The following is a 57,671-nucleotide window of genomic DNA, read 5'->3' as shown; positions in this document are numbered from 1 at the left end:
GCTCCACAGGGGTTCCACTTGCCCCAGGACACGTCCGAGGGCGGTGTCGTCGAGCTCGGGAGCCAGGCGGGGGCGGATGCCTCGGTGACGCGAGAAGAGGGGCATGTTCTCTACAGGCCTTCCGGATGTGGGCTCATCGGCTGCGCTCGCCAGTTGACGTAAGCTACCGGTCGCACCTCCGGTGAGTCACTGCCCGTCCGGGAAAACCTGCGAGGTTCCGTCCCGCGGAGCTCAGCTCCGTGGTCGAATCCGCGATCAGAGCCGGCATCGGTGCAGTGCAGTTCTCTGCGCGTGCGCTCGAAGGAATCGGCCCACACGTCGGCGCGGGCGTTGCGCCAGTCCAGGGTCCAGTCCAGCCTGAGGCCGGCCGAACTCCAGCCCTCTTCCGACCGGTCCGCGGCGCTGTCCGGTCCGCTGCCCGCACCGCTGCCCACGACGGCGGCGCGGGCGGCCGCTATGGCCTCGTAGGAGTCGGCGGCCGGTCCGACGAAGACATGCGAGCCGGATCGTCCGATGTCCAGTGCGTTGTGCATGGGCACATCCACCTGCCAGAGCGGCAGCTCGCGCGTGCTCAGGCCGTTCACCTCGCGCGGCGGCCTCCTCCTCGGCCGCGGGCTGTGCACCAGCCGGGGAGCGGGGTCGGCACCGCGGGACTCGAAAAGGACGTCAGCAGTCGACGCGTACGCCGTGGGAACCTGGTACATCTGAATGCCTTTCATATCCGCCGACGGCAGTGATGCCGACGGCTACTTGGACGGTGGTTCGTCCTGCGTCGCGTCCCCCGAGTCGTCCTCGCGGCCGGGAGTGCGCAGGTTCCACAGGCGGATGACGAATCGCAAGACGACGTAGTAGACGACCGCGTAGCCGAGCCCGATGGGGATGAGCAGGAGCGGTGTGGTGGCCTTGCCGAAGTTGATGACGTAGTCGATGGCGCTGGCGGAGAAGGTGAAGCCGTCATGGATGCCCAGCGCGTTCACCAGTGCCAGCGACGTTCCGGTGAGGACGGCGTGGATGAGGTAGAGCGGCCACGCGACGAACATGAACGCGAATTCCAGCGGTTCGGTGATGCCGGTGACAAAGCTGGTGAGTGCCGCCGACAGCATCAGGCCGCCGACGACCTTGCGCTTCTGCGGGCGTGCCTCGTGCCAGATCGCGAGAGCCGCCGCGGGGAGGGCGAACATCATGATGGGGAAGAAGCCGGTCATGAAGATGCCGGCGTGCGGATCCCCGGCGAAGAAGCGGTTGAGGTCTCCGTGGACGCCGTTGTAGTCGCCGAGGATGAACCACACGAAGGAGTTGTGGATGTGGTGCAGGCCGACCGGGATGAGCAACCGGTTGGCCGTGCCGTAGACACCGCCACCGATGACGCTGTTCTCGGCCACGGCCCGGCCCACGGCAGTGAGCCCGCTGTTGAACAGCGGATACGCGAAGCTCATGAGGACACCGACGATCAGCGCGGCCACGGCGGTGATGATGGGCACGAGGCGGCGTCCGCTGAAGAAGCCCAGGTAGGGCGGGAGTCTGGTGCGGTAGAAGCGCTGCCACAGGACCGCGGTGAGCAGCCCTATGACGATGCCGCCGAGCACGCCGAAGTTGACGAGCGCCTGCGCGCCCGCGGGGTCCTTCTTGCCCTCCAGGACGATCGGCGACATCGCGGTGAACACCCCGTCCAGGACAAGGTAGCCGACCACCGCCGCGAGTGCCGTTGAGCCGTCCGCCTTCCTGGCGAAGCCGATGGCGATGCCCACCGCGAAGATGAGGGGCAGATGGGTGAACAGGGCGCCGCCCGCGGCCGAGATGACACCCGCCGTCTCCTTGAGCGGGGTGAACCGGCCGAGGACGTCGCTCTGCCCGAGCCGCAGCAGCAGTCCCGCGGCGGGCAGCACGGCGATCGGCAGCATCAGGCTGCGGCCGAGCCGTTGCAGCCCGGCCATCCCGGGACGGCTCCCCGTGGGGGTGGGTGCGCTTGCGTTCATGGAGACCTCGAATGTGTGCAGCGACAGCGGCGGTTCAGCGATGTGTGACGATCCCGTTCCGGGCAGTGACCTACCAGAAGCCGAGCCGAAACGCTGGGGCACCTGGCGCCATCGTCGCCGAGGGCCCGGAGATGTACGTCGGCGCTAACTACGCGAAGAAGATCGGGCGCACGGACGTCCGCTTCATCGCCGGTGACTACTCCAGGCAGGTCGAGGCGGCCATCAAGTCCGGCGCCCTGTACGGCACCGTGAACCAGAGCCCCATCCTCGAGGGCAGGTTGGCGGCCAAGTACGCACACGACTGGCTGACCGGGCACAAGCAGTCGGTACCGCGGCCCAATGCCCTGATCCCGCTCCCGCTGATCACCAAGGAGAACGTGGACCAGCACCCGGCGGAGTGGAGCGGCTGATCCCCCGCGCCCGCCGCCCGCTCGGCGGCGGGCGGCACGGCCCACTGGCACACCAGGACACCGGTCCGCCAGGTCGCCCCGGAACCCGGCACCTGGCGGACCGGCACCGCTCGGACCAACGCAAACGAGCCCCGAGTGCGGCGCGCGATTCGCGGGCACCGAGGTTCGGCTCGTGATCGCAGACAGAGGAATGATTGTTGATGCCCACTGACGTCAGGCTCCAGCTCTCGGGCGTGACCAAGCAGTTCGGTCCGGCCGTGGTACTCGACCACGTCGACCTCCAGGTGCGGGCGGGCCAGGTCCATGGGCTCATCGGGCAGAACGGAGCCGGGAAGTCGACGCTGGTGAAGACCCTGGCCGGCCTCTACCCGGACCACGGTGGCGGGACAAGGATCGACGGCAGGCCCGCGGCCTTGAGAAACCCCCGGCAGTCGCGGTCGGAGGGTATCGCCGTCATCCACCAGGAGTTCAGCCTCGTCTCCGAGATGACCGTGGCGGAGAACCTCCTGCTCGGACGCGAGCCCGGACTGTGGGGCTACAACCGGCGCGCCATCCGCAAGAAGGCCGAGGCGCTGGTCGAGGAGGTGGGCATCGAGATCGGTGAGAGCGTCGAGGCGAGTGTCAGCGGACTCAGTCCCGCGATCCGCCAGCGCATCGAGATCGTGAAGGCACTGGCGGAGGACGCCAAGGTGCTGATCATGGACGAGCCGACCGCCCGGCTCTCCGAAGCCGAGCGCCTGTCTCTTTTCCGTGTGGTCCGGCAACTGGCCGACCGCGGCGTCGGAATGGTGTTCATCTCGCACTTCCTGGACGAGGTGCGAGAAGTGACCGATTGGCTCACCGTGATGCGCAACGGCAGGGTCGTCGCCTCGGAGCCCACGAAGTCGCTGACCGTCGGACGCATGGCCGCCCTGATGCTCGGCGAGGAGTTCCAGCAGGTTATCGACCATGAGCGGGCGGTCGGTCAGGCCGACGACACCCGGCCGGTCGTCCTCGAGGCCGACTCGGTCAGCGTCGGGGACCGCCTGCGCGGCGTCAGCATCGCCCTGCGGGCCGGGGAGATCGTGGCCGTGGCCGGACTCGTCGGCTCGGGTCGGACGCGGCTGTGCCGGGTGCTCACCGGCGTCGAGCAACCCACCGGAGGGCGGCTGCGGGTACGCGGGAGCGAGGTGAGGTTCTCCGGCCCCCGGGGCGCGATCTCCCGGGGGATCGCCCTGATCCCGGAGGACCGCAAGTACCAGGGGCTGAGCCTGTCGAGCCCGCTGACCGAGAACCTGTGCCTCATGGCGCTTCAGCGGCGGCGTGGTCCGGCGCGGCGCCGTGCGCCGGTTGAGCACTCGGCTGGTCGAGGATTTCGAGATCTCACCCGGCGACATCGACGCGCACGCGGCGACACTCGGTGGCGGAAACCAGCAGAAGGTCGTGCTCGGCAAGGCCCTCGCCTGCGAGCCGGAGGTGCTGGTCATCGACCAGCCGACGGCGGGCGTCGACATCGGGACGAAGGCCCAGATCCATCGCCTGCCGCGTGAGCGCGCGGAGGCAGGGGTGGCCCTACTCGTCGTCTCGGACGACATCGACGAGCTCTACGCGCTCGGCGACCGCTTCCATGTGATGCGCCAGGGCGAGCTCGTCTGGCAGGGGACCTCGGCCGAGGTCACACGCGACGAGCTCGTGGAGCTCATCGCGTCCGGCACGGCGCCCGAGGCGCCGGGCACCGCGGAGGGCAACAGCACAGAGGCAGCACCGGGCGAGGAGACCGCCGCCTCGCACGGCTGACGATCCCCGCCGGCACCGGCGAAGGCGCCCGGCGCCCGGCGCCGCCCGTCCAACTGCCCCCCTGGCCGCCACCGGGGGCTGACCGGTGCGGCACTGAGCGCCTGGGAACTCGCGGGCCTCCCCGATCCGGGGAAGAGGGCCCGATCGGGCACTGGCCCTCCCTGGCCGCATACAGGGAGGGCCGCCTCTGGTATCCCCGGGTCTTCCGGTGGATCCCAGAGGCGGCCGGGTGCTCCCTCGGTGCCGGTCAGTGGCGGTCGGTGCCCGGAGTGTTCGCCTCCGTGACATTGACGGCGGCCCAGGCCCTGTTGACGGCCTGATACTCCGTGCTGCCGCTTCCATGGATGTCGGCAGCGGCCTTGAGCGTCGCGACGCGGGCCTGGTGGAAGTCGGTGGTCGAGACCATGTACCGGGTCAGCGCGCGGTAGAAGATCTGCTCGGCCTTGGCCCGGCCGATGCCCTTCACCTTGGAGCCGTCGAAGGTCGGCGAGTCGTAGGCGACGCCCCTGATGGTCTTCTTCCCGCTTCCCTCGGCGAGCAGGTAGTACGCGTGGGAGGAGACACCCGAACCGGCGTGCACCTCCCGGTCGAACGACCCCTTGTCCCAGTAGTCGACGCTGCCCTCGAGCTTGTCCAGCGAGGGCTTGTCGAGGCGGCGCAGGAACTTCTGCGCCAGGCCGAGCTTCTCACCGAGGAGGTAGTTCGGCGGGTTGGCGGGGTTGTTCGCCTTGAACTCGACGCTCGAAGCGAAGATGTCGGCGAGGGACTCGTTGAGCGATCCGGGCTCACCGAACTGGTTGCCGTTGGCGTCGATACGCGTGGGCTTGAGGTTGGCGGTCGCCTCCACGACGCCGTGGGTGAGTTCGTGGCCGGTCACGTCGAGCGCCACCAGCGGCTGCTTGAACTGCTGGCCGTCCCCGTCGCCGTAGAGCATGCATCCGCAGTCGCCGGACCAGAAGGCATTGGCCACCTTGGAGCCCCAGTGCACCATTGCCTGCGGCCCCTTGCCGTCGTTCTTGGTGCCCTTGCGGCCGAAGGTGCTCTTGTAGAAGTCGAACGTGGTGGTGATGCCGTACTGGACGTCCACCGCGGCAGTGACCGGGTCGGAGACCTTGCCGTTGCCCCAGCGGTTGTCGGCGTCGGTGACCGTCTTGCCGTCCTGGAAACTGTCCAGCCTCTTCTGCTGCGCGCTCCTGGTCTCGGAGCTGCCGCGGCTGGGGTCCGTCAGAACGAAGGCGCCGCTGCCGCTCTTCTTGGTCGTGGTCAGCGGCACACGACCCACGAACAGCGAGTTCCCGGTGCCTGCCTTGCCGGGAGCGGCGGCCTTCGGGGCGGCGAGGGGAGCCAGGGCCCGACTACCGAGGCCGCGCAGTGTCCGCTCGAGCTTCGGAGAGATGAAGCCCTCGGCCAGCGGGGAGCTGCTGAGGACCTTGCCGGAGGTGGCATCCACGATCACACTGCGGCCGCCGGCCTCGGGGGCGCCGACGTCGACGACGGTGACCTGGTAGGCCAGGACCGGCTCGGCACCGCGGGCGTCGATGACCAGTTCGGCCGTGTCGGCGGGCCCGTGGGGGGAAGCCTTGGCGGCGGCCTCGGCACCGGCGCCCCCGGTGCCGTCCACCGAGCCATTGACCGAGGCGGCCGCTCTGTCTGCCGCCTGCTCGGCGGTCAGACGCGGGGTGAGCGTCGCGACGGAGACCTGGTGGCCAATGGCCCGGGTCACGTCGAGGTAGGTGTTGTGGCGGTCGAGGTGGACAACGATGTCTCCGCCCACGACGGGGACTCCGTCGTAGACACGCGCGAAGCGGACGTGCCGCTTGCCCTCGGGGTCGATCATCGTGTCCTTGGCTGTCAGACTCTCCTTCTTGCCGACGCCTGTTTCCTTGGCGTGGGCGACGGCGGCGGCGACCGCCGCCTTCACGATCTGGTCGGAAGAGGTCCGTGTACGGGTCGAGGGGGTCCCGGACTCGTTGACCGACCCGGACGGGATCGCCGCGGAGGCTGCTCCCGCCATGGTCGCGGCGGTTGCCACCGCCACGGCGACGGCCGTTATTCGTTTACGGGACTTGAGGAGTGAACGCACTGTCTCGGTTGCTCCTTGAGTCGAGGGGGGGCGTAACGAAGATCGACCAAGGAGACGGAGGACTGGGCATGCCGGTTGTCGGGGACGGACGACCGACCACCATGTGAGACCGAAGGTCATGCGCAGGTCAAATCGGTTGAGGCGCAAGGCAGCTGACGTAATGTCAAAATTCAGGTGGGAGGTGAGGGCGTCAGTCGTCCGTTCCCCGGCGGACGACTTCGCCCTCACTCGCCTCCTCGAGCCAGGGCCGCCGATGCGCCCTGAGAGGGGCCTTGCTAGGAGGCCGCCTCGGCGTCGCCGTCGGTCTGCCCGGTCGGCGACGAAGCGCCCGCCGCGCCGGAGACGGGCTCGTAGTACACCGAACGTCCTTGCTTGGAGCGGTGGGCCGCCGCCTTGCGCACCAGACCCTCGAGAGCGGTCCGCACACTGATGACCGTGACCGGGCGCTCCGGCGTCGCCACCGCTGCCGCGATCTCGGCCGCCGACATGGGCCCGCTCTGACGGACGAGGCAGCCCTCGACCAACTCGATCAGCTTGGAGGACTGAGGTGCTTCCTTGGCGTCCGCGGTGTCGGCCCCACTCGACTTCGCGTCCTTCTTCGCACCGCGCGCGGACTTGCGGCCCCGGGAAGGAGCGGCCTTCTTGGCGCCCTGGCGCCTGGGCTTGGGCACCTGCGCCTTGGCCTTCGGCTCCTCCTCCACCGACTCGACCTGGTCGGTCGCCGCCTCGCCCGTCGCCTCGGGGGCGAGGGTACCGACGGCGTTCCGCATACTCACCAGCATCTCCCGGTCCCGCCGAAGGACCTCCAACTCCTCCTGCAGCGAGGCGATCTGCGCTGTGACGCGCTCGTGGCCCTCCTCGTTCTGCCGCAGGTCGGCGGCCACCCTGGCCTCGTACTCAGCTTGCAGGCTCTGGCTCTTGGACAGGACATCGGACACGAATACCACCACTCACCTTCAGGGTCTCCGACAGCGTTGACGCCCGAGATACCGGCTGCCCATCCAAGGCGACCGGGCCGAACGCGATTCGTTTCGGACGGACGCGAGGATTGCCTTCTCGGACACCGACTTCGACAGTCAGGTAACTGTCTGCCGACACAGTAAACCCCGTGGGCTCATATTCAGCTATGCCCCCGTACGAACTCCTACCAGCGCGGCCGCGCCGTACAGCACGCTCAGCAGTGGCGCAGGACACTTCCAACGCCCAACAGGACGACGACGTCCGGTCACTCCAAAGGGTCATCCAGTATGTGCGCGAACGGCCGAGTGACTGTACGACTGGTGCGGTCGAGACCCCCGATCGCCTCCGGGCTGAGCACGGTGAGGGTCATGGCCGGGCTCGCAGCCATGCGGCGAAGGCGTCCAGGGCCGGCGCGGGGTCGTGTCGTCCGATGCCGACGCGGAAGCGGTCCGTGGGTGTGTCGGTGAGTTCGGAGCGGTAGATGCTCGCGGGCAGCAGCAGGACTCCGGCTTGCTCGACGAGCTCGGTGCAGAACGCCTCGACCCCGTCCGGACCCAGATAGCGCGGATAGGCCACACAACCGCCGTCCGGGGCCCGCCACTCGAAGAGCTCGCCGAACTCGGCGAAGAAGGCGTCGAAGGCCGGCACATTGGCGGCGATGATGGCACGGTTGCGCTCCAGGATGTACTGCCGGGCCTTGACGGCGATTCGGGCCAGGACCTCACTCGGCGCCGAGTTGCAGATCGTCGTGTAGTGCTTGGCACGTTCCAGCCGGGAGCGCAGTTCCCGGTCCCGGCAGGTGATCCAGCCGATCCTCAGCCCCGGCAGGCCCAGCGACTTCGATGTGACGTTCAGCGACAGGGCCCGCTGCGACAGGTCGGCGGCCTGCGGCAGAGTTCGCGAGGGGTCGGGTTCGAGCCCGCGGTAGACCTCGTCGCTGAACAGATGGATCCCTCGCTCGTCGCACAGGTGGGCAAGGCGGGTGAAGTCCGCGACATCGATGACCTTGCCCGTGGGGTTGTTGGGGAAGTTGACCGAGACCACCCGGGTGTTGGGGCGGATCGCGGCGACCACCTCGTCCAGGTCCAGGGCCCAGTCCCGCTCGGGATCCAACGCCACCGCGCCGACCTCGCACAGCGACAGCGGGACGGTCTCGGCGGCCTGGTAGTTGGGGGCGAGCACCACCGCGTGGTCACCGGGTCCCAGCAGGACCTGCATGGCGATGTACAGGGCTTCCTCCGCGCCGGCGAAGCAGATCACGTCGTCGGCTTCCGCATGGTCGTACATCTGCGCGATGGCGTGCCGCAGGCCCGGGTCGCCGAAGGTCTGCGTGTAGCCGAAGGACAGCGTCTCCCAGGCATGCCGGTCCTCGGCGTCGGCCAGCGCCAGCAGTTCGGCCATGGTCATGGTCTGCGCGTCGGAGGCGGTCAGATGGTGGCGGGCGGTGAACTCCCAGCGGGAGAAGTAGGTCTCCAGCCGGAAGTCGGGCAGTTGGGTCACGAGGCGTTCCCTTGGGCTTTGAGTTCGGCCAGGAGTGCGTAGACGGTGGAGCGAGACGCCTTGAGAGCGCCCGCGACGACCGGGACCGCGCGCCGGAAGGCGAAGACTCCGGCCCGGTCGAGTTCGGTGAGTACGGTGAGGCGGTCCTCCCGCCCGAGGCGTTCGACGGGGCGTCCCCGAGCGCGGACGAACGAGCCGATGATCTGGTGCACCCGCTCGGTCCAGTCCTGTTCGAACAGAGCCTCGGGACGCGGTGTCGAGGGTGCGGCGAATCCCGCCAGCAGTGCGGCCGCCCGGTCCATCGGCGTCCGGTCGAGGTTGACGCACATCACGGCCGACGGCTGTCCCTCCTCGTCCCTGAGCACCGCGCTGACCGAGGAGAGGCGCCGCCCGTCGGCCAGGAGCTTCTCGTAGGGCCCGTAGACATCGCGGGCCGACGGGTCCAGGCGGTCCAGCTCGCCCAGCAGCGAGGGGTCACCGGGTCCGCGCCTGGTCATCGGATTCCAGATGGCCAGCACCCGGTCGCGTGCGGCGTCGTGCAGGACCACCTCGGCATAGGGGCCCAGCAGCAGGGCCACGGCTTGGCACGCCGGTGACCACATCCTCACGCGCGGGTCGGCGCTGTCCTCTGAGATCTCCATATCTGGAGGTTATGTCCAGGGTGGACTTTCAGTCCAGCACCTCACTTGGACTTACTGTCCGGACTGGAGGATCGGTCCAGAGCGCAAGCGGTGCGAGAGCCGGTGCGCCGAGCCCGCCGGAGGGTCACCCTGCGTCCCCGAATCCGATCCCAGCGTGAAAGATCCCCGCGGACCGCGCATGTCAAGAGATCGGTCTGCGGATTTTCTAGCGGTACCGCTCGGATCGCCCCATGTGCCCGGTAGGCCCGGCACATCTCGCCCATGAGTCTGGTGACACCGCCCGGCGCAGTGCGCTGACCTTCAATGCCCTCTCGGAAGGAGTTGCCATGGAAGAGCCCGACCACCGCGACGTTCGCGGCGCCCTGGGCGACGTGACCGCGCGGGCGACGCACGAGCGTCCCGGAGCGCTCCCGGTGGTCCGACGATGACCGGGTCAACGGTGTGCACGCACCCGGGCGCCTGCGGTGCCACGGCTTCTCCGTCCCCCTGGGTCTTCGAGTCGTCCCCCCGGGCCGCCGGGAAGGCCCGTCGTACGATCCGGCGGCAGCTGCTGTGCTGGGGGCTGACGGCTCTGACCGACGACGCGACCCTGATCGCGTCCGAGCTCGTCACCAACGCCGTCGTCCACGGCAGCGGCTCGGTCTCGCTCACCGCCCGTCTGGTCACCAGCTCACCCAGGAACATCGACCTGCACATCGAGGTGACCGACCACGGGCACGGCTGGGAGTCCGGTCACCACGCCTCGCGGCTGCCGGTCGCTCCCCTGTCCGACGGCGGCCGGGGGCTGCATATCGTCCGGGCGACCGCCCACCTGTGGGGCGCCTCCCGGACCCCCGACGGCTGCACCGTGTGGGCCCGGCTGCCCGCGGGTTCCCTGCGTCCCGTGCCGCGCACACGTCCGGAGCCCAGGGGTCTGATCCACGCGGACCTCTCCCCGCAGGTCTAGCATTGACGGCAGTACGCTTCCGACGGTTCGCGAACGGTGCGCCGCGCCGGACCGCGCCGCCCGCGACCGAGAACAAGGGGCGCCGCGCCGTGAAGCTGCCCTCCCTCTCCGAACTCAGCAGAATCCTCCACGAGGTCCCGGTCGGTATCTGGGGCGTGGATCGGGACCTGCGCTTCCAGTTCGCCGCCGGACACGCCTTCGAAGGGCTCGCCGACCGAGAGGGGCCGGTCTCCCGGGTGACGGTGGTCGACTTCCTGGACCTCTCACCGAAGGGGAAGCCCGCGTCCTGCCTGGCGGCGGCGCTCGGCGGCAGGGCATCGGCGTTCCGGCTCAAGCGCGGCGAGCACTGGATGCTCGTGCACGCCGCGCCCTGGGAGGGCCGTGGCGGCATCGTCGGGATCGTCGGAGCGGTCATCGACATCGACGCGCAGGTGGAGGCCGAAAAGGCCCGCCACCAGGCGGAACTGAAGTTCCGGCGGTTCATGGACAGCGCTCCCGCGTACGCGTTCATGTTCGACGAGCAGGAGCGGCTCACCTACGCGAACCAGCCCTACCTCGACCTGTACGGAAAGACCGCCTCCCAGGTCATCGGCAAGACCCAGCACGAGCTCCACCCGCCCGACGTCGCCGACCAGTACGTCGCCGCCGACGAGCAGGTGCGCCGGGGGCGGCGCCCGATGCGCATCCAGGCCAAGGCCACCCGCTTCGACGGCCACACCTACTACTCCGACGGCTACAAGTTCCCCTTCCGCTCCCCGGACGGCCGACTGCTCGTCGGTGGGATCTTCGTCGACACCACGGCGCGAGTGCGTGCCGAGCGGGAGCGGCAGGCGGCCGAGAGCCGATTCGCGCTCTTCATGGACTTCAGCCCCGCGATCTCCTTCCTCGTCGATGCCGACGACCGGACCGTGTGGGCGAACAAGACCTACCTCGACGAGATCGGCAGGAGCGCCGAGGACGTCGTCGGCAAGCTGCCCGACGAGATTCACGGCCCCGGAACGGGCGAGCAGTTCGGGCCCAGCACCCAGGAGGTCCTGCGGACCGGGTCACCGGTGCGCACGGAGCAGGCGGTGTACTTCGACGACGGCACCTTCCGCCACCTGGACGGCTACAAGTTCCCCGTCCCCCAGCCCGACGGCTCGTGCCTGGTCGGCGGCACCTTCGTGGACGTCACCGAGCGGGTGCGCGCCGAGCAGGCCCGAAGGTCCGCGGAGGAGCGCTTCTCCACCTTCATGCGGCTGCTGCCCGCGGCGGCGTACACCAAGGACGAGAACCTGCGCTTCACCTGGGCCAATACGGCGGCCCTGCGGAACATGGGAGTGGAGTTGGCGGACCTGGTGGGGCGCACCGACATCGAGATCGACGACGGGCCCCTGGGCCGGACGCACCACGAACAGGACGCCTCGGTCCTCGCGGCCAGGCACCCCATGGCCTTCCACGTCCGGACCAACGGCCGGGACATGGAGGACGTGGGGCAGAGCTTCGGTTTCCGCTTTCCGCTGCCCGGGGACGGCAATGACGCGGTGGGCGGGGTGTTCCTGGACACCACCGAGGAGAGGCGCGCCCGCGAGGGCCTGGCGGAGAGTGAGACCCGTTTCCGCATTCTCTTCGAACGCTCTCCCATCGGCATCGCCGTCACCGACATGGGAGCGAGGATCGCCGAGGTCAACAGTGCCTTCGCCGACATGCTGAAGACTACATCCGCCGAGCTCAAGGGCACCTGCCTACCGGATCTGACCTACCCTCGGGAGGACCCCGAGGAGAGCGGGCAGCTGCGGCAGCTGATCTCGGGTCAGCGCTCGCAGTACCGCCTGGACAAGCAACTGGCCCGCCCGGGAGGCGACGAGCCGGTGAGCGTGACGCAGCTGACCACCGTGGTGAGGGACTCCTCCGGCACTCCGCAGGCGATGATCGCGATGGTCAGCCTGGTGCACGATGTCACCCAGCGCACGGCGGACTCGTGGAAGCCGGAGGACATCCGCCTTCTGAAACTCGTGGCGGACGGCGCCTCGGACGCCCAGGCCTCCCGCGCCCTCGGACTCGGCGAGTCCACGGTCCGGCTGCGGCTGAGCTCGCTGAAGCGGCGCCTGCGGGCGACCAACCGGGCGCACTTGGTCGCCCGTGCCTACCAGGTGGGACTGCTGAGCGTGGTGGACAGCCGGGTCTGACGCGTCATCGCGGTGCGTCGAGACCTCCCAGGTCGAGTCGGCGCAGGCGGGCGGGGTCGGCGAGTACGTTCAGCTCCACGATCCTGCCGCCGGTGACGGTGCAGCCCATGACCGAGAACGGCACTCCCTCGGGAGCGTTGACCAGTCCCATGGCTCCGTTGACGAGCGCCGGCCGCGCGAACTGGGCGAACCGCGCGAAGGCGAGCGCCTGCTCGGCCACGGCCCTGGCTCCACGGATCAGCTGCGAGGCACCGGCGAGCCCGGCGGGCCCGGTTCCGGTGTCGGCCCGGAGCACGACCTCCGGATCCAGCAGCGCGAGGAGCGCGTCGAAGTCACCGGCGCGTGAAGCGGCGAGGAAGGCGTCGACGACCTCGCGCTGGCGGGAGAGGTCGCTGTCCGGCGTGGCCGCTTCCCGCACCCGGCGGCGGGCGCGGCTGGCGAGCTGCCTCGCCGCCGCCGGGGTGCGGTCCACGATGGGCGCGATGTCGTCGAAGGGCACGGCGAACATGTCGTGCAGCACGAAGGCGAGCCGCTCGGCGGGAGGCAGCGCGTCCAGCACCACGAGCAGCGCCAGGCCGACCGAGTCGGACAGCAGGGCCTCCTGCTCGGGGTCGTGCCCGTCGGCCCTGCCGATGACCGGGTCGGGAACATGCGCCTCCAACGGGTCCTCACGACGTGAGGCACGCGAGCGCAGCATGTCCAGGCACACCCGCCCGACGACCGTCGTCAGCCAACCACCCAGGTTCCGCACACCGCTGGCATCGGAGCGCTGGACGTGGAGCCAGGCCTCCTGCAGGGCGTCGTCCGCCTCGCTCAGCGAGCCGAGCATCCGGTAGGCCACCGCTCGCAGATGCGTCCGGTCGGCCTCGAAGCGCTCCGCCGCAGATTCGTGTGCGTTCATCCGTCGCGTTCTCCCGTCGTGATCCGTCAGCGCTGTGACGGATGGGATCCCGACGATAGGACAGGGGCCTGCCGCCCCGGTCGACGGGCTCCCGCGGCACGACGGCGGTCACACCTTTCCCAGCGTCATGGGCATGGGGGTGACATCGCGCTGTGCCATCTCCACGATCGGGGCGGACACGGGCAGCGGCCCGGGGGCCAGCAGATGGCGTGCCGCCTCGAACGGCTCAGCGGCCTCACAGCCGCTGAGCCAGCCGTGCCAGGCGTCCTTGGCGGCGAGGTGCTCGGCCGTCAGATAGGGCCGGTCGGACTGGCTGCGGTGCATCGCCACCGCCCGGGCGCGCGCCTGGGCCTGAGAGGGAGTGATCGGCCCGAAGACCGTCGCGGTGAAACCCGGACCGCTGCTGGGTGTGCGGTACCAGGCGAGGTTGACCGCCGAGCGGCGGACCGCGGACCAGGTGATGGCAGCGGCGGCACGGTGGTCCTGGTGGGTGTCGTCCGGATGTGGCGCGAGCACAAGATGGGCGCCGCCGACGATCCCCTCCAGCCAGCGCACACGCGCCGAGGTCACCTCCAGCGCACCGTCCTGCCCCGATTCGTCCACGACCAGCCGGGCGCCGAGCACCTGAGCCGCGTCCGCCGCTTCCCGCACACGCCCGTGCGACGAACCGGTCATCAGCGCGATCACCACGGGCCAGCCCGCCTGGGCATAGCCCGAGAGCAGTGCTCCGGCGCCGTACTCGGCATCGTCGGCGTGCGGGGAGACGGCGACGACGGTGCCGCCCGACTGGCGGGAGGCGGTGTCGGGCATCGTGCGCGGATCCATCTGACTCTCTTCCTGGTTGTACTTGGCCTGTTTCTCCAGGGGCCGGCCGCCAGTCTCGCGCCACCGCGGCCGGACCGGTCGCACCTGAGTGAGGGTGTCCCCACGGTTCGTCGGCAGGTCAGCCGTCTACGGGGCCGGCTCCGGGCCATTCGGCGGAGGAACATCGCGGCGTTCACGGGGGGCAGTGCTCACGAAACCACCATTCGGGTAGACCCTTACAAGTCCGTACGAACAAGTCGCTGAATATGACCACGTTTTGCCGCAATGGGTTCCGAAGGGCCGGTAAAAAGGGGGTGTGGACATCGACTTGACCTACGACAAGTGGGGGCGGCTTCGCGCCATCGGCGACATCCCGATCGCGTACGACCAGATGGGGAGCCGGCCCTGCGCGCTCGGGCCGTTCCGCCTCCGCTACGACCGGATGGGCAGCCGTCTTCGCGCTGTCGGCGACATGGGCATCGACTACGACCACTGGGGCAGCCGGCCCCGCGCACTCGGGGAGTGGGATCTCGAGTACGGCAGGTTCGGCACGACTGTGAAACGTGTCGGCCCCCATGACGTCGGCCATGACTGGCACGGCAGCCGTGTCCGCACCCTTGGGCCATTCGCCGTGTCCTACAGCAAGTGGGGCTCTCGGCCCACTCAGGTGCAGCTCTCGGAGGAGTACGCGTCGCTGCCCGACGAGCTCCTCTTCGTGCTCTTCCTCGTCCTGTACTGGCAGGAGCAGCAGTCCAAGGCATCCCGCGAGCGCCTGATGGAGTAGCGCCCGCGCCAACGGCATGTCGTCCCGAGCGCGCGGTGGCGTCCGCGGGGGGCGTCTTTGTGCGGCGGGCGTCTTGTGCGGATGCGCGTCGCACGGTTGCGCGTCGCACGGACACGGCAGCGCGGTCACGGTGCGACGACACGCGGTTGTGCTACTGCCTCGGCGGCTCGCCGCTCGATCCCCCATGGCCGCCCGATCCCACATGGCCGCCCGACCCGGCGGTGCCGCGCCTCTTGGTGACGAAGGCACGGCGGGAGGCGGCGAAGCCGTGCCGGTCGGCGAAGATGTCCTCATTCATCCGGCCCAGTTCCTCCGCGCGGTACGCCTCCAGCGGCTTGCGCTCCAGGTCGGACGACAGGCGGTCGCGTTTGGCGGCCACGAGCCGTTCCTGGTCCCGGACCAGCCGCTGGAGGTGGTCGTCCAGTGCCTCCTCGAACGCCACCGGGTGGCGCGGCAGCACCGCGTCGGCCAGCCCCAGGCGCAGTGCCTCGTCCGTGCCGACGGGCAGGCAGCGCGTCGTGAGCCGCTCGGCCTCGGGGCGTCCGGCTCGCCGGGGCAGTACAAAGGTCCAGTACTCGGAGCCGTACAGGCCCATCGTCCGGTAGTGCGGATTGAGGACCACGCCCTGCCTCAGCAGGACCTGGTCGGCTCCGAGGGCGAGCATGACGCCGCCCGCGCCCGCGTTGCCTTCCACCGCCGCGACCACCAGTTGGCGCACGCACTGGATGATCCCGCGGCAGACGTCGTTGACGGCGTTGATGTTGTACCAGGCCTCCATCGCCGGTCGGGGCGCGGCTTCGATGGCGTTGAGGTGGATCCCGTTGGAGAAGACCTCACCGCCGCGGAGCACCAGCACCGTGGTGTCCTGCGCGGCGGCGTGCCTCAGTGCCGCCGCCAGGCGCCGGCACTGCGATGTCGACATGGCGCCGTTGTAGAAGGAGAAGGCCAGCGTGCCGATCGGGCCCACGCGACGGTAGGCGATCTCACGGTAGCCCCGCTTGTCGTCGTCCGGCTCGAACGTCGTGGGCAGCGCGGGGACCCCGGCGAGCCGTTCCCCCAGTACGGTGGCCGCCGGCAGTTTGATGGTGGCCTCGCCGTCCTGGGGCACGGGCCGGGCGTGCCCCACCCACAGCGCGCCGTCCCCCGTCCGCACCAGGATGGCGCCATGCCGGAGGGCGGCCACCGAGCCCGGCTCCCCCGGACCCGCGTCTGCGGCCGGGTGTGCGTCGAAGACGGACACGGGCAGGCCGAGGAGTTCGGTGCGCACGCCCGGCGAGCCGTCACCGCATCTGATCCTGCGCAGGACATGGGCGGTGTCGTCGGCCCAGGAGAAGGCGCGGTCCTCCTGGCGCATCAGGGGCCGGGCCCGTCCGATCACCTCCGCTGCCCCGCGGCCGAGCGGCCGGGGGGCGAAGCCCGGGTCCGCGGCCTTGCCGACAACCTCGTGGACCAGCTCGACGGCGGCGTCCGCCACGGGACCGTTGTACAGGCTGCTCTTGCGCGGCGTTTCCGCTCCGACGGCGAACGTCCGTGTGGCCCAGACGGGTCCCGCGTCCATCTCCTCCACGGCCTGCAGGGCGGTGACTCCCCATACGCGTTCGGCGTCCGCCACCGCCCAGTCCAGGGCGGACGGTCCGCGGTCGCCCAGCGGACCGGGGTGGATGATGATCGTCCGATGGTTGGCCCAGACCTCCTCGGGGACGCGTTCGCGCAGGAAGGGGCAGACGATCAGCTCCGGATCGGCGCGGGCGACCGCGACGGCCATGGAGGAGGCACCGGACGGCAGCGCCACCTCCACCTCGTGTCCCGAGGCCCGCAGTTCCAGCCAGACACGCTGACTGAGGCCGTTGAACGCTGAGCAGAGCAGCAGGATCTTCACCGGGTGGGGCTCCCGTCGGACGTGGGCACGACCACATCTACCCGGGATCCACCCGGGAAGGGAATCCGGCGCGCTCCCACCTCCCGCGGGGCCTCCGGATGGCCCGGACCTTTGGCCCAATCGGGTGCCACCTCTCGCACGGTCGGCCCAGACGCGGCGGTCGAACACGGCCACCGCGGTCGCGCCCGCGCGGCGGCGGGCGGCGGGCGGCGGGCACGATCGGGCGTGTTCCGGTCTCCGGGTCGTCGATGACGCGGGCGGGGCAGCCGGAAGACCTCATCCACCAGCTCCGCGGTCACGATCGCCTTCGGCGGTCCGGCGGCCACCACCCGCCCTGGCGACCCGGCGGCGCGCAGTGCGCTCGACATTCTCGGCAGGCTTCCGCGCGACAGCCGCATGAGGAGCGAACTCCCCCGGGTCTACGGTGAGTTGGTGACGAACGCGTAGGGCTCCGGTGCGGAGCGGGAGCGGCACGCCACTCCCGCCGAAAAGTACTTAGGTTAGGTTAACCTAAGTCCATCGTCGGCCTTCCGCGGCTGCCCGTGGACCTCCCGAGAGAAGGACTCCGTCATGCCGCAGCCCAGAACCGCCCCCCTCTCCCGTCGCGGCCTGCTCACCGCCTGTGGGAGCAGCGGCGGTTCGGGCTCACCGCCGAGCGGGGGAAGCGGCAGCCGCACCTGGTCGTTCACCGACGACCGGCAGAGGAAGGCGCACCAGGTGGCCGCCCGGGATGCGGTGCCCCGCTTCTCGCACACGGGCGCCGCACCCCTGCTGGAGGATCCGGCCGAGGCCGCCCGGGGCGCCGGGAAGCTCGGTTGAGGCCGCGATGACGAACACCTCCGCCACCGCCACCGCGCCCTTCCGGTTCTTCGACGCACAGGTCGTGCGCAGCGCATGCCTCGGCCCCTCCATGGTCAGGATCACCCTCGGCGGCGAGTCCTTGCGCGACTTCGCCGGGGGCGGCCGCGACCAGAGCTTCTCCCTGTTCCTGCCGCACACCTGGCAGACCGCGCCGGTGGTGCCGACGGGGCTCGGCGACGGCTGGTTCACGCGCTGGCGGGCCATGGATCCGGCGGTACGCGCAGTCATGCGGTCCTACACCGTGCGTGAGCTGTGCCGTGAACGGGCCGAGTTGAAGGTCGACTTCGCGCTGCGCGGCGCCGGCACATCGGCCGCCGCGGCGGCCAGCGGTCCCGCCTCGCGCTGGGCCCGCCGCGCCGGACCGGGTGACCGTGTCATCCTGCTCGGCCCAGCCGTCGAGGACAACAGGAGCGTGAGCTTCCGCCCTCCGGAACCCTTCGGCGAGCGCCATGGCTCCGACTGGGTGCTGATCGCCGCCGACGAGACCGCGCTTCCGGCCGCCGCAAACATCCTGGCCTGGCTGCCGGCCGGTGCACGGGCGAAGGCCTGGATCGAGGTCCGGCACGCCGGGGACATCGAGGACCTGCAGTGCCGGGCCGACGCCGAGGTCACGTGGCTCGTCCGCGGCGACGCCGATGGCTGGTCCAGCAGCCGGTCCGGCAGCCACCCCGTCAGCCGCTCCGGCACCGGACTCGTCGACGCGGTGCGGGACACCGCGCTGCCGGACGGCGCCCCCTACGCCTGGATCGCCGGCGAGTCGGGGACCGTCCGGGCCCTGCGCCGCCATCTCGTCGGCGAGCGGGGTTTCGACCGCGAACAAGTGGTGTCCTGCGGCTATTGGCGGCTGGGCGCCTCCGAGGAGGACCTCCGCGCGGAGGCGCTGTCGTCCACGTCCGGCGACAGCCGAGTGCCGCCGGTCGCGCCGCGTCCATGACCGGGAGCCGGCGCACGACCGCGTTGTACGACCTTACGAACAGAGCGTTCCCCACCGGCCGGATTCATGGACGTTTCCACAATGGCACCGGGTGTTGGCCCACCAGTTTACTGAGGGTCGCATCAGCGTCGTGGCCCGCCGACAAGGCACCCGGCCGCGCGCTGCGCCGCGAAGGCTCGGATGTCGGCACCCCGCGGAAGCGGGGAGAATGCCCCCCGACCTCAGCCGGAACGCTCCACACGGTGCCAACGAGGCCACCGCACAGCAGACCCCCGCTCCGGCCCGCCAGAATCGGAGAAAACGATGCGGTTGCCACAGTCGTCCACCACGGGCGAGCGACACCCTGTCGACGAGGTTCCGCCGCCCTCGCGGCTTGCCGTGCTCAGCCTGCAGCATGTGTTCATCATGTACGCGGGCGCCGTGGCCGTTCCCTTCATCGTCGGCAACGCGCTCAAGCTGGACTTCGCCACGATCGCCCTGCTCGTCAACGCCGACCTGCTCGTCGCCGGTATCGCCACCATCATCCAGGCGGTCGGCGTCTCCAAGGTCCTCGGCGTGCGGCTGCCCGTCGTGGCCGGTGCCACCTTCACCGTCGTCAGCCCGATGATCACCATTGCCGCGAAGCACGGGCTGCCGACCGTCTACGGGGCGATGCTCGTCTCCGGCGTCTTCGGTCTGATCATCGCGAAGCCGTTCGCCAAGATGATCAAGTTCTTTCCACCGCTGGTGTCCGGCACCGTCATCACCGTCATCGGCCTGTCACTGATCGGCCCGGGTGCCGGGATGATCGCCGGCCATGACACCACGGCCAAGGACTACGGCCAGGTCTCGCACATCGCTCTCGGCCTCGGTGTGGTCGCGCTGATCGTGATCTTCGCGCGGACCCTGCGCGGCTTCCTCGGCCAGACCGCGCCCCTGCTGGCGATCGTGGTCGGCAGCCTCGTCGCGATCCCGATGGACCTGTTCCACCTCGAAGGGGTCTCCTCCGCACCGTGGTTCGGCGTCAGCTCGCCGTTCCACTTCGGCGCGCCCCGCTTCGACGCCGCGGCGATCATCTCCATGTGCATCGTGCTGCTGGTCACCTACACCGAGTCCACCGCGGACATGCTGGCCGTGGCCGAGATGACCGACAGGAAGCTGTCGGAGGACGACATCGCCCGAGGACTGGCAACGGACGGCCTGTCGGCGGTGCTGGGCGGCTGCATGAACTCCTTCCCGGACACCGCGTACGCCGAGAACGTCGGACTGGTGCAGATGACCGGAGTGCGCAGCCGCTGGGTGGTCGCCGGGGCGGGCGGCATCCTGGTGACGATGGGTCTGGTGCCCAAGGTGGGCGCGTTCGTCGCGGCCGTGCCGGAGCAGGTGGTCGGCGGCGCCGCGCTCGTCATGTTCGCCATGGTGACGGCCGTCGGCGTCCAGACCCTGAAGAAGGTCGAGTTCCAGGACAACCACAATCTGCTGGTGATCGCCGTCTCGCTGGGCGTGGGCATGCTTCCAGCGGTCGCCACCGACTCCTTCGGCAACGAGGTCTTCTTCAAGCAGTTCCCCAGCTGGGCCCAGACCGTCTTCGGCAGCCCGATCACCCTCACCGTGATCCTGGCCTTCACCCTCAACCTCGTCTTCAACCACCTCGGCTCGGGCCGGCCCGGAGCCAAGGACACGGCCGCCGAAGGGGCGGCGGCCGAGGCGGCGGCCGCCGGATCCACGTCCACGCAGAGCGGCACCGAGGCGCAGCCGGCGGCGACATAGGCATCCGTGGTGCGCTTCGTGCGGGACGGTCAGTGGTCCATGCCGTCCATCTGGTACCGCGGGCCGGGCAGTTCGGCGGCGATGTCCTCGGGCCGCAGGAGGACCGCGAGCCGCTCCGCGGGGAGCAGCCCCCTCTCCAGCACCAGTTCGGCCACACCGCGACCGGTGTCCAGGGACTCCCTGGCGATGTCGGTGGCCGCCGCGTAGCCGATGTGCGGATTGAGCGCGGTGACCAGTCCGATGGAGTTCTCCACCGCCGCGCGCATCGAGCCCTCGTTCGCCGTGATACCCGAGACACACCGCCCGGCGAGCAGCCTGCAGGCCGAGTCCAGGTGCGCGATGCTCTTGTTGAGCGTGTGCAGGATCAGCGGTTCGAACGCGTTGAGCTGGAGCTGTCCGGCCTCGGCGGCCATGGTGACGGCGATGTCGTTGCCGATGACCTCGAAGGCGACCTGGTTGACGACCTCGGGAATCACCGGGTTCACCTTGCCGGGCATGATGCTCGAACCCGCCTGCACCGGAGGAAGGTTGATCTCGCCGAGGCCGGCGCGGGGCCCGGAGGACAGCAGCCTGAGGTCGTTGCAGATCTTCGAGAGCTTGACGGCGATCCGCTTGAGCACCCCGGACAGGTGCACGAACGCACCGCAGTCCTGCGTGGCCTCGACGAGGTTCGCCGCGGTCACCAGGGGACGTCCGGTGATCCGGCTCAGATGCTCACGAGCGGCCTCCGTGTAGCCGGGCGGCGCGGTGAGCCCCGTACCGATGGCCGTGGCACCGAGGTTGATCTCGTACAGCAGCGCCACGGCCTCGATGAGCCTGCCGCGGTCCTCCTCCAGCATCACCGTGTAGGTGCTGAACTCCTGACCGAGCGTCATCGGCACGGCGTCCTGGAGCTGAGTGCGCCCCATCTTCAGCATCCCCCGGAACGCCACTGCCTTGACCGCGAAGGTCTCCGCGAGCACGGACATCGCGTCGAGCAGGCCCTCCGCGGCGGCGATGGTCGCCAGATTGACAGCCGTCGGGTAGGCGTCGTTGGTCGACTGGCTGCAGTTGACGTCCTCGTTGGGGTGCAGGTGGTGGTACTCGCCCTTGCTGTGGCCGAGCAGTTCCAGAGCCCGGTTGGCGATCACCTCGTTGGCGTTCATATTGGTCGACGTTCCGGCGCCGCCCTGGATGACGTCCACGACGAACTGGTCGTGCAGGTGACCCATGCGGATCTCCTTGCAGGCACCGACGATGGCCTCGGCCCTGCGGGTGTCCAGGATGCCGAGTTCGCCGTTGGCGCTGGCGGCGGCCTCCTTGACCGCCGCGAGGGCGTCGATCAGATGCGGGTACGCGCCGATCGTGGTTCCGGTGACGGGGAAGTTCTCCGTGGCGCGCAGCGTGTGGATGCCCCAGTAGGCGTCGGAGGGGACCTCTCGTTCCCCGAGCAGGTCGTGCTCCACGCGGTGGGTGTCGGAACGGTCCGTCGTGGCACAGCAGGTCTCAGCCATCATGTTCCTCGAGTGGTCGATGGGCTTGTGAAGGCAGTGGGTGGTGCGTTGACGGCCGGTCAGGCAGCGGCGGTGAGGGCGTCGGCGGCACGCAGCGCCAGGGCGCCGCACGGACGGACCTCGCCGACGACCGCCCCGCCCCCGTACACCGCGGCGCCCATGAACGGGGCAAGCGCGGCGGGGTCGACGCCGCTGATCGCCAGCGCCGCGGCGGCCACCGGCATTCGCGCCCGGTCCGAGCCGTCGGCGATCTTCACTCCGATGGCACGCCCGTCCGGCAGCGCCGCGACCTGCACGGCCTCGAACCCGTCCTTGGCGAGAAGGCCGGGCACCGCCTGCATCAGCCGGGTGACGTCGCGGCGGCTTCCGGCGACCATCTGGGGATGGGCGCGGACGGCGTCGGCGACACGGCGTTCACGGCTGCCGGGCTTCGCGGAGGCGATCCGGGAGAACGCCCGGGTCAGGCCGAGCAGGGAGACGGACAGCAGGGGTGCCCCGCAGCCGTCGACCGTGGTCCGGGCGACGGGCCGGCCGGTGAGGTCCTCCACGGTTGCGGTGATCGCCTGCTGCACAGGGTGGTCCGGGCGGTGGTAGTCGTCGAGCGGCCACCCCCGCAGCCGGGCCGTCGCCAGCATGGCGGCGTGCTTGCCCGAGCAGTTCTGGGCCAGGCGCGAGGCCGTCCGTCCGCGTGCCAGCCAGCGGGAGCGGACCTCCGGGTCGAAGGGCAGGTCGGGGACGTTGCGCAGATGCCCCTCGGTCAGACCTGCCCCGCGCAGGATCCTCGACACACCGGTCAGGTGGAAGCGCTCGCCCGAGTGGCTGGCCGCGCTGAGCGCGAGCGCCGGGTCGTCCAGATCGAGGCCGGCGCGCAGCATCCCCACCGCCTGGAGGGGTTTGAGCGCCGACCGGGGATAGATCGCCGCGTTGGAGTCGCCGGCCTGGAAGAGCACATGGCCGTCCGCGGCGAGCACCACGACGGATCCGTGGTGGACGCCCTCGATCAGTCCGTCGCGGACGACATGGGCGAGGGGGACGTGGAACGGTTCGCGGATCGGCGGCGGGCTCGTCATCGGACCGAGGCCCTTCGTGAGGCGGCGTCGAGCCGTGTGGCGTCGACGCGGCGGCGGACACAGAACCAGCCGGCGACCAGGGCCGCGGCGATGGCCGGGATCAGCATGACCGTGATCCTGCCCGCTCCGCCGTCCGCCCACATCAGGACCAGGACGCCCACGAGGAAGACCAGCGTCGCGATCTGCGTGTAGGGGGCGCCTGGAAGCCGGTATCCGGGTCGGGTGACCCTGCCCTCGGCGGCCGCACGGCAGAACAGCAGGTGACAGACCATGATCATGGCCCAGGTGCTGAGGATGCCGATGGCCGCGAAGTTCAGCACGATCTCGAACGCCTTGCTGGGTACGAGGTAGTTGAGGCCGACGCCGAGCACGCAGAAGCCCGCGGTGAGCAGGATGCCTCCGTAGGGCACCTGACTGCGGCTCATGACACCGGTGAACCTCGGCGCGGAGCCGGCCAGCGCCATCGAGCGCAGGATGCGGCCGGTGGAGTACAGCCCGGAGTTCAGGCTCGACATCGCGGCGGTCAGGACGACCAGGTTCATCACTCCGGCGGCCGCGGGCACACCGACATGCGACAGGACGGTGACGAACGGGCTCTGCGACGCCGAGTAGCCGTCCCAGGGCAGGAGCATCGCCAGCAGAAGCACGGAGCCGACGTAGAAGACGCCGATGCGCCACATGATGGAGTTGATGGCCTTGGGCATGATCTTCTCGGGCTGGCTCGTCTCGCCGGCGGTGATGCCCACCAGTTCGACCGACGCGTAGGCGAAGACGATGCCCTGCATCACCAGCAGCATGGGGAGCAGGCCGTTGGGGAAGATGCCGCCGTTGTCCAGCACCAGCCCGGGGCCCGGGACGTTTCCGTCGACGGGGTGGCGGGTGACCAGCAGGACGATGCCGACGCACATGAACAGCACCAGCGCGGCCACCTTGACGGTGGCGAACCAGAACTCCAGCTCACCGAAGATCTTCACCGAGATCAGGTTCACCGAGAGCACCACCGCCAGGGCCACGAGAGCGACCATCCACTGCGGGACGTCCGTGAACATCCCCCAGTAGTGGGTGTAGGTCGCGACCGCGGTGATGTCGGCGATTCCGGTGGTGGCCCAGTTCAGGAAGTACATCCACCCGGCCGCGTAGGCGCCCTTCTCCCCCAGGAACTCACGTGCGTAGGAGACGAAGGCCCCCGACGAGGGGCGGTACAGGACGAGTTCGCCCAGCGAGCGGACGACGAGGAAGGCGAAGAATCCGCACACCCCGTAGGCGATGGCGAGTGAGGGACCGGCGTTGGCGAGCCGTCCCCCGGCGCCGAGGAAGAGGCCGGTGCCTATGGCACCGCCGATGGCGATCATATTGACGTGCCGGGACTTCAGCGACTTGCTGTAACCCGCGTCCCCGGCGTCGACATGCGCTGCCGAGGGGGCGTCGGATGGGACACCGACGGGCTGCTCCACTGCGGGCGGAAGGGTCCGCTCACTCATGCGCTGGGTCTCTTTCGTTCGCTTCGTGCGTGCGTGCGGGCCGCACGATGGTGTGAAGGGCCGCCTCGACGCTTTCGAGGTGGGCCGCCATGGCCTGCGCGGCCCGCGGGCCGGTCCCGGCGGCGATCGCTTCGACGATCGCGCGGTGCTCCCGGTCCGAGTGCGTACGGCGCCGACCGCCTAGCTGGTTCAAGAACGCCGACTGGTGGGCCAGCGCGTCACGGATCTCCTCGATGATCTTTCCGAACACCGGGTTGCCGGACGCCTGGGCGACCGTGACGTGGAAGAGCGTGTCCAACGCCACCCAGACGGTGGTGTCGGTCTCCCGCTCCATGCGCTCGAGCAGATGAGCGAGAACGTCGAGATCCTCCTGGGATCGCCGGTCGGCCGCGTACTGGGCGACCGGAATCTCGACGTGACGACGCACCTCGAACAGGTCGCGAGCGGAGTAGGTGCCGAACGTGGGGTTCTCCACGGGACCTTCGGCCACGACATAGGTGCCCTTGCCTGCCTTCGAGACGGTCAGCCCCAAGGCCTGCAGCGCGCGAAGCGCCTCTCGGACGACGGGACGGCTCACCGAGAACCGCTGCCCGAGCTCTGCCTCCGAGGGCAGTTTGTCCCCGACGGCGAAGTCGCCCCGTTCAATGGCGTCTCGCAGATGGGCGAGTACGGCTTCCATGGCGCTGACCCGCCGGGGCACACCATGACCTGTCTGCTTGTCTGACAAGTTCATGAGCAGCGACCATACGATCCGCAGGGCGCAGGCGTCAATGGACCTCTGGACTCAAGCCTTTGGGCGATTCTCACCAAAGCATTCAAAAGGGCTGGTCGGAGTGCTGATAGCCGAGCCGGAGCATATGGACCTGACGGCGGCGACCTCGCGAGCCCCTGAGGTTCCTTTGAGGATTCTGTGGCCAATGCTGATGAAACCCCCAGTACGGGACACGCCATGATGCTTACGCCTGGTGATCATCCAGTCGCAGACCCCTGCCCAATCGGGAGGCCAGGAATGCGCCATCGCAGCGAAGACGAGCCCTACGGTCGACGCCTCTCCGCCGGAGAACGTCTGTCCATCGGGATGGGGGGACACAACGTCGTCCAGCACGTGGTCGAGGGTGTGGGCGAGGTGCGGGCGGAGGATCTCGGCGCCGCCGTCGCGGTCGCCTCCGATGCCTGCCCGGGCCTGCGGCTGAGGCGCCGCGGGCAGCGTTGGACGGACAGCGGCATCGCACCGGCCGTGCGTGTGCTGGACGCGGGAGCCTTCGACCGGGAGCGGCTCGACTCGTCCGCCCTGAGAGAGCCGCTGGATTCGGGCCCCACCTGTGAGGTCGTACTCGTCACCGGTGCCCCGACCACGGTGGTCTTCCGTGCCTGGCACGCGGTGACCGACGCCCGCGGTCTCATGCTGTGGGCCGCCGACGTGTTCCGGGCGCTGCGCGGTGAGGAACCGCTCGGAGCCCGCTCCGCCGTCAACAGCGACGAACTGCTGCGCCTGCTCGACCAGTCGCAGCCGCTGCCTCCCGCGCTGCGGGCGGCGGGCAGGCTGGAGTGGCCCTCCCCTCTCGGGCGCCTGCCCCGCGGGCGGCGTGCAGTGGTGTGGCGCCGTCGCACGGTCGACGGCAGCCACCCGGCCGCCACGGCCAAGGTCGCCGCCGCCCTCTCCGCGAAGCACGGACCCGGCGGTGAAGGGCGGTTCTTCGTCCCCGTCGACCTGCGCCGCCACGCCCCGGACATCCGGTCGACGGCCTGGCTCTCCCAGGCCCTCGTGCTGGACGTGCGCGGGGGCGACAGCTGGGAGGAGGTGCACCGCCGCATGCTCACCGCCCTCGCGGGGCGGCAGGAGTTGGCGCTGCGCACCGAACCGCGGTCGCTGCGCATGCCGTCGCCCCTGCTCCGCCTGCTCTGCGCGGCGGTGGACGGCGAAGCGGTCAGGAAGGACCGGTACTCGGCTCTGGCCTTCATCACGCACCTGGGGGACTTCGACCTCGGCGACTTCAGCGCGGCCGGCTTCCGGGCGACAGGGCTGTACACGCTCGGCGCCGTCGGACCGGGGGCTCCGCCCTCGCTCGAGATGCTCGAGAGCGGTGGTCGCACCGACATCACCGTGACCTGGCAGGACGGTCCCGGTGTGGCCGAGCGTGCCGAGGAACTGCTCGCGGACATCGAGGAGGCCCTCTCCCCTCGCGCGCACCGGCGGTGGGCGGGCAACGACACCGCCCGGCCGCTCCCTTCGGACCTCTCGGTGGTCCGGCTGTTCCGTCAGCAGACCCTGAGGACACCGCACCGCGTGGCGCTCAGCGGGCCGGAGGGCGAGGTGACCTACCGGGAGCTGAGCCGGCGGGCGGACATCGTCGCGGCCGCACTCAGCCGCCGGGGCGCCGGCCCCGGCACGGTGGTCGGCCTGCTCGCCGACCGCTCGGTGGCCGCCGTCGCCGGCCTGTGGGGAGTACTGCGGGCGGGCGCCTGCTACCTTCCTCTGGACGCCCGGCACCCGGATGCCCGCCTGACCGCTCTGCTGGCCGATGCCGAGGCCTCGCTCTGCCTGGTCCAACGGCCCTACGACCGGCGCACGTACCTCCCGCTGGACTGTGAGCCGCTGGTGCTGGACGACCTGGAGACGGACACCCCTGGGGAGCCCTTCCAGGATGTCGAGGTGCGTGGCGACGATCTGGCCTACGTCATCTACACCTCCGGGACGACCGGCCGGCCCAAGGGCGTCCAGATCGAGCACCGGAGCCTTCTCAACTATGTCCGTTGGGCCACACGGGAGTTCGAGGTCGACGCCGCGACCCGGCTGCCGCTGATCACCTCGCCCTCCTTCGACGTCTCCGGCACCTCCGTCTTCCTGCCCCTGCTGGCCGGAGGCGAGGTGATACTCGTCCGCGACGAACCCAACCACCTCACTCTGCGCCGTGTGATCGAGCGCTCCGGCGCCAACACGCTGAATCTGACCCCGTCTCATCTCGATCTCATCGGGCAGCTGGACGTGCTGACGACGGAATTCCGCAGTGTGATCGTGATCGGCGAGCAGCTGCGTGTGGAAGTGGCCTCCCGGGCACAGGAGATCTTCGGGCCGAAGTGCCGCATCATCAATGAGTACGGGCCGACGGAGGCGACCATCGGATGCACCGCTCACACCTTCGACGAGGAGTTGGACGGAGCGGGCGCCACGGTGCCCATCGGGCTGCCGGCGGACAACACCGCGGTGTTCCTGCTCAACGACAGGCGTGGATTCGTCGCGCCCGGCGAGGCGGGTGAGATGTACCTGGCCGGTGTGCAGCTGGCACGCGGCTACCGGGGGCGCCCGGACCTGGACGCCGAGCGCTTCCCCACGCTCGCCGACGGAACCCGCGTGTACCGCACCGGCGACCTGGCCAGGATCCTGCCCTCGGGCCGGCTGGAGTTCATCGGGCGGATCGACGACCAGGTCAAGGTGCTCGGCCATCGGGTGGAGCCCGCGGAGGTGGCGCAGGCCCTGGAAACCCATCCGGCCGTCGACCGGGCGGTGGTGGTGGCCAAGGCGAGACGCGGCCGATTCGGCAAATCCCTGATCGGATACGTCCTGGTCCATGAGGAGGTGACGCCCGGGGAACTGGAGGAGTACGCGGCCGAGCGGCTCCCCCGCTACATGGTGCCCGCGGCCACCCTCTTACTGCCGCGACTGCCGTACACGGTGAGCGGAAAGGTGGACGTCGGGGCACTGCCCGATCCCTTCGCCGACGACGCGGACGGCCCTTCGCGGGGGCGCCCCGAGGGGGAAGCACCCGTGGATCCCGTCGAGGAGGCGGTGGCCCGCGTCTGGGCGCGCACCCTGGGCGTGGAGCGGTCCCGGCTCGACGGGCAGTCGGACTTCCTGCGCCTCGGAGGCGACTCACTGTCGCTGCTCGCGATGCTCGCCGGAGTGTGCCGCGAGGTACTGGACGCCGACCGGGAGGACGCCTTCATGGCGGACCTGGCCCTCATCATCAGCGAGCCGACGCTGCGGCACGTGGCCGCGCTCGCCCGCCGGGTGGGAGGTCCCGGGAACGGACCCGGGGAACAGGTCTAGGGAAACCCCTATTCTTTCGGCATTGCATGCCGGGCCATCACTTGAGAAAATTGCTCGGCCCCGCATTCGTGATGAGCGGGTCGCGGGGAAAACAGCAGACGAACAACGAAAAACAGGCGGAGCGATCGGAACACCGGCTCCGCGGGCGGCGCTGCCCAAAAGTGTCACACGGGAGATGTCCTGAAGTCCGTATCGAAGCGCGTTCCGGCGGACCGGCAATGGAGCGGGAAGCCGGCAAGCCATTTCCGGAACGCAAGTCCGTCAAGGGCAGAGCCTGAAAAGCCTTTTGGAATCGGCGCTCGTTGCGGCCCCCGGAAACCCTGCACCCAACGGCCTCTGACGAGGCGGCAGGAAGCTCGTAGGCCGCGCCGGCCGGCCGGGGCCGGGAACGCGGTCGCACCGGTGTCGGGACGCCCCGGCTCCGGTGGAACGGCGACATCGGACCATGGCGTGACGCCTGGACTCCCGGCGGGAATCCCCGCCCCCGGGTACTGAAGCCCGTCGACGATGGATCCCGCGATCGGGGTCGTGGGGCCCCGTCGCGGGAACCCCCGTCCGCACCACGGAAGCCCAACCGGCACGAAGAGGACAACACGGTCGCGCGAGGAGCAACCGCGCGACCGGCCGGCCTCGGCGAGGGTGCCTTCCGTTCGAAAAGGAGCCTTCACGGTGGTGCCCGTCCCTCGCCGTGAGGACGACGGCGACTCGTCAGGCACGGTCGGCGCCGTACGGCGCAGTGCGCACGCCGGCGCTCCCCCGGGTGCGCGACGCCGTCCCCGCGGAGTGATCATCTTCGTCCTGTCGTGTCGTACACGACCCCCGCGATCCCACCCGGAAACCCGCTCGCTCGAATCCGCACACAACATCTCTGGACTCAACAACTTGCAACAACGCGCATCCATTTCGCTCCGCCATTCGCCCATTTGCGCGCCGCCCGATCGCCCCGGCAGCGCCGCGGATCTTCGGTCCGTTGCCCGCTCAAACAAAGGTCCATTCAGCTCAAGTTATCCTCAAAGCCCTTGTCCGGCAGCAAATACCGACACTACTTTTGTACTGACATCCTCACGATCATCGCAAAGCGATCAGCTCCAAACTCCGGGCCATCCTGCACTTTCGGAGTGCGACATGACTGCAGCACGGAACACCCTGATCCCGGCCACTGTGCAGCCGGCCCTCCCGGACAAGGATGACACCAAACCGGCTTTACGGATATATCGCCCGAACAAGGCCGCCGGGGGCGGCCCGTGAGTCGACCGGGCCCACCGCGGCAGGCGGTCCCACGAGTCCGGGTCCCCTCCGAGAGCGCTATCACAAGCCGCCGACCTCCTCCTTGAGCGTTGCGGCCGTCCGGTACGTATCCGTCTCCGACGACGTTCTCCCCGCCTTATGACGCTATGTCTTGGAGGAATGCACATCGGCGGAAATGCCTGTCCCGGAACACACCGGACCGTCCCGCTTCCCCTCTTCCGCGCCCAGACCCCGCGTACGATCGGTGGAGTCCCCCCATGCCCGACCCACTCAAGACCCCTGAGACAGCCCGCACCGGGTGGCCGGCCGCCGTCGACGGGCCTGCGACGAACTCCCCCACGAGCGGGCGCGGCATCCCTGCCGGCAGGTCGGCTCAGCTCGCGGTGCTCTCGTCGCTCGCCGAGCGGGCACGTATCAGGGGGGCCGCCGCGCTGGTCACCGGGCCCGCCGGGATCGGCCGGAGCACCCTGCTGGACGCGTTCCTCCAGGAGCAGGCGCACCACTCCACCGTCCTGAGAACACGCTGTCCGGCCACCTCTCAGGACGACGCCTGGTGCACCGTCCACGCCTTGCTGAAGGACGCCGGATTCGGCACGCCCGTCGGCACCCGACCGACGGCCGGGGCGGGTCAGGACATGCCACCGCGCCGCTTCCACGGCGCGGTGACCCAACTGGCCGCCCAGGGACCGCTGATCATCGCCATTGACGACGTCCACCGGTCGGATGTGCACTCCCTGCACTGCCTGGACTTCTCTTTGCGCAGGTCCTCCGATCTGCCCCTCATGGTCGTGCTCACCCAGCCGAGCGAGTCGGCCGCCTTCGAGCCCCGCACGCTGACCCGACTGCTCGCCCAACGCCACTGGGAGCTCATCGAGTTGGCTCCTCTGACCCCCCGCGAGGTGGCCGAAGTCGTCGAGCGGCGCCTCGGGCGCACCCCGGAACCCGACTTCCTCCGCCAGTGCTCGCAGTCCTCCAGGGGTGTCCCGGCGCTGCTGCACCAGCTTCTCGACGAGCTCGGCGGCGATCCCGAAGGCGCCGTCGGCGCCGCACGGACCACGAGTCGGCGCCTGACCGGGCAGGCCCTCGCCGACGACCTTCTGCGGCTGCCGTACCCGGTGCCCCCGCTCCTCGTCGCCATGGCCGTGCTCGGCGTCACCGACGCACAGCTGCTGGGCGAACTGACTCACATTCCGGTACCCACCGTGCGCCGCGTGGTGTCCGGGCTCAACGAGCGCCAGATCCTCGTCCCGGACGGCTCCCGGTTCGCCTCGGAGTCACTGCGCGAATGCCTGCTGCGGTCCGTGGAACAGCAGGAGCTGCACACACTCGGAGTCCGCGGGGCACGCCTGCTGGAGGACGCGGGACGTCCCCCCGGCGAGGTCGCCGATGTGCTCCTCGGCCTGCACACACCCGCCGAGCCGTGGATGCTCGAGGTCCTCAACCGCGCCGCCCGCTGCGCGCAGGACTCGGGACGTCCCGACTCCGCGGTTCGCTATCTGACGCACGCCCTCGCGGTGGGCGCGGACAGCGACCCCGGATCGGTACGGGCGATCCGGGTCCGGCTGACCGAGGTCCTGTCCGCAACCGATCCCTGCGCCGCCCTGCCGCATCTGGACATCCTGCTGACCAGCAGCGAGGACAGCGAGGACCTGGCCGCCACGACGATGCGGTACGCGAACACCCTGGTCCTTCTCGGCCACAACGGACGTGCCGCCCGGCTCCTGGCCGAAGTGCTCGGCAGACCGCGGCTCCCCCGGCAAGGGGTGGTGGGCATCGAGGACGAGCACCGGCCGATGCTCGAATCGGCCCTGCTGATGAGCGGCGTCGTGGAGCACTCCTCGGCGGGCTGGGTGCGCGAGAGGGGCGATGCCCTGCCCCACCCGCGCTCACCGGAGCAGGCCGAGGACGACAGCCCCGGAGGCCGCCGGCTCAGGCTCACCCAGGCGGTGCTCTCGGTGCTGGGCGGCAACTCCGCGACCACAGTGCGGGAGCAGATGAGGACGGCTCTCACCGGTCCGCGCACACCGCTGGACGACATGTCACTGATCGCCTCGGCCATGGTCCTCCACCTCACCGACGACAACGAGGCCTCGTTGGGCATCCTCGACCAGATCGTCCGGGAGGCGGGGCCGACCGAGAGCACCTCCGAGACGGCGGCGCTGATGACCCGGGCCGCCGTGCGGTTCGGCACCGGCGACCTGCCCACCGCCGAGGCGGACGCCCGGCGCGCCGTCCTGCTCAGCTCCGAGCGCCCGGGAGGCCAGGAGAACACCGCCGCGCTGACCGTCCTCAGCGGGATCCTCGTGATGCGCGACCTGGACGCGACCGAGGCCGTCCTGGCCGAGGTGACCCATCCCGAAGCGGAGCGTTCGTCCTGGGAGTACCCCTCCTTCCTGTGGATCAGGGCCGCGCTCCAGCGCGAGCGCGGCCTCCTCGACGCAGCGCTGCTCTCGCTGCGCGCCTGCGGGAGGATGCTGCGGCTCAACGGCACCGAGAACCCGGTGCTCATGCCCTGGTGGGTGGACGCCGCGGACCTGCTCGTCACGCTGGGACGCACGGGCGAGGCACAGGAGGTGGCCGACCACGGCGAGGCCCTCGCGAAGAACTGGGGCACCTCACGGAGCACCGGCCTGGTCCTGCTCGCCCGAGGGCTGGCCGCGGGCGGGCGAAGGGGACGCGAACTGCTCGCCGAGGCCTGCGCGGTGCTGGCCGACTCCCCGGCACGCGTGCTCCACGCCCGTGCGGAGTTCGCGCTCGGCGCCGCGCTGCTCGAGGCCGGTGACCAGCGCGCGGCGCGCATCCGGCTGCGGACGGCGCTGGACCTGATGATCCGCTGCGGCGCCGAGGTGCCGGCGCAACGCGCCCACGAGTTAATGTCCGCGGCGGGAGGCAGGCCACGGCCGATGAGCGGCCATCCGGCGGACGCCCTCACGGCCAGCGAGCGGCGGGTGGCCGCCCTGGCGGCGGCGGGCAGTTCCAACGCGGAGATCGCCGAAACCCTGTTCATCACCCGCAGAACGGTGGAACTGCACCTCACGCACGTCTACCGCAAGCTCGGGGTGAGTCGGCGCGGGGACCTGACCGAGGTCCTCGCCGAAGGCGGGGAGGGTGTCCCCTCCCCCAACCAGTGAGGAGCGGCACAGGCGACTGTGATCGAACACCTGACGACTTCACGCAGCAGCGACCGGCGCCTCGGCCGGCCGTTGGAGGACGAGGCGTCCCTGCTGTTCGGGCGGGACGCGGAACAGGCCGTGCTGCGGCACCTCGCGCGTCTGCTCGGAGCGGGCTCGCCGACGGCGACGGCGCTGTACGGGCTGCCGGGCAGTGGGCGCAGCAGTCTCCTGCGGCAGGCGGCGTCGTTCGCCAGGGCCGCCGGGGCCCAGGTGCTGACGGCATGGGGGATCGCCGCGGAGGAACGCACGCCCTTCGGCCTGGTGCGCCGGCTCACCGATCAGCGCTCACCGGACCCGGACCCCCGATCGGTCCACGAGGACTGCCTGGTCCGGCCCGTCGGGGGGAACCTGGTCGAGCGCTGGTGCCGGGTCTTCCTCGCCGCGGCCGACGACCGGCCGACGATGATCGCCGTCGACGACGTCCAGTGGGCCGACCCCCAGTCCCGCCAGGTACTGCAGGCCCTGCTCAGGCGGATCTCGAGGGCGCCCCTCGCGCTGGCCGTCACGGTCTCGGGCACGAACGGGGAGTTTCCGCGAAGCTGCGTCGAGCTGGTGGACCAGATCGACTCGTTCAAGCCCTATGGGCAGTTGCTGCACCTCGGCCCGCTGAGCCACCAGGCGGTCGGCGCCATGTGCGCGGCGGGGCGGGTCGGTGGCGGGGACCGCGACTGGTACGGCCGGGCCGCGGAGCTGACCCGCGGCAACCCCGCGGTGCTGAACGCGACCCTGTCCTCGTTGCGCCGCGACGGCGCGGTGGACCTGTGGGCCGAACTGCCCGTCCATGCCGCCGTGGCCAACGGGACCAGGGTCGCCGAACTCTCCGGCCGGCTCGGGCCTGGGCCGCTCGGCCTGCTCCGCGGCCTGGTCGCCTGCCGTGGCCTGCTGCCGGTGGAGCGGGTCGCGAGGCTCGTCGGACTGGACGACGCCGACACCGACGCCGCCTTGCGGGCTCTGCGCCTCGAGGGCCTCGTGGACGCCGACGACGCGGCTGGACTGTCATTCCCGTCGGCCGTGGAACCGGCGTTGTACGGGATGGACGGCGCGGAGCGCCGGCGGTTGCTCGGCGAGGCGGCGAGGTCGGCGCACCGGGCCGCGGTCGCCGACGACCTGCTGGCCCGGCTGCTGCTGCGCACCGAGCCGCTGGGCGACCCGTGGGTGTCCGGTGTCCTGCGGCGCGCGGCCCATGCCTGCCGCGCCGCGGGCCACCACGCGGAAGCGGCGCGGTACCTGGAGCGGGCGCTGCGCGAACCCCTGGATCCGGTGCAGCGTGCGGAAGTGCTGCTGGAGGCGGGCGCGACCCAGAGCATGGTCGCCCCGGAGACGGCCTTTCGCAGGCTTGTCGAGGTGCTGTCCGCACCGCCGGGGGTGGGGAACGCCGACACCCGCGTCGGCGCGGCGGACCTGCTGCTGACGCTGGGCGACGCGGCCACGACACGGCAGGCCATCGCCCGGATGCACGCCTGGGAGAAGCCGCCGAGTGAGCGGCGGCCGGTACTGCTGGGGCTGTACTGGCTGGCCGACGGCGCCCGGCAGGGAAGAAGCGGCCTGGACGACGCGGACCCGGACATGCCCCCACTGGACCTGGTGCCGGAGCATCCCACCGCCCAGGCCGCCTCGGCCTGGCGGGCCGCGGCCGCGGGCACGCACGCCGCCCACGTCCGCGCCCTGGGCGCCGCGGTGCTGGGCACGCCGGCTCGCGGCCTTCCGCTCTACCCGAGGCTGCTCGCCTGCCGCGCCCTGGGTGTCGCCGACGCGCCCCAGGCGGCGCGCGCGGGGCTCGACGCCGCGGTGGCCGAGGCCAGGCGTCGGCACGCCCCCGCCCTCGTCGGGGTGGCATTGCTGCTGCGGAGCGAACTGAGCCTGCGCGTCGGTGACGTGGACGCGGCGGCGCGTGATCTGTCCGCGTCCCGGGTCGCCATGCCGTGGGAGAGCTGGTATCCCACGATGGTCCCCGGCCCGCTCGCCCTGGAGGTCCTGGTGAACATCGCCAGGCAGCGGTGGGAAGAGGCCGAGCACGTCGCGTTCCAGCAGCTGCCGCCGGGCGCGGAGCACGGCTTCGCCTGGACCCATCTGCTGTATGCGCGGGGGATGCTGAGGCTCTACCAGGGCATGCCCCATGAGGCCCTCGCGGAGTCCAGGGAGTGCGGCCGCAGGCTGCGCGCCCAGGGATGGCTGAATCCGGGACTTCTGCCCTGGCGGTCGCTGGCGGCGGTGGCCCATCACCGGTGCGGCGATCCGGAACCGGCGGCCGACCTCCTGGCGGAAGAGGTGCGCCTGGCTCGCGAGTGGGGCACCGCGAGCGCACTCGGATGGGCCGAGTACCGGGCCGCCATGGTCTCCACGGGTCCGCAGGCGGCGATCCGGATGGAGCGGGCGGTGCGGCGCCTGCGCGAATCCCCCATGGTCGGACGGTATACGCAGGTCATGGGCGAGGTGGAGGGGGCTCGCCGGTTCCGGGCGGGGCGGCGCAGGCAGTCGGCGGGCGCGAAGGAGGCGGCCCCCGGGGCGGATCGGCCTCCCGGCTTACCCGCTTCCGCGCGTGGAGCTCCGGCCGGCCGACGGCTCCACCCCCACCACCCCGTCCGATCACGAGACCCACCGGGAGACCGCTTCTCATGTTGCTTCAGCGGCAGAGCGAACTGAACCTGGCGGCTGCGGCCCTGCGCCGCACGGCAGGCGGGCAGGGTGCCTCGCTCCTCATCAGTGGTCCACCGGGGATAGGCAAGTCCAGCTTGCTCTCGGAGATCGGCGAGCTGTGCGTACGACGGGACGTGCTGGTGCTGCGGGCCCACGCGGCGCCCATGGAACAGGACTTCACCTTCGGTGTGATCCGGCAGATGCTCGAACCCGCCCTGATGCTGGCCTCGTGCGGGCAGTTGCACGGCTGGATGTCCGATGCCGCGGGATCCGCCCTCTCCGTCTTCCGCGGCGATCCCTCGGATCCCGAGTCGGGCGACGCGGCGGTTCGCGGCGGCCTGCTCTCCCTGACCCGGAACATGAGCGAGGACCGCGTACTCGTCCTGCTGGTGGACGATCTGCACTGGGCCGACGAGGCGTCCCTGTCCTGGCTCGACCAGCTGGTCAGGCAGCTGCCGCGCAGTCGGATGCTGCTGGTGTGCACCCTGTGCGAGGGTGAGCCCTCGGCCGAGCAGCCCGCCGTCCGCAGGATCACCGCCCGGGTGGACTCGACGCTGCTGCCCGCGCCCCTCGATCCGCTGGCCACGCGATCACTGCTGCGGCGGAGCTTCGCCCGTCCCGTGGAACCGGAGTTCGCCGCGGAGTTCCACCGGATCTCGCGGGGCAATCCGCTGCACCTGATGTCGATGCTGCACGAGTGCCGGACCCGGGGCGTGGCGCCGACGGCGGCCGAGGCACCCGTCGTGGCCTCGCTTCGGCCCGCCGCGCTGAAGCGGCGCATCCTGCTGAGCCTGGAGAACCAGCAGCCCGCCGCCGTGGCCATGGCCCGCGCGCTGGCGCTGCTCGACGACCAGTCGGATCGCGACCTGGCGGGCCGGCTCGCCGGACTGGACGCGGTCGACCGTGATGAGAGCCTGCGGCAGCTGCACCGGCTGGACGTGGTCACCGGCGGCGGCAGGCTGCGGTTCACTCATCCGGTCGTCCGGGGCGTGGTGCAGGACGCGACACCGTCGGCCGAGCGCGACCGGCTGCACCTGCGGGCCGCCGAACTCCTCCAGGCGCAGGGACGTCCGGCCGAGCAGGTGGCCTCCCATCTACTGTCCGCCACCGCCCACCTGGGCACATGGGCCGTCTCGGCGCTGCGGTCCGCCGCCGACACGGCGCTGCGGCGCGGTGCCCCGCAGACCGCTGCCCGCTACCTGCGCCGGGCCCTGCTGGACCGCCCGCCGCACGACGTGGCCCGGGCCCGGCTGCTCGTGGAGCTGGCGACCGCCGAGCGCAGCTTCGCGCTGTCCATCGCGGTGCGGCGCATCTCCCAGGCGATTCCGCTTCTCCCGTCGGCGCAGGAGCGGGCGGAGGCGGTGACCAAGCTGACTCCCGTGGCGTTCGCCGAAACCCTGCTGCCGGTGGACGGTCTGATCCGCCAGGTGGCGGAGGACCTCGGCCCGCTGGAGGGGCTGCGGGGAACCAAGCGGGAACTCGCCCTTCGGCTGGAGGCGAGACTCAGGTCCGCCTCCACCTGGGACCCGGAGCAGTTGTCCGGCGCCGTGCCCCGGCTGGAGGAACTCGGTCCGCATCCCGATCTGTCGGGCTCGGCGGGGCGGGAGCTGCTGGCCGCGCTCCTGCACTCGGCCACCATCACCATCGGTGTGCCCGCCGAGCGCGTGGCGCGGCTGGCGCACCGGATACTCGAGCACGAGCCCGCCTCCAGCGCGCATGTCCACACGGCCCTGCCGTACGTGGTCTCCTCCCTGGTCGCCGCGGACTCGGTGGACGGGGTGCTGCCCTGGCTGGAGACGGCCCTGACGGAGGCCGTCCGCCAGGGCGGCCGGGTGGAGCAGTCGATCGTCCTCAGCGAGCAGGCCGTGGTGCTGCTCGCCCAGGGCCGGATCGAGAAGGCCAGGACCCAGGCCCTGAAGGCGGCGGCGGTGGTCGGTTCCGAGGAGCCGACCACCGCTTCGGCCATCGTCCTGGCCCTGACAGCGCTGCACACACGTGAGCTGTCACTCGTCGACGAGCTGGTGAGCACGCCCCGCTCCTGGCAGCACAACCGCTACCTGTCCGCCGTGCTGACCATGATCCGGGGGGCCGAGGCAGCCATGCGGCAGGACCACCCCACCGCACTGGAGTACTTCCTGGACACACGCCACGACATGGAGCGGGCCGGCTGGCGCAACCCGGCGCAACTGCCCTGGGCCTCCTGGGCGGTGCCCAGTCTGCTGGAGCTCGGAGAGCGAAGACGCGCGGATCAGCTGAGCCGTCAGGAACTGGAGATGGCCCGGAGCTGGGGGGCGCCCTCGGCCGTGGGCCAGGCGCTGGTCCTGCGGGGCAAGGTGGTGGGGGGAGCGGTCGGGATCACGCTGCTGCGTGAGGCCGTCGAGGTACTGGAGGGCTCCGCGAACCGTTTCGCGCTGAGCAAGGCCCTGCTGTGCCTCGGCGAGAGGCTGATGCCCCGGGCGACGGTGGAGTCCGTGGCCGCTCTGCGGCGGTCCTACGAGCTGGCCGTGGAATGCGGCGTGCTGTGGATCAGCTCCAGGGCCGGGGCACTGCTGGGCTCCGCGGCTCCCTCGGCCGTCCCGACGCAGCTCACCTCGGCCGAGCGCAAGGTGGCCGAGATGGCGGTCTCCGGTCTCACCAACCAGGCGATCGCCGATGCGCTCGGAGTGTCGCGGCGGGCGGTGGAGAAGCATCTGACCAACTGCTACCGCAAGATGTCCACCACGGGCCGGGCGGGACTCGCCTCGGCGCTCGAGAACGACCGCGGGAAGGGCGGGGCCGTTCGACTCGGACAGTCGCCGCCCCACGAGGAGGGTCACCCTGTCGGGCCGTCCGGCTATGCGGCGGTCAGCCAGCTGCACGGGGAGGAGTAGGAGGGCCGGTGCGCCACACGCCTGGGAAGGCGCAGGGGCTCGGCCGAGCTCGCCGGGGCCGGGTCGCGGAGGGTCCCGGCGAGCAGGGCGACGGTGAGGGCGGCGAGTTCCTCTTCGGTGGCGTGGCCCTTGGCCACCCGCAGGAGGATGTCGTTCACGTGGGGGTTCCTTGTCCTTGGCCGAGGGGTCACTGGCTGGGTGGACCCGGGGCGGGGTGCGCCCGGGGCCGGCGGCGTCACATGGGCGGGTTGCCGTGCTTGCGCACCGGGACGTCGCTGTGCTTGCCCCGCAGCATCGCCAGGGAGTCGATGAGCACCCGGCGGGTGTCGGCCGGGTCGATGACGTCGTCGACGAGGCCGCGTTCGGCGGCGTAGTAGGGGTGCATGAGCTCGTTCTTGTACTCCTTGACCATGCGGGTGCGCATGGCCTCGGGGTCGTCGGCCTCGGCGATCTGCTTGCGGAAGATGACGCCCGCCGCGCCCTCGGCGCCCATCACGGCGATCTCATTGGTGGGCCAGGCGAACGACAGGTCCGCGCCCACCGACCGTGAGTCCATGACGATGTAGGCGCCGCCGTAGGCCTTGCGGAGGATGAGCTGGACACGGGGCACGGTGGCGTTGCAGTAGGCGTAGAGCAGCTTGGCGCCGTGGCGGATGATGCCGCTGTGCTCCTGGTCCACGCCGGGCAGGAAGCCGGGGACGTCCAGGAGTGTGACCAGGGGGATGTTGAAGGCGTCGCAGAGCTGGACGAAGCGCGCCGCCTTCTCGCTCGCGTCGATGTTGAGCACGCCCGCCAGGGACTGCGGCTGGTTGGCGATCAGTCCGACGACACGGCCGTCGAGCCGCGCGAGGGCGACGATGACATTGGTGGCCCAGCGCTGGTGGATCTCCAGGTATTCCCCGTCGTCGACGATCTCCTCGATCACCTTGCCCATGTCGTAGGGCCGGTGCCCTTCCGCGGGCACCAGGTCCAGCAGCGCCTCGCAGCGGCGGTCGGCCGGGTCCGTGGCGGGGACGTCGGGCGGGGTCTCGCGATTGTTGGCGGGCAGCAGGGAGAGGAGGAAGCGGACCTCCTCGAGGCACGTCTGCTCGTCGTCGTAGGCGAAGTGCGCCACGCCGGAGACCTCCGCGTGGACGTCCGCGCCGCCCAGGGCGTTCTGGGTGACCTGGGCACCGGTGACCGCCGCGACGACGTCGGGGCCGGTGATGAACATCTGCGAGGTGCCGCGCACCATGAAGACGAAGTCGGTCAGCGCGGGCGAGTAGGCGGCGCCGCCGGCGCAGGGGCCGAGCATCACGCTGATCTGCGGGATGACCCCGGAGGCCCGGGAGTTGCGCTGGAAGATGCCGCCGTATCCGGCCAGCGCGGTCACCCCCTCCTGGATCCGCGCGCCCGCGCCGTCGTTGAGGGAGACCAGCGGGGCGCCTGCGGCGATGGCCAGGTCCATCACCTTGTGGATCTTGGCGGCATGGGCCTCACCGAGGGCTCCGCCGAAGATCCGGAAGTCGTGCGCGTAGACGAAGACGGTACGCCCGTGGACCGTGCCCCACCCGGTGACCACCCCGTCGGTGTAGGGCTTCTTCGCCTCCAGGCCGAAGCCGGTCGCCCGGTGCCGCCGCAAGGGTTCCACCTCGCGGAAGGATCCCTCGTCGAGCAGCAGGGCGATCCGCTCACGCGCCGTCAGCTTGCCCTTCGCATGCTGAGCCAGGGTCGCCCGTTCGTCCGGGCCACGCAGTGCCGTCCGCCTGATGTCCAGCAGTTCCGCGACCCGCCCACGCGCATCGCCGGGGGCGCGAGCGGCCGTACTCTCGTCGGCCGGCTCGACGGGCGCCTCACGCACGACGGTCATCTCCAGCAACTCCAAGTCTGTCAAGAGCTCGTACCTGCGGACGTCAGGCTCCCCGCGGTGCGGCGGCCACTCCCGCGAAGTGCTCGGAAAGCACCTCCAGCACATCGGCGGATCGGCTGCTGAGGTAGAAGTGGCCCCCGGGGAAGACGCTCAGGCCGAACGAGCCGGTGGTGTGCTCCTCCCATCCCTCGGCCTCCTCGAGCGTGGTCTTGGGATCGGCGTCCCCCACCAGGGCGGTGATGGGGCAGCGCACCGCGGCCCCGGGCTCGCTGCGGTAGGTCTCCACCGCCCGGTAGTCACCCCGCAGCGCGGGAAGGATCATGCGCAGCAACTCGTCGTCGCCGAGCAGCCTGGAGTCGGTTCCGCTCATCGCCCGCAGTTCCGCGATCAGGCCGTCGTCGTCGCGCTTGTGGACGTTCTCGTCCCGGTGGCGCGACGGCGCCCGCCGACCGGAGGCGAACAGCCGCACCGGCCCCTCACCGTCCCGCTCGAGGCGCCGGGCCACCTCGAAGGCCAGGACCGCCCCCATGCTGTGGCCGAAGAAGGTCAGCGGGCGGTCGGCCCAGGCCTTCAGGGCTTCGTGGATCCGGTCCGCCAGGGTGCCGATGTCGTCGACGATCGGCTCCGACCTGCGGTCCTGCCGTCCCGGGTACTGCACGGCGAGCACATCCACCCGCGGGCTCAGCGCGGCCGAGACCGGGAAGTAGAAACTGGCCGAGCCTCCCGCGTGGGGAAAGCAGACCAGGCGGTCCGCGGCGTCCTGGGCGGGATGGAACCGGCGGCACCACAGGCCGTCGTCCACAGGGGGAACACTCATGCTACTGATCCGTCCTCTTCCAGGGTGGCTTCCTGTTCCGCAACGGCTTGCTTGCGCCACTATCCGGCGCGCCGCCTCGGTCGGCACAAGCCCCGAGGGCCCCCTGCGGCGGATGTCTGGTCGTTTCCCCCGTTCTTCCCGCACCGCTTTCGGCACACCTTGTGAAGGCTCCCGGCGCGATGTCATAAATCTGGCTGTAGGCCGCGATCAAGGGAGTCGCCGATGAGCACCACGACGAACCCCCGGGCCGTGCCCACCGCGGCGTGGGCACGGTGAGCCGGGAAGCGGGCCCGAGGCTCTACGCGGTCAGCGATCTGCATGTCGCCTACGGGGACAATCACGGCATCGTGCGGGAGCTGCGCTCCACGGACCGGCGCGACTGGCTGGTGGTCGCGGGGGACGTGGCCGAGAAGGCCGCCGACGTCGAGTGGGCGCTGCGCCTGCTCGCCGAGCGGTTCGCGACCGTGGTGTGGGTTCCCGGCAACCACGAGTTGTGGACGCATCCCGACGACCCGGTGCGGCTGCGGGGTGAGGCGCGCTACCGCCACCTCGTCGAACTCTGCCGCTCCATCGGTGTGCTCACGCCGGAGGACCCCTACCCCGTGTGGCCGGGGCCCGACGGGCCGGTGACCGTGGCGCCGCTGTTCCTTCTGTACGACTACAGCTTCCTCCCGCCCGGCGTGACCGGCGCGAAGGAGGCCCTGGCCGAGGCGGAGGAGGCCGGCGTGATGTGCACGGACGAGATCCTGCTGCACCCGGACCCTCATCCGGACCGGGCGCAGTGGTGCCGCAGCAGGATCGCGTACACCCGCGAGCGGCTCGACGCCTGCGACCCGGAGCTGCCGACGGTGCTGGTCAACCACTTCCCGCTGGTCCGCGAACCCACGAGAATCCTGCGCCACCCCGAGTTCGCCCTGTGGTGCGGGACTACGGCGACGGCCGACTGGCACCGGCGCTACCGCGCGGCCACGGTCGTGTACGGGCACCTGCACATCCCCCGCACCACCTGGCACGACGGCGTACCCCATCGCGAGGTGTCGCTGGGCTACCCGCGGGAGTGGCGGGCACGGGGCCTGCCGGACCCGCTGCTGCGCGAGATCCTGCCCCGGCGGAGCGCGAGATGATGGGCCGTCTGCTGCCGGACTCGGTCGAGGTCGTCGACGCGCTGGGCGATCTGTCGGGCCCGCTCTTCCCGGAGGAGGAGGCCGTCGTCTCGCGGTCCGTGGACAAGCGCCGCCGGGAGTTCGTCACCGGCCGCCTGTGCGCCCGGCGCGCGCTCACCCGGCTGGGAGTGCTGCCGGCCCCGTTGCTGCCGGGACCGCGCGGGGAGCCGGTCTGGCCCAAGGGTGTGGTCGGCGCCATCAGCCACTGCGAGGGCTACCGGGTCGCCGCGGTGGCGCGCCGCACCGACATCGCCTCGCTGGGCATCGACGCCGAACCCGCGGCCCGGCTGCCGCACGGTGCGCTGGAGGCCGTCTCCCTGCCGGAGGAGCGTGCCCGGCTGAGGCGGTACTGGCCGGCGGACCCGCACATCCCCTGGGACCGCCTGCTGTTCAGTGCGAAGGAAGCGGTCTACAAGGCGTGGTTCCCGCTGACGGGGCGAACGCTGGAGTTCGAGGACGCGCTCATCGTCTTCGACCACGGGCGACGAACCTTCTTCGCCCGCCTCCTGGTGCCCGCCCCGCCGCCGCTCGGCGGTCCCGGCGGCGGATTCACCGGGCGCTGGGCGGTGCATTCGGGACTGGTGATGACCGCCGTGACGGTGCCCGCGAGCAGCCTCGACGGAGGCCGCGGTGTGCCCGAGGCGCTGGAGGACGCCGCATCGCTGCCCGGGTAGCCCGAAGCGCCCGCGGTCAGGCCGTGGGCCGACGACAAGGTCAGGAACAGACATGCACAAGCCCAGCGCGACAGGCCTGCTGCCCCACACCGACGCCGCACTCCCCTGGCCGGCCGACCCCGTCCCGGCGACCGGCGGCGAGGTCATGAGTGACGCCGAGTTCTTCGACTGGCTGGCCGGACGGCAGCGCAAGCACGCGCAGCAGGTGCGGCCGATCCCCTTCGCCGAGCTCTCCGGATGGGACTTCGCCAGGGACACCGGGAACCTCCAGCACCGCAGCGGCCGCTTCTACTCGGTCCAGGGCCTGCGGGTCCGCTCCGACGGCCCGGTCCCCGAATGGACCCAGCCGATCATCTGCCAGCCGGAGATCGGCATCCTGGGGTTGGCGGTGCGCGAGATCAACGGGGTGACGCACTGCCTGATGCAGGCGAAGTCGGAGCCGGGCAATCTCAACGGCGTCCAGCTCTCGCCCACGGTGCAGGCCACTAAGAGCAACTACAGCCGCGTCCACGGTGGTTCGGCCGTGCCCTACCTGGACTGCTTCCTCCGTCCGGACCCGCGCCGCCACCGCGTCCTGGCCGACACCCTGCAGTCCGAGCAGGGCTCGTGGTTCCACCGCAAGCGCAACCGCAACATGGTGGTGGAGGTCGGGCCGGAGGTCGAGGCCGGGGAGGACTTCTGCTGGCTGTCCCTGCGGCAGGTGAACTCCTTCCTGCGGGTGGAGGACCTGCTCAACATGGACACCCGCACGGTGCTGTCCTGCATGCCCGACCGGCTGCACGGCGCCGGGACCGCCGTGGCGAGCGGGGGCGGGAGCCGGCGCGGCCTGCACTCCGACACCGAGATCCGCAGCTGGATCACCGGCCGCAGGAGCGAGCGCGAAGTCAGCGCCACGCTGCTGCCGCTGCGCGAGGTGGAGGGCCGGGGCTGGCACCGCTGGGACGATCGGATCTCGCACGAGCGCGGGCTGTTCTTCAGCATCATCGCCGTCGACGTGAGCTCCAGCCGCCGGGAGGTGCCCGCCTGGTCGCAGCCGCTCCTGCAACCCCACGGCATCGGTGTCCTCGCCCTGCTGGTGAAACGGTTCGACGGCGTGCTGCACGCCCTGGTGCGGGCCCATGCCGAGCCCGGTCATCTGGACGTGGTGGAGCTCGCCCCGACCGTGCAGTGCACACCGGAGAACTACGCGCACCTGCCCGCGGAGCACCAGCCGCGCTTCCTCGACGTCGTCCGGGAGAGCGGGCCCGAGCGGACGCTGTTCGACACGGTGCTCTCCGAGGAGGGGGGCCGCTTCCACCACGCCCGCAACCGCTACCTGATCATCGAGGTGGACGAGGACTTCCCCACCACGACGACCGAGGACTACCGCTGGATGACACTGGGGCAGCTCACCGGTCTCCTCGAGCACAGCCACTACCTCAATGTGCAGGCCAGGACCCTGGTCGCGGCCATGCGCACACTGCCGGAGGCCGGGGACGCCGATGCAGATCATCGGTAACGGCTTCCTCGGACACAATCTCGCCGACGCCTTCGCCGAGCGCTTCCCCGAGGTCACGGCCTTCGCGGCGGGAGTCTCCAGCACGGCGGGCACCGCGTCGGCGGACTTCGACCGCGAGGCCCACCTCCTCTACGAGGTGCTGCGGAAGTGCCGGGAGGAGCACCGGAGCCTGCTGTTCTTCTCCACCGCCTCGGCCGCGATGTACGGCGCCTCGGCCGCGGTGTACGGCGCCTCGGGCACCTCCGGGATCGAGGACGGGCCGGTCCAGCCGCCTTCGGTGTACGGGCGGCACAAGCTCGCCCTGGAGTCCGTCGTCCGCTCGTCCGGCGTCGAGCACCTGATCCTGCGGCTGAGCCATGTCGTCGGCCGCCACCAGCGCTCCCACCAGTTGCTGCCCGCCCTGGTCCACCAGGTCATGACGGGCGCCGTGACCGTCCACCAGGGAGCCCACCGCGACCTGCTCGACGTCCGCGACCTGGTGCACGCGGTCGGCCGGCTGCTGGACGACGGTGTCCGGGGCCGGGTGGTCAATGTGGCATCCGGGGCTCCCCAGCCGGTGGAGGCGATCGTGGACGGGATCGAACGCCGACTCGGCGCCCGCGCGCAGCGCGTCAACCGGCCCGGGCCCACGGCGGTCACCCGGGCATCGACCCGGCGGCTGCGGCTGCTCGTCCCCGACCTCGACACCGGCCGCACCCCCGCGGAGTACCTGGACCGGGTGCTGGACGCCTATCTGCCCTCCTACGCGTCGGCGCACTCACGGCAGCACTCAACGGCGGCACTCGGCAACACGGCGAACCCGCCCGCTGACTCGGCGTGAACTACCGAAGTCCCTAGACTGTGGTGCCCGGACCGGTCCAACGGCCGATGGGACGCATACGTTGTCCGCGTGATCGAGCTTGCGGGAGTCACCAAGCGATACGGCGAGAAGGTGGTCGTCGACGACCTCACCTTCCATGTGCGCCCCGGTTCCGTGACCGGCTTCCTGGGTCCCAACGGAGCGGGCAAGTCCACCACCATGCGGATGATGCTCGACCTGGACCGCCCCACGGCCGGCCAGGTGCGCATCGACGGGAAGCGCTACGCCGAACTGCGCGACCCGCTGCGGTACATCGGCGCCCTCCTCGACGCCAAGGCGATGCACGGCGGGCGCAGCGCCCGCGACAATCTGATGTGCCTCGCCCTGAGCAACCGCATCCCCGCCGCGCGAGTGGACGAAGTGCTGGAGGAGGTCGGCCTGGCCGCCGTCGCCAGGAAGCGCCCCAAGGGCTTCTCCCTGGGAATGGGCCAGCGGCTCGGTATCGCGGCGGCACTGCTGGGCGACCCCGAGATCCTGATGTTCGACGAGCCGGTGAACGGTCTCGATCCCGAGGGCATCCACTGGATCCGCACGCTGATGCGGGACCTCGCCGCCAAGGGCCGCACCGTCTTCGTCTCCAGCCACCTGATGAGCGAGATGGCGCTGACCGCGGACCATCTGGTCGTCATCGGCAGGGGCCGGCTCCTGGCCGACACCTCCATGCCGGAGTTCATCGCCCAGAACTCCCGCTCGTTCGTGAGGATGCGCACTCCCGAGCCCGAGAAGCTGCACGACGCGCTCTGCGCCGCCGGGATCGTCGTGGAGACGACGCCCGAGGGGGCGTTCGAGGTGCCGGACGTGCCGGTCGAGCGGCTCGGCGAGCTGGCGGCGGAACACGGCGTGGTGCTCCACGAGCTCAGTCCGGAGCACGCCTCGCTGGAGGAGGCGTTCATCCGGATGACCGGGGCCGCGGCCGAGTACCGCACCGGACCGCACGGCGCCCTCCCGGCGCAGGCTCGCGGCGCGGCCGAGGACCCGACCGGGCACCGTGGGGCCCGGACTGCCGGAAAGGACGCCTGACATGGCCGCACCCGCCGCGGTACTGCACTCCGAGTGGGTCAAGATCAGGACGGTCCGCTCCACCGGATGGACGCTGGCCATGGCCTTCCTGGTCACCGTCGCCTTCGGTGTGCTGCTGAGCGCGCTCACCAACAGCAGGTTCGACGACCTGTCGAAACAGGATCAGCTCACCTTCGACGCGGCCGGCACCAGCTTCGCCGGCGGGGTGCTCGGCCAGCTCGCCATGATCGCCTTCGGTGTGATGGTCGTCGGAAGCGAGTACAGCACGGGGATGATCCGTACGTCGCTGGCCGCGGTGCCGCAGCGCGGCGCCCTGTACTTCGCCAAGCTGGCGGTCGCCTCGGCGTCCGCGCTCGTCGTCGCAACCGTCACGAGCTTTGCCGCCTTCTTCGCCGGGCAGTCCGTGCTGGGGTCGCACAGCACCTCGCTCGGAGAGCCGCATGTGCTGCGCGCGACGCTCTGTGCCGCTCTCTACATGACCCTGATCGCCCTGTTCTCCATGGGCGTCGCCATGATGCTGCGCAGCTCGATGCTGGCCATGGGGATCCTGATGCCGTTGTTCTTCCTGGTCACCCAGATCCTGGTGACGGTGCCCGGCGCCAAGAAGGTGGCCCACTACTTCCCCGACCAGGCGGGGCAGGCGATGACCCGTGTCGTGCAGAACGACGACACCCCCTACGGCCCTTGGGGCGGCCTCGCCATCATGGCGCTGTGGGTTGCCGCCGCGGTGATCGGCGGCCTCGCGGTGTTCCGCGGGCGCGACGCCTGAGCTCCGGCGGCTCCAGATCCGACCGTGCCCGGCAGGGACCTCCAGCCGGGCACTCTCAACCCGCGGACTCACACACCGCTTCCGGGGAGGATCCATCAATGACCGAGATCAGACCGGTACAGGTCGCCGAGGGAGTCTCGTTCTTCGCGCCCCAGGCCGAAGGCGTGCTGTTCTCCGAAGTGGCCTTCATCTACAACGAGATCTTCCAGGAGCGCACCTACCTCAAGCACGGCATCAAGCTGTCGGACTCCTCGCGGATCGTCGACGCGGGTGCCAACGTGGGTCTGTTCTCCATCTTCGTCAAGCAGCAGTTCCCCGGTGCGCGCATCCTGGCCCTGGAGCCGATCCCGGCGATCTACGAGGCTCTGCGGAGCAACCTCGACGCTCATGGCGCCGACGGCGTCGACACCCGCAGGACGGCCCTCGGCCGGCAGCACGAGGCGTGTGTCCGCTTCACCTTCTACCCGGCGATCCCCGGTAACTCGACGCGCTATCCGGAGCAGAAGAAGGTCGGCCAGGAGCTCACGGTCCAGCAGATCGGGCAGGCCGAGGTCGACCGCGTCATGCGGGGTGTCGAGGTGGAGGTCGAGGTCGACCGGCTCTCCACGGTGTTGAGCCAGTGGGCCCCGCAGGGCCCTATCGACCTGCTGAAGATCGATGTGGAAGGCGCCGAACTCGAGGTCATGGAGGGCCTGGACGCCGACGACTGGCATCGGGTCGAGCAGACCGTCATCGAGGTCCAGGACCTCGACGGCCGGCTCGAGGCGGTCACCGGCATCCTCGACGCGCAGGGCTTCTCCGTCAGCGTCGAGCGCGCCGCCCTGCCGGAGGAGTTCCGCTACTCGATGGTGTATGCCACGCGCCGGGCGTGAAGCGGCGGCGAGGGGCGGGGCGCGTGTTTCCGCGCCCCGCCCCTCGCCGTTGTCCAGCCCCTCGCCGGGTCCGAGCCCTCGATAATCCGTCCGAGCGTCAGGCGCCGTCAGTGCGTCAGGCGGCCCACTCCGGCAGCTCGAGGATCGTGAGCACCGCCGAGGAGGACACCCACCCCGCGCCCGAGGTGGTCAGCAGGACGTTGTCCCCCGCGGCCAGCCGGCCGGTGGTGAGCAGGTGGTTGAGCAGGACGGCCATGTCACAGGCGCCCATGTGCCCGTAGTCCTTGCCGAAGTCCCAGCTGGAGCGTGACATCGGCAGCCCCAGCGGCTGCATCTTCATCTGGTCGATCATGCGCTCGTCGGTGTTGGCCGCCACCACCCAGGCGAGGTCGGCCGCGTTGAGGCCGGCGTCGACCAGGGAGCGGTGCACGATCTCGAGTTCGAAGTCCCGGATCATCTCCATGGCCTTCTCCAGCGGGAACACATTCTGGTTGAAGTAGGTCAGGATCTCCATGGTGTTGTAGTTGCCGACCGGCTCGCCCCGGTACGGCAGCAGTGACTCCTCGCCCCGATGCCACTGCTCCAGCTCCGGGAGCGTGCCGGAGTTGATGGACCGCAGCGCGGCGAAGCCTCCCTCACCGCTGAGCAGGACCGCTGCCCCGCCGTCACTGGCCGTGAAACCGGTACCGAAGCCCTGCCAGCGGTCGATGAGCGGAGTGGTGAAGTTCTCCGCCGCGGCGACCAGCGCGTTGGAGGCCGCCGCGGCTCCCGTCATCTGCCCGATGGCGACCTCGAACGCGGCGAGCATCCCGTTGGAGTGGCTGTGCACGTCCGCGCTGGCGACCCCGGAGGTGCCGAGCTCGCGCAGCACATAGCCGGGCGGGTAGAAGCCCTGGGGACCCTGCGGCGTCGCGCTGCAGTGGACGTAGAAGTCGAGTGAGTCCGGTTCCTCCTCGGACCGCGAGAGGGCGTGCCGCGCGGCGGACACCGCCATGTCGAGCGCGGGCATGTCCCCGGCCAGGTAGGCGGCGGTGAGGCCGGTCGCGTACTGGACGGAGTACTCGTCGTAAAGGCCCTCCGCGACGGCCTTCTCCGCACTCACCCACTCCTGCGGAAGGAACACCCCGACCGATTCGATGTAGACGCCGTCCGTCTTCATTTCTGCTGTCTCCTTCAATGGTGTGGCATTGGTGTGGATCGGTCGGTTCAGTGCCGCAGGAGTTGGTCCTTCAGATGCAGGGCCAGCAGCTGCGGGGTGTCCTGCTCGAACAGCAGCGCCGCCGGGAGGCGAAGCCCGGTGGCCTCCTTCAGCCGGTTGCGGAGGGCGAACGCCGTCAGCGAGTTGAGCCCGATCTCCCTGAACGCCCTCGTCGTCTCCACCGCCTCGGGGGACGGGTAGTCCAGTACGGCGGCCACACTGGTGCGCACGATGTCCATCAGGAGTTCGTCCCGCTCGTCCTCGCCCAGCCCCGAGAGCCGGCGCTTCAACTGGGTGAGGGCTCCCGACGGTCCGTCCGGCTGCCCGGCGAAGCGGCGCACCGGGGTGCGGAGCAGTCGGCGCAGCAGCGCGGGAGGCTCCGGGCCGTCGGCGGCGGCCAGGGCGGGGAAGTCGAACCGTACGGGCGCCATGGCGGCAGCTCCGCCGCGGCACGCGGTGTCGAACAGGTCCAACCCCTCCGACAGGGACAGCTCCGCCAGGCCCGCCGACGAGGTGCGCCGGGCACTGCTCTCCCCCGCGTCCCACGGTCCCCACGCCAGCGACACCGCGGGAAGGCCTTCGGCCCTCCTGCGCTGGGCCAGCGCGTCCAGGAAGGCGTCGGCGGCGGCATGGTCGTCCCAGCCGGGGGCGCCCAGGGTGCCCGCGACCGAGGAGAACAGCACAAAGGAGGACAGGTCCAGACCGGCGGTCAACTCGTGCAGGTTCACCGCCGCGTCCAGCGTCGGCCGCAGCCGCAGGCCGAGCCGCTCGGGCGTCAGCGGGGCGCTCGTCCCCTCGTCCGGCATCACCGCGGCATGGACGACCGAGGTCAACGGGTGCTCCGCGGGGATACCCGCCAGCAGTTCCGCCAGCGCCCCGCGGTCGGCCGGGTCGCAGTGGGCCACGGTCACCTCGGCACCCAGCGCGCTCAGCTCCGCGGCCGTGCCCGTGACCGCGGTGGCATCGTCCCGGTCGGGCCCATCGTCCCGGTCGGGCCGGCCGACGAGCAGTAGCCGCCGTACCCCGTGCTCGACGACCAGATGGCGGGCCACCGCCCTGGCGGGCTCCCCGCCGGCGCCGGTGACCAGGACCGTTCCCGAAGGGGCCGGCGATGCCGTCGAATCCGGCGCCGTCGGCGCTCCGTCGAGTCCCGCGCGGGCCATCCGGGGGACCTTCAGCACGCCCCGGCGCAGTGCGAGTTGCGGCTCGTCCGAGGTTATCGCGGCCGGCAGCGCTCGCCAGGAGGTCCGGTGTCCGTCGATGTCGGCGAGGACGAAGGCGCCGGGGTTCTCCAGTTGAGCGGATCGGATGAGCCCCCACACCGGTGCGACGCGGGGATCCAGCGCGGACGCGTCCTGCGCGGCGGCCACCGCGCCCCGGGTGAGGAACACCAGCCGGGAGGCGGCGAACCGGTCGTCGGAGAGCCATTCCCGTACGAGGGTCAGCGCCTGCTCGGCGGCCTCGCCCGTGGGGGCGGAGGCGCCGTTGCTCCCCGCCGGGTCCCCGGAGCAGCTGACGATCACGGCCTCCGGCGTCGGCAGGCCCGCTTGCACGGCCGCGCCCAGCGCCTCGAGATCGGGGTAGGACTCCGTGTAGACACCGGCCTTCATCAGCGACGGCCTGGCGCCGAGGCTGTCGCCGCCGACCACGGCCCAGCGGGGCTTGGACGTGGGCGCGTCGGCCGAGGTCTGCGCCCACTCCACCCGGAACAGCCAGGGGAGCCTTTCCGCACGAGCGCTCCGGAGCTCGCGCGGAGTCACGCTCCGCAGGGCCACGGAGTCGACCGAGGCGACGGCCGTCCCGGTGTCGTCCGCCATCGCGACGCCGAAGAGGTCCGGTCCCACCGGGGACAGCCGCACGCGCAGTGAGGAGGCGCCACTGGCATACAGACTGACCCCGCGCCAATCGAGCGGAAGCCGCGCGGACCGCGTGCCTGACGGGGTGTCCAGGTCGAGCGGGTGCAGCGCGGCGTCCAGGAGGGCGGGGTGCAGACCGTAGCGGCGCGCTTCCTCCTGCCGCTGCGCGTCCAGGTGGACTTCGGCGAAGATCTCCTCGCCCCGCCGCCATGCCGCCGCCAGTCCCCGGAACGCGGGCCCGTACACCCGCCCGCCGCCCGTGAGCTCCTCGTAGAAGCCGCTCAGGTCCACGGGCTCCGCGTCGGCGGGAGGCCACACCTCCAGGTCGAACGAGGGGCGGGAGACCTGGGGAGTCAGGAGCGCGGTGGCGTGCCGGGTCCACGGCTCGCCCCGCAAAGGCGTCTCGGGCTGCGAGAACACCTCCAGCGACCGCCGACCGGACTCCTCCTGCTCGCCGACCACCACACGCAGCCGCACCGCGTCCCGCTCGGGGAGCACCAGCGGGGCCTCCACGGTCAGCTCGGCCAGATGGCCGCAGCCGACCTGGTCGCCTGCTCGCACCGCGAGTTCCACGAAGACCGCTTCGGGCAGCGGAAGCAGGCCCGCGAGAGTCCGGTCCGCGAGCCAGGGATGCGACCCCGGCGAGAGGCTTCCGGTCAGCAGCAGGCCGTCCGAGTCCGGCAGCTCCACCGCGGCGCCGAGCAGCGGATGGTCCGCCGCCGCGAGCCCGGCGGGCTCGCGGCCCCGGTCGTCCGGGACCGGCGCGGCAGGCTTCATCCAGTAGTGGCGGCGCTGGAACGCGTAGGTCGGCAGGGCCACCCGCTCGGCTCCCGACCCGGCGAAGACCGCCGACCAGTTCACCTCGACACCGTGCACATGGACCTGGGCGAGGGAGGCCGACAGCCCCGGTTCGGGGTCCGTCGCGGGCACCGCGACCACGTCGGTCCCGGCGTCGTGGGCGGCCGCCGAGACGGCTGCGGCCAGGCCCGCGTCGGCACCGATCTCCACGAAGACACCGTGCCCGCTCGCCAGCAGGGTGCGCACCGCATCCTCGAACCGCACGGGCTCATCGACGTTCGCGCTCCAGTAGTCCGCGTCCAGTGCGTCCGTCTCCAGCCACTCACCGGTCGTGGAGGAGCAGAACGGCACACGTCCCGCGGTCGGCGCGATCCCCGACAGCGCGTCGGCCGACGGCGAGGCCGGGCCGCCGCGCTCCTCGGCATCCGCTCTGGCCCGCCCGCGCAGCGCTGCCACGCGGGCCCCGTCCTCCAAGGACAGCGCCCCGGCGACGCACGCGGCGGCCACCTCGCCGTCGCCGTGGCCGACCACGGCCGCCGGCTCGACCCCGTAGGAACGCCACACCTCGGCGAGGGAGACCGCCACCGCCCACAGAGCCGGCCGGACCACGTCGACGCGTGCCCGCGTCGCCGAGTCCGCCTTCCCGGAGACCAGCTCCAGCAGCGACCAGTCCACGACGGCCGACAGGGCGCGGTCGCAGGCGGCCATCGTGTCGGCGAACACCGGCGAGGTCCCGAGCAGTCGCGCCGCCGTCTCCAGCCAGCGGGTTGCTTGCCCAGGGATGTGCTCCGGGACCTGCTCCGGGACGTGCTCCGGGACGTGCCCCGGGACGTGCCCCGGGAAGACGAACGCCACCGGGCGGCCTGGTTCGCCGGTCCTGGCGGTGCCCCGCACGACCGTGCCGGTCTCGCCCTCCTCGATCGCGCGCAGTTCGCGAACGGCCGCCTCGGCATCGGCGGCCAGCACCACCGCGCGGTGTTCCAGAGCGGTCCGCGTCGTGGCCAGTGACAGGCCGACGTCCGCCAGTCCGGGCGCCGGTTCGGACGCCAGGAACGAGGCCAGACGGGCGGCCTGACCGCGCAGCGCCTCGGCGCTCCTGGCCGACACCAGCAGTGGCGTCACCGATACCCCTTCGGCGACCCCGGAAGGCGGGTCAGCCCCGAGGATGTCGGAAGCCTCGGCCGACTCGGGAGCCGCGCAGGGCTCGGAGGCGTCGCTCTCCGCGTGCCCCGCGGTGGCCCCCTCGACCGGTACCACCGGATCGGGGGCCTCGAGGATGACATGGGCGTTCGTGCCGCTGATCCCGAACGAGGACACCGCCGCCCGGCGGGGCCGCTGCTCGCCCCGCGGCCAGGGAACCCGCTCGGCCAGCAGGGCGACATCGCCCTCGGACCAGTCCACGTGCGGAGAGGGCTCCTCGACGTGCAGCGTCGGCGGCAGCGACTCCTCACGCATGGCCATGATCATCTTGATGACGCCGCCCACGCCGGACGCCGCCTGGGTGTGCCCGATGTTCGACTTCAGGGAGCCCAGCCACAGCGGCCGCCCCGGCTCACGGCCTTGGCCGTAGGTCCTCAACAGCGCCTGCGCTTCGATCGGGTCCCCCAGCGGTGTGCCGGTGCCATGGGCCTCCACGGCGTCGACGTCGGTGGGCGACAGGCCCGCGCCCGCCAGCACCTGGCGGATGAGCCGCTGCTGTGCCCTGCCGTTCGGCGCCGTCAGCCCATTGGACGCACCGTCCTGGTTGACTCCGCTGCCCGCGACCACGGCCAGCACGCGGTGGCCCTTGCGGCGGGCGTCGGAGAGCCGCTCGAGCAGGAGCAGCCCGACGCCCTCCGACCAGTTGGTCCCGTCCGCCGCCGCCCCGAACGGCTTGCACCGCGCGTCCCACGCCAGCGTCCTCTCCCGGCTGAACGCCACATAGGCGTCGGGCATCGACATGACCGTGACCCCGCCCGCCAGGGCGAGGTCGCACTCGCCCGACCTCAGTGCCTGGGCCGCCAGGTGCATCGCCACCAGTGACGACGAGCAGGCCGTGTCCACCGCCACCGACGGCCCCTCCAGGCCGAAGGTGTAGGACAGGCGGCCTGCGGTCACATTGCCCGAGGTCCCCATCTGCATGCCCGACACGTAGTCGTGGTACATCACTCCCGCGAAGACGCCGGTGCGGCTGCCCTTCAGGGAGGCCGGAGCGATACCCGCCCGCTCGAACACCTCCCAGGAGGTCTCGAGCATCACCCGTTGCTGCGGGTCCATCAGCAGGGCCTCGCGCGGCGATATCCCGAAGAACTCGGCGTCGAACTCACCGGAGTCGTACAGGAAGCCGGCCTCGCGCACATACGTCGTACCGGGCCGGTCCGGATCGGGGTCGTAGAGACCCTCGATGTCCCACCCGCGGTCGGTGGGGAACGGGCCGATGCCCTCCCGGCCCTCGGCGACCAGTCGCCACAGCCCCTCGGGGGTGTCCACCCCACCCGGGAAACGGCATCCCATCCCGACGATCACAATGGGGTCGTCGTTCACGGAGACGAGCGGCGGCATGCCGGACAGCGTCTCGTCCTCGTCCTCGGCGCCGCCCTCTCCCAGCGAGGACATCACATGCCGCACCAGAGCGCCGGACGTCGGATGGTCGAACACCAAGGTGGCGGGCAGCCGAAGGCCCGTGTCGGCGCTGAGGCGGTTGCGCAGGTCGACCGCGGTCAGCGAATCGAATCCCAGCTCCTTGAACGGCCGCTCCGACTCGACCAGGTCTGCGGTGCCGTACCCGAGCACCGTCGCCACATGGGAGCGCACCAGCTCCGACACCAGGCGGTACCGCTGGGCCGGAGCGACGGCGGCGAGCCGCTGGGCGAGCCCCGAAGCGGCCGAACCGGGCCCGGACCCGGCTCCCCGCCGGGCGGGGAGCCGCACCAGGCCACGCAGCAGACCGGGCAGCTCCCCCGACTCGGCACGTGCCCGAACGGAGGCCACGTCAAGCCGCATGGGGACGAACAGCGCCCCGTCGGCGGCCGTACCGGCGTCGAACAGCGCCAGTCCCAGCTCGGAGGGCAGCGCCGCGGCCCCCTCCCTCGACATGCGGGCGAAGTCGTCCTGGCCGAGTTGCTCGGTCATCCCGCTGAGCTTCTCCCACAGGCCCCAGGCGAGCGAGGTCATCGGGAGCCCCGCCGCCCGCCGGTGCTGCGCGAAGGCGTCCATGAAGGTGTTGGCGGCCGCGTAGTTGGCCTGTCCCAGGCTCCCCCACAGCCCCGCCACCGAGGAGAACACCGCGAACGCCGCGAGGGGTGTCCCGGCGTCCCTCGTCAGCTCGTGCAGGTTCACCGTGCCGTCGACCTTCGCCCGCAGTACGTCGGCCAGGCGCTCCGGCGTCAGCGAGGTCACCAGCCCGTCGTTGAGCACTCCCGCGGTGTGGACCACCGCGGTCAGCGGATGCTCCGCCGGGATCCCGTCCAGCAGCCGCGCCAGCGCCTCCCGGTCGGCCACGTCACATGCCGCGACCGTCACCTCGGCACCCAGGCCGACCAGTTCCTCCCGCAGTTCCGACGCCCCCGGCGCCGCGGGGCCGCGCCGACTGGCCAGCAGGAGCCGCCGTACACCGTGGGTGCGCACCAGGTGGCGCGCCAGCAACCCGCCGAGGCTGCCCGTTCCCCCCGTGATCAGTACCGTCCCCTCGGGACCGAACGGGCGTGCCCGCTCGGCCTGCGCGTTCTCGTCCCCGTTGAGGGCCGCGTCGGCCTCCGTGCCGGGATCCGTGCCGGCGTCGGTGGGCGCGGGCATCCGGGCGAAGCGGGGGGCGAGCAACTCGCCCTCGCGCACCGCGAGCTGGGTCTCACCGCACAGCACCGCGGCCGGTGGCAACCCGTCCGGCGCCTCACGGTCGACGAGCACGATACGGCCGGGGTTCTCCGTCGTGGCCGATCGCACCAGCCCCCAGACCGGGGCGTGCACCAGATCGAGGACGTCCTCGTCGGGTCCGGCCGCCACCGCCCGGCACGTCGCCACCGCGAGCCGCGTGGCGGCGAAGCGCTCGTCGCTCAGCCACGCCTGAAGAAAGGCCAGAACGTCCGCCGTGGACCCATGAACCGCCTTGGCGACGGCGCTTGCGACCCCGCCGCCGTCCGGCCCGCACAGCAGCACCGCGACCTCGGGCACCGGCGCGCCGGAGTCCACCGCCGCACCCAGGGCTTCCAGGTCGGCGTACGGCTGCGCGGTGATCGCACCCTCTCCGGAGCCGAGCGCGTCGGCCACCTGGGAAGCTCCTGTCCCCAGGACCGCCCAGCCCCCGCCCGACGCCCCGGCGGGAACCGCCTCGGGGGCAGCCGTTGTCCGCGCCCACTCCACCGTGAACAGCGAATCACGATGGGCGCCTCGGGCGCCCGCCACCGCGTCGGCCGTCACGGGGCGCACCGACAGCGACTCCACCGCGGCCAGCGGGCGGCCCCCGGTGTCGGCGATCAGGAGCGACATCTTGTCCGGACCGACGGCGGACACCTTCACCCGCAGCGAGTCGGCGCCCGACGCGAACAGGGACACGCCGCTCCAGGCGAAGGGAAGGCGCACGGTCCCCGAGCCCTCGTCCGGGACGGCCAGCACGGTGTGCAGTGCGGCGTCCAGAAGCGCGGGATGCAGACCGAAGGAGCCTGCCTCCTCCCGCTGTCCTTCCCCGAGCGCCACCTCGGCGAAGAGGTCCGCTCCGTGCTTCCACACGGCCCGCAGCCCCTGGAAGGCAGGACCGTACTCATAGCCGGACACGGCGAGCAGGTCGTAGAACCCGTCGAGCGCGACGGGCTCGCCCTGCGGGGGCCAGGCACCCAGGTCGAACGAGGGAACCGGCCCTTCGGGTGCCAGCACCCCCGCGGCATGACGTGTCCAGGCGAGCGCCGGCTCCCCGTCAGCGGGCCTGGAGTAGATCTCCACCGAGCGGCGTCCGGTCTCGTCCGCGCCCTCGACCAGGATCTGGACGTGCACCGCTCCCCGCTCGGGGAGCACGAGCGGGGCTTCCAGCGTCAGCTCCTGGAGCCGGCCGCATCCGACCTCGTCCCCGGCCCGGACGGCCAGCTCGACGAAGCCGGTCCCGGGCAGCAGGACCGCCCCGGCCACCTTGTGATCGGCGATCCATGGCTGCGACTGCGTGGAGAGGCGGCCGGTCAGCAGGATGCCGCGGCCGTCCGCGAGTTCGACGGTCGCGCCCAGCAGCGGGTGAGCTGCGGCGCCAAGCCCGGCCGCGGCGATTCCTGCCGAGGGCGCGGCCGAAGCGGTCAGCCAGTGGCGGCGGCGCTGGAAGGCGTACGTCGGCAGATCCACTCGGCGTGCGCCGGTCCCCGCGAACAGCGTGGACCACTCGACGGACGCCCCGTGGGTGTGCAAGCCCGCCGCGGCAGCCGTGAAGGCCCAGGTCTCGGGCCGGTCCTTGCGCAGGGCCGGGGCCAGGAACATCCCGCCCTGCGGCGGCAGACTCTGCGCGGCCATGGCCGTGAGGGTGCCGTCGGGGCCCAGCTCCAGGCAGCGGGTGACACCGTGCTTCTCCAGGGCCCGGACACCGTCCGCGAAGCGCACCGCTCGACGGACATGGCGAACCCAGTACTCGGCGCAGGCGAGCTCGTCCGGCTCGACCTGCCCGCCGGTGAGGTTGGAGACGACCGGGATCCGGGGCTGGTGATGACTGATGCCCTCGGCGACCTGGCGGAAGTCGTCGAGCATCGGTTCCATGAGCGGGGAGTGGAAGGCATGGCCGACCTTCAGCCGGGTGGCCTTCCGGTCGAGGGCACGGAAGTGCTCGGCGACCTCCGTGACCGCGTCCTCGTGACCGGAAACGACCGTCGCCGTGGGGCCGTTGACCGCTGCGATGCCGATCTCGTGCTCGCGGCCGGCCAGCAGGGGCAGCACCTCGTCCTCGCACGCCTGGAGAG

Annotated in this window: 39 protein-coding genes (1 of these 39 running past the window's edge); 20 read left to right on the top strand and 19 right to left on the bottom strand. The window is 71.2% G+C overall.

Features of this window, described 5'->3' with window-relative positions; all coding sequences use genetic code 11:
- From IEY86_RS29930 to IEY86_RS29920, 3 genes are all read right to left on the bottom strand, one after another.
- Positions 1–105, bottom strand: partial view of a hypothetical protein gene (locus IEY86_RS29930; protein WP_189135034.1) — the 5' portion only. Its footprint begins 846 nt before the window's first position; only the first 105 of its 951 coding nucleotides appear in the window; its start codon is at positions 103–105; its stop codon lies beyond the left edge, outside the window.
- A gap of 5 nt (positions 106–110) precedes the next feature.
- The gene (locus IEY86_RS29925; RefSeq protein WP_189135033.1) at positions 111–584 is read right to left on the bottom strand and encodes a hypothetical protein; all 474 of its coding nucleotides are present in this window, start codon (positions 582–584) and stop codon (positions 111–113) included.
- A gap of 162 nt (positions 585–746) precedes the next feature.
- Positions 747–1,976: a PTS transporter subunit EIIC gene (locus tag IEY86_RS29920; RefSeq protein WP_229698873.1), complete on the bottom strand. Its 1,230-nt coding sequence runs from the start codon at positions 1,974–1,976 to the stop codon at positions 747–749.
- A 131-nt stretch (positions 1,977–2,107) separates the two neighbouring features.
- Between IEY86_RS29920 and IEY86_RS29915 the strand changes: the two genes are divergently transcribed.
- From IEY86_RS29915 to IEY86_RS29905, 3 genes are all read left to right on the top strand, one after another.
- On the top strand, positions 2,108–2,386 hold the full coding sequence (locus IEY86_RS29915) for a type 1 periplasmic-binding domain-containing protein (RefSeq protein ID WP_189135032.1): 279 nt from the start codon (positions 2,108–2,110) through the stop codon (positions 2,384–2,386).
- A 200-nt stretch (positions 2,387–2,586) separates the two neighbouring features.
- Positions 2,587–3,915 carry a sugar ABC transporter ATP-binding protein gene (locus IEY86_RS29910; protein ID WP_189135031.1) on the top strand — a complete coding sequence of 443 codons (1,329 nt, stop codon included), beginning with the start codon at positions 2,587–2,589 and terminating at the stop codon, positions 3,913–3,915.
- A gap of 16 nt (positions 3,916–3,931) precedes the next feature.
- On the top strand, positions 3,932–4,162 hold the full coding sequence (locus tag IEY86_RS29905; protein ID WP_189135030.1) for a hypothetical protein: 231 nt from the start codon (positions 3,932–3,934) through the stop codon (positions 4,160–4,162).
- Positions 4,163–4,409: 247 nt separating this feature from the next.
- On the opposite strand, the gene IEY86_RS29900 is transcribed toward IEY86_RS29905, so the two are convergent.
- The 4 genes from IEY86_RS29900 to IEY86_RS29885 all read right to left on the bottom strand — a co-directional run bounded on the left by IEY86_RS29900 (position 4,410) and on the right by IEY86_RS29885 (position 9,346).
- Entirely contained in the window at positions 4,410–6,176 is a 1,767-nt protein-coding gene (locus tag IEY86_RS29900; RefSeq protein WP_189135055.1) for a M4 family metallopeptidase, read from the bottom strand.
- 344 nt (positions 6,177–6,520) lie between these two features.
- Positions 6,521–7,183: a BlaI/MecI/CopY family transcriptional regulator gene (locus IEY86_RS29895; protein ID WP_189135029.1), complete on the bottom strand. Its 663-nt coding sequence runs from the start codon at positions 7,181–7,183 to the stop codon at positions 6,521–6,523.
- Positions 7,184–7,571: 388 nt separating this feature from the next.
- On the bottom strand, positions 7,572–8,705 hold the full coding sequence (locus tag IEY86_RS29890; protein WP_189135028.1) for an aminotransferase class I/II-fold pyridoxal phosphate-dependent enzyme: 1,134 nt from the start codon (positions 8,703–8,705) through the stop codon (positions 7,572–7,574).
- Entirely contained in the window at positions 8,702–9,346 is a 645-nt protein-coding gene (locus IEY86_RS29885; protein ID WP_189135027.1) for a helix-turn-helix transcriptional regulator, read from the bottom strand. The genes IEY86_RS29890 and IEY86_RS29885 overlap by 4 nt, the downstream gene beginning before the upstream one ends.
- 424 nt (positions 9,347–9,770) lie before the next feature.
- Here IEY86_RS29885 and IEY86_RS29880 point away from each other — a divergent pair, with 424 nt between their 5' ends.
- Both IEY86_RS29880 and IEY86_RS29875 read left to right on the top strand, forming a co-directional pair.
- Positions 9,771–10,292, top strand: coding sequence for an ATP-binding protein (locus tag IEY86_RS29880; RefSeq protein WP_189135026.1), 522 nt, complete (start codon positions 9,771–9,773; stop codon positions 10,290–10,292).
- A gap of 89 nt (positions 10,293–10,381) precedes the next feature.
- On the top strand, positions 10,382–12,460 hold the full coding sequence (locus IEY86_RS29875; protein WP_189135025.1) for a helix-turn-helix transcriptional regulator: 2,079 nt from the start codon (positions 10,382–10,384) through the stop codon (positions 12,458–12,460).
- Positions 12,461–12,464: 4 nt separating this feature from the next.
- On the opposite strand, the gene IEY86_RS29870 is transcribed toward IEY86_RS29875, so the two are convergent.
- Positions 12,465–13,361: a sigma-70 family RNA polymerase sigma factor gene (locus tag IEY86_RS29870; RefSeq protein WP_189135024.1), complete on the bottom strand. Its 897-nt coding sequence runs from the start codon at positions 13,359–13,361 to the stop codon at positions 12,465–12,467.
- Positions 13,362–13,469: 108 nt separating this feature from the next.
- Positions 13,470–14,186 (bottom strand): PIG-L deacetylase family protein, encoded by a 717-nt coding sequence (locus IEY86_RS29865; protein ID WP_189135023.1) that lies wholly within the window; start codon positions 14,184–14,186, stop codon positions 13,470–13,472.
- Between the two features lie 295 nt (positions 14,187–14,481).
- Between IEY86_RS29865 and IEY86_RS29860 the strand changes: the two genes are divergently transcribed.
- Positions 14,482–14,949, top strand: a complete 468-nt coding sequence (locus IEY86_RS29860) for a hypothetical protein (RefSeq protein WP_189135022.1) — start codon at positions 14,482–14,484, stop codon at positions 14,947–14,949.
- A gap of 151 nt (positions 14,950–15,100) precedes the next feature.
- Here IEY86_RS29860 and IEY86_RS29855 read toward each other — a convergent pair whose 3' ends face one another.
- Positions 15,101–16,828: an enoyl-CoA hydratase-related protein gene (locus tag IEY86_RS29855; protein ID WP_189135021.1), complete on the bottom strand. Its 1,728-nt coding sequence runs from the start codon at positions 16,826–16,828 to the stop codon at positions 15,101–15,103.
- Between the two features lie 570 nt (positions 16,829–17,398).
- Here IEY86_RS29855 and IEY86_RS36935 point away from each other — a divergent pair.
- The 3 genes from IEY86_RS36935 to IEY86_RS29840 all read left to right on the top strand — a co-directional run bounded on the left by IEY86_RS36935 (position 17,399) and on the right by IEY86_RS29840 (position 20,372).
- On the top strand, positions 17,399–17,647 hold the full coding sequence (locus IEY86_RS36935) for a hypothetical protein (protein WP_229698872.1): 249 nt from the start codon (positions 17,399–17,401) through the stop codon (positions 17,645–17,647).
- 7 nt (positions 17,648–17,654) lie between these two features.
- Positions 17,655–18,623 carry a siderophore-interacting protein gene (locus IEY86_RS29845; protein WP_189135020.1) on the top strand — a complete coding sequence of 323 codons (969 nt, stop codon included), beginning with the start codon at positions 17,655–17,657 and terminating at the stop codon, positions 18,621–18,623.
- A 303-nt stretch (positions 18,624–18,926) separates the two neighbouring features.
- Positions 18,927–20,372, top strand: a complete 1,446-nt coding sequence (locus tag IEY86_RS29840; RefSeq protein ID WP_189135019.1) for a nucleobase:cation symporter-2 family protein — start codon at positions 18,927–18,929, stop codon at positions 20,370–20,372.
- A gap of 29 nt (positions 20,373–20,401) precedes the next feature.
- Here IEY86_RS29840 and IEY86_RS29835 read toward each other — a convergent pair whose 3' ends face one another.
- From IEY86_RS29835 to IEY86_RS29820, 4 genes are read right to left on the bottom strand one after another with little or no spacing between them, the layout of a single operon-like run.
- Entirely contained in the window at positions 20,402–21,868 is a 1,467-nt protein-coding gene (locus IEY86_RS29835; protein ID WP_229698871.1) for an aspartate ammonia-lyase, read from the bottom strand.
- Between the two features lie 56 nt (positions 21,869–21,924).
- Positions 21,925–22,935, bottom strand: a complete 1,011-nt coding sequence (locus IEY86_RS29830) for an asparaginase (RefSeq protein ID WP_189135018.1) — start codon at positions 22,933–22,935, stop codon at positions 21,925–21,927.
- A complete protein-coding gene (locus IEY86_RS29825) occupies positions 22,932–24,416 on the bottom strand; it encodes an amino acid permease (RefSeq protein ID WP_189135017.1) in 1,485 nt (494 codons plus the stop codon). Before IEY86_RS29825 ends, IEY86_RS29830 begins: the two co-directional genes overlap by 4 nt.
- Positions 24,409–25,149, bottom strand: a complete 741-nt coding sequence (locus IEY86_RS29820; protein WP_189135016.1) for a FadR/GntR family transcriptional regulator — start codon at positions 25,147–25,149, stop codon at positions 24,409–24,411. Before IEY86_RS29820 ends, IEY86_RS29825 begins: the two co-directional genes overlap by 8 nt.
- Before the next feature lie 276 nt (positions 25,150–25,425).
- On the opposite strand from IEY86_RS29820, the gene IEY86_RS29815 reads away from it, so the two are divergent.
- The 4 genes from IEY86_RS29815 to IEY86_RS37670 all read left to right on the top strand — a co-directional run bounded on the left by IEY86_RS29815 (position 25,426) and on the right by IEY86_RS37670 (position 38,392).
- On the top strand, positions 25,426–28,464 hold the full coding sequence (locus IEY86_RS29815; protein WP_189135015.1) for a non-ribosomal peptide synthetase: 3,039 nt from the start codon (positions 25,426–25,428) through the stop codon (positions 28,462–28,464).
- A gap of 1,505 nt (positions 28,465–29,969) precedes the next feature.
- Positions 29,970–32,843 carry an AAA family ATPase gene (locus tag IEY86_RS29810; RefSeq protein WP_189135014.1) on the top strand — a complete coding sequence of 958 codons (2,874 nt, stop codon included), beginning with the start codon at positions 29,970–29,972 and terminating at the stop codon, positions 32,841–32,843.
- 18 nt (positions 32,844–32,861) lie between these two features.
- Positions 32,862–35,528, top strand: coding sequence for an ATP-binding protein (locus tag IEY86_RS29805; RefSeq protein ID WP_189135013.1), 2,667 nt, complete (start codon positions 32,862–32,864; stop codon positions 35,526–35,528).
- Entirely contained in the window at positions 35,501–38,392 is a 2,892-nt protein-coding gene (locus IEY86_RS37670; RefSeq protein WP_189135012.1) for a helix-turn-helix transcriptional regulator, read from the top strand. The genes IEY86_RS29805 and IEY86_RS37670 overlap by 28 nt, the downstream gene beginning before the upstream one ends.
- On the opposite strand, the gene IEY86_RS29795 is transcribed toward IEY86_RS37670, so the two are convergent.
- From IEY86_RS29795 to IEY86_RS29785, 3 genes are all read right to left on the bottom strand, one after another.
- A complete protein-coding gene (locus IEY86_RS29795) occupies positions 38,356–38,550 on the bottom strand; it encodes an acyl-CoA carboxylase epsilon subunit (protein ID WP_189135011.1) in 195 nt (64 codons plus the stop codon). The two genes, IEY86_RS37670 and IEY86_RS29795, sit on opposite strands and share 37 nt — an antisense overlap.
- 77 nt (positions 38,551–38,627) lie before the next feature.
- Entirely contained in the window at positions 38,628–40,241 is a 1,614-nt protein-coding gene (locus IEY86_RS29790; RefSeq protein WP_189135053.1) for an acyl-CoA carboxylase subunit beta, read from the bottom strand.
- Between the two features lie 43 nt (positions 40,242–40,284).
- Positions 40,285–41,058 carry a thioesterase II family protein gene (locus IEY86_RS29785; protein WP_189135010.1) on the bottom strand — a complete coding sequence of 258 codons (774 nt, stop codon included), beginning with the start codon at positions 41,056–41,058 and terminating at the stop codon, positions 40,285–40,287.
- A 272-nt stretch (positions 41,059–41,330) separates the two neighbouring features.
- Between IEY86_RS29785 and IEY86_RS29780 the strand changes: the two genes are divergently transcribed.
- From IEY86_RS29780 to IEY86_RS29750, 7 genes are all read left to right on the top strand, one after another.
- Entirely contained in the window at positions 41,331–42,182 is an 852-nt protein-coding gene (locus tag IEY86_RS29780; protein ID WP_229698870.1) for a metallophosphoesterase family protein, read from the top strand.
- The gene (locus IEY86_RS29775; RefSeq protein WP_189135008.1) at positions 42,179–42,895 is read left to right on the top strand and encodes a 4'-phosphopantetheinyl transferase family protein; all 717 of its coding nucleotides are present in this window, start codon (positions 42,179–42,181) and stop codon (positions 42,893–42,895) included. The genes IEY86_RS29780 and IEY86_RS29775 overlap by 4 nt, the downstream gene beginning before the upstream one ends.
- Before the next feature lie 52 nt (positions 42,896–42,947).
- Complete coding sequence (locus IEY86_RS29770) at positions 42,948–44,393, top strand: NDP-hexose 2,3-dehydratase family protein (RefSeq protein ID WP_189135007.1); 1,446 nt, start codon at positions 42,948–42,950, stop codon at positions 44,391–44,393.
- On the top strand, positions 44,377–45,213 hold the full coding sequence (locus IEY86_RS29765) for an NAD-dependent epimerase/dehydratase family protein (RefSeq protein ID WP_189135006.1): 837 nt from the start codon (positions 44,377–44,379) through the stop codon (positions 45,211–45,213). The genes IEY86_RS29770 and IEY86_RS29765 overlap by 17 nt, the downstream gene beginning before the upstream one ends.
- A 69-nt stretch (positions 45,214–45,282) precedes the next feature.
- The gene (locus IEY86_RS29760) at positions 45,283–46,272 is read left to right on the top strand and encodes an ABC transporter ATP-binding protein (protein ID WP_189135005.1); all 990 of its coding nucleotides are present in this window, start codon (positions 45,283–45,285) and stop codon (positions 46,270–46,272) included.
- A 1-nt stretch (position 46,273) separates the two neighbouring features.
- On the top strand, positions 46,274–47,041 hold the full coding sequence (locus tag IEY86_RS29755; protein WP_189135004.1) for an ABC transporter permease: 768 nt from the start codon (positions 46,274–46,276) through the stop codon (positions 47,039–47,041).
- Positions 47,042–47,139: 98 nt separating this feature from the next.
- Entirely contained in the window at positions 47,140–47,913 is a 774-nt protein-coding gene (locus IEY86_RS29750) for an FkbM family methyltransferase (RefSeq protein WP_189135003.1), read from the top strand.
- A 115-nt stretch (positions 47,914–48,028) separates the two neighbouring features.
- Here IEY86_RS29750 and IEY86_RS29745 read toward each other — a convergent pair whose 3' ends face one another.
- Together IEY86_RS29745 and IEY86_RS29740 are read right to left on the bottom strand one after the other, a co-directional pair.
- Positions 48,029–49,072 carry a ketoacyl-ACP synthase III family protein gene (locus IEY86_RS29745; RefSeq protein WP_189135002.1) on the bottom strand — a complete coding sequence of 348 codons (1,044 nt, stop codon included), beginning with the start codon at positions 49,070–49,072 and terminating at the stop codon, positions 48,029–48,031.
- A gap of 47 nt (positions 49,073–49,119) precedes the next feature.
- Positions 49,120–57,648 carry a type I polyketide synthase gene (locus IEY86_RS29740; RefSeq protein WP_229698869.1) on the bottom strand — a complete coding sequence of 2,843 codons (8,529 nt, stop codon included), beginning with the start codon at positions 57,646–57,648 and terminating at the stop codon, positions 49,120–49,122.
- Positions 57,649–57,671: the final 23 nt, after the last annotated feature.

The organism is Wenjunlia tyrosinilytica, assembly GCF_014646055.1.
In the GTDB taxonomy this organism is placed as follows: Bacteria; Actinomycetota; Actinomycetes; order Streptomycetales; family Streptomycetaceae; genus Wenjunlia; species Wenjunlia tyrosinilytica.
This window is presented reverse-complemented; position numbering and strand designations above follow the sequence as displayed.

Coding starts and splice junctions, on each gene's coding strand:
- IEY86_RS29825 (WP_189135017.1), bottom strand. CDS start 24,416: ATGAGTGAGCGGACCCTTCCGCCCGCAGTGGAGCAGCCCGTCGGTGTC.
- IEY86_RS29820 (WP_189135016.1), bottom strand. CDS start 25,149: ATGAACTTGTCAGACAAGCAGACAGGTCATGGTGTGCCCCGGCGGGTC.
- IEY86_RS29790 (WP_189135053.1), bottom strand. CDS start 40,241: ATGACCGTCGTGCGTGAGGCGCCCGTCGAGCCGGCCGACGAGAGTACG.
- IEY86_RS29900 (WP_189135055.1), bottom strand. CDS start 6,176: ATGGCGGGAGCAGCCTCCGCGGCGATCCCGTCCGGGTCGGTCAACGAG.
- IEY86_RS29835 (WP_229698871.1), bottom strand. CDS start 21,868: ATGATGGCTGAGACCTGCTGTGCCACGACGGACCGTTCCGACACCCAC.
- IEY86_RS29880 (WP_189135026.1), top strand. CDS start 9,771: ATGACCGGGTCAACGGTGTGCACGCACCCGGGCGCCTGCGGTGCCACG.
- IEY86_RS29830 (WP_189135018.1), bottom strand. CDS start 22,935: ATGACGAGCCCGCCGCCGATCCGCGAACCGTTCCACGTCCCCCTCGCC.
- IEY86_RS29840 (WP_189135019.1), top strand. CDS start 18,927: ATGCGGTTGCCACAGTCGTCCACCACGGGCGAGCGACACCCTGTCGAC.
- IEY86_RS29845 (WP_189135020.1), top strand. CDS start 17,655: ATGACGAACACCTCCGCCACCGCCACCGCGCCCTTCCGGTTCTTCGAC.
- IEY86_RS29775 (WP_189135008.1), top strand. CDS start 42,179: ATGATGGGCCGTCTGCTGCCGGACTCGGTCGAGGTCGTCGACGCGCTG.
- IEY86_RS29750 (WP_189135003.1), top strand. CDS start 47,140: ATGACCGAGATCAGACCGGTACAGGTCGCCGAGGGAGTCTCGTTCTTC.
- IEY86_RS29870 (WP_189135024.1), bottom strand. CDS start 13,361: ATGAACGCACACGAATCTGCGGCGGAGCGCTTCGAGGCCGACCGGACG.
- IEY86_RS29815 (WP_189135015.1), top strand. CDS start 25,426: ATGCGCCATCGCAGCGAAGACGAGCCCTACGGTCGACGCCTCTCCGCC.
- IEY86_RS37670 (WP_189135012.1), top strand. CDS start 35,501: ATGTTGCTTCAGCGGCAGAGCGAACTGAACCTGGCGGCTGCGGCCCTG.
- IEY86_RS29910 (WP_189135031.1), top strand. CDS start 2,587: ATGCCCACTGACGTCAGGCTCCAGCTCTCGGGCGTGACCAAGCAGTTC.
- IEY86_RS29745 (WP_189135002.1), bottom strand. CDS start 49,072: ATGAAGACGGACGGCGTCTACATCGAATCGGTCGGGGTGTTCCTTCCG.
- IEY86_RS29785 (WP_189135010.1), bottom strand. CDS start 41,058: ATGAGTGTTCCCCCTGTGGACGACGGCCTGTGGTGCCGCCGGTTCCAT.
- IEY86_RS29915 (WP_189135032.1), top strand. CDS start 2,108: ATGTACGTCGGCGCTAACTACGCGAAGAAGATCGGGCGCACGGACGTC.
- IEY86_RS36935 (WP_229698872.1), top strand. CDS start 17,399: ATGCCGCAGCCCAGAACCGCCCCCCTCTCCCGTCGCGGCCTGCTCACC.
- IEY86_RS29755 (WP_189135004.1), top strand. CDS start 46,274: ATGGCCGCACCCGCCGCGGTACTGCACTCCGAGTGGGTCAAGATCAGG.
- IEY86_RS29920 (WP_229698873.1), bottom strand. CDS start 1,976: ATGAACGCAAGCGCACCCACCCCCACGGGGAGCCGTCCCGGGATGGCC.
- IEY86_RS29865 (WP_189135023.1), bottom strand. CDS start 14,186: ATGGATCCGCGCACGATGCCCGACACCGCCTCCCGCCAGTCGGGCGGC.
- IEY86_RS29885 (WP_189135027.1), bottom strand. CDS start 9,346: ATGGAGATCTCAGAGGACAGCGCCGACCCGCGCGTGAGGATGTGGTCA.
- IEY86_RS29765 (WP_189135006.1), top strand. CDS start 44,377: ATGCAGATCATCGGTAACGGCTTCCTCGGACACAATCTCGCCGACGCC.
- IEY86_RS29770 (WP_189135007.1), top strand. CDS start 42,948: ATGCACAAGCCCAGCGCGACAGGCCTGCTGCCCCACACCGACGCCGCA.
- IEY86_RS29810 (WP_189135014.1), top strand. CDS start 29,970: ATGCCCGACCCACTCAAGACCCCTGAGACAGCCCGCACCGGGTGGCCG.